The 55470-nt window shown below is 62.0% G+C and carries 59 protein-coding genes (2 of these 59 running past the window's edge); 18 read left to right on the plus strand and 41 right to left on the minus strand.

Annotated features, from left to right (window positions below; all coding sequences use genetic code 11):
• From Q1B16_RS05035 to Q1B16_RS05065, 7 genes are all read left to right on the plus strand, one after another.
• On the plus strand, positions 1-209 hold the end of the coding sequence (locus Q1B16_RS05035; RefSeq protein ID WP_299785123.1) for a glycosyltransferase family 2 protein. It extends 760 nt beyond the left edge of the window; the window shows 209 of its 969 coding nt (coding positions 761-969); its start codon lies beyond the left edge, outside the window; it ends in the stop codon at positions 207-209.
• An 80-nt stretch (positions 210-289) separates the two neighbouring features.
• A complete protein-coding gene (locus tag Q1B16_RS05040; RefSeq protein WP_299785124.1) occupies positions 290-1252 on the plus strand; it encodes a glycosyltransferase in 963 nt (320 codons plus the stop codon).
• Positions 1253-1255: 3 nt separating this feature from the next.
• A complete protein-coding gene (locus Q1B16_RS05045; RefSeq protein ID WP_299785125.1) occupies positions 1256-2353 on the plus strand; it encodes an acyl-CoA dehydrogenase in 1098 nt (365 codons plus the stop codon).
• Positions 2350-3054, plus strand: a complete 705-nt coding sequence (locus tag Q1B16_RS05050) for a PIG-L deacetylase family protein (protein WP_299785126.1) — start codon at positions 2350-2352, stop codon at positions 3052-3054. The genes Q1B16_RS05045 and Q1B16_RS05050 overlap by 4 nt, the downstream gene beginning before the upstream one ends.
• Positions 3054-3617 carry an SAM-dependent methyltransferase gene (locus tag Q1B16_RS05055; protein ID WP_299785128.1) on the plus strand — a complete coding sequence of 188 codons (564 nt, stop codon included), beginning with the start codon at positions 3054-3056 and terminating at the stop codon, positions 3615-3617. Before Q1B16_RS05050 ends, Q1B16_RS05055 begins: the two co-directional genes overlap by 1 nt.
• Positions 3614-4726, plus strand: a complete 1113-nt coding sequence (locus tag Q1B16_RS05060) for a glycosyltransferase family A protein (protein ID WP_299785130.1) — start codon at positions 3614-3616, stop codon at positions 4724-4726. The genes Q1B16_RS05055 and Q1B16_RS05060 overlap by 4 nt, the downstream gene beginning before the upstream one ends.
• A gap of 1 nt (position 4727) precedes the next feature.
• A complete protein-coding gene (locus Q1B16_RS05065) occupies positions 4728-5216 on the plus strand; it encodes a DUF892 family protein (RefSeq protein ID WP_299785132.1) in 489 nt (162 codons plus the stop codon).
• A gap of 103 nt (positions 5217-5319) precedes the next feature.
• Here the strand turns inward: Q1B16_RS05065 and Q1B16_RS05070 are convergent, their stop codons facing one another.
• Both Q1B16_RS05070 and Q1B16_RS05075 read right to left on the minus strand, forming a co-directional pair.
• On the minus strand, positions 5320-5724 hold the full coding sequence (locus tag Q1B16_RS05070) for a response regulator (RefSeq protein ID WP_299785134.1): 405 nt from the start codon (positions 5722-5724) through the stop codon (positions 5320-5322).
• A 4-nt stretch (positions 5725-5728) separates the two neighbouring features.
• Positions 5729-6850, minus strand: a complete 1122-nt coding sequence (locus tag Q1B16_RS05075) for a PAS domain-containing sensor histidine kinase (protein ID WP_299785136.1) — start codon at positions 6848-6850, stop codon at positions 5729-5731.
• 423 nt (positions 6851-7273) lie between these two features.
• Between Q1B16_RS05075 and Q1B16_RS05080 the strand changes: the two genes are divergently transcribed.
• The 4 genes from Q1B16_RS05080 (at position 7274) to Q1B16_RS05095 (ending at position 9840) form a co-directional block, all read left to right on the plus strand.
• Positions 7274-7852 carry a PAS domain-containing protein gene (locus tag Q1B16_RS05080; RefSeq protein ID WP_299785138.1) on the plus strand — a complete coding sequence of 193 codons (579 nt, stop codon included), beginning with the start codon at positions 7274-7276 and terminating at the stop codon, positions 7850-7852.
• Positions 7852-8679 (plus strand): HWE histidine kinase domain-containing protein, encoded by an 828-nt coding sequence (locus Q1B16_RS05085; RefSeq protein ID WP_299786003.1) that lies wholly within the window; start codon positions 7852-7854, stop codon positions 8677-8679. Before Q1B16_RS05080 ends, Q1B16_RS05085 begins: the two co-directional genes overlap by 1 nt.
• Before the next feature lie 8 nt (positions 8680-8687).
• Entirely contained in the window at positions 8688-9059 is a 372-nt protein-coding gene (locus tag Q1B16_RS05090) for a response regulator (protein ID WP_299785140.1), read from the plus strand.
• Positions 9032-9840, plus strand: a protein-coding gene (locus tag Q1B16_RS05095) for an IS5 family transposase (RefSeq protein WP_299785142.1) whose coding sequence is annotated in 2 segments (ribosomal slippage) — positions 9032-9371 and positions 9371-9840 — 810 coding nt in all. Because the reading frame shifts where the segments join, the coding sequence is not laid out codon by codon here. Before Q1B16_RS05090 ends, Q1B16_RS05095 begins: the two co-directional genes overlap by 28 nt.
• A 163-nt stretch (positions 9841-10003) precedes the next feature.
• Here the strand turns inward: Q1B16_RS05095 and Q1B16_RS05100 are convergent.
• The 24 genes from Q1B16_RS05100 to Q1B16_RS05215 all read right to left on the minus strand — a co-directional run bounded on the left by Q1B16_RS05100 (position 10004) and on the right by Q1B16_RS05215 (position 33658).
• Positions 10004-10276, minus strand: coding sequence for a DUF2274 domain-containing protein (locus Q1B16_RS05100; protein WP_299785144.1), 273 nt, complete (start codon positions 10274-10276; stop codon positions 10004-10006).
• Positions 10273-11472: a TrbI/VirB10 family protein gene (locus Q1B16_RS05105; protein ID WP_299785146.1), complete on the minus strand. Its 1200-nt coding sequence runs from the start codon at positions 11470-11472 to the stop codon at positions 10273-10275. The genes Q1B16_RS05100 and Q1B16_RS05105 overlap by 4 nt, the downstream gene beginning before the upstream one ends.
• Positions 11469-12449 (minus strand): P-type conjugative transfer protein TrbG, encoded by a 981-nt coding sequence (trbG, locus tag Q1B16_RS05110; protein ID WP_299785148.1) that lies wholly within the window; start codon positions 12447-12449, stop codon positions 11469-11471. The genes Q1B16_RS05105 and trbG overlap by 4 nt, the downstream gene beginning before the upstream one ends.
• Positions 12446-13129 (minus strand): conjugal transfer protein TrbF, encoded by a 684-nt coding sequence (trbF, locus tag Q1B16_RS05115; RefSeq protein ID WP_299785150.1) that lies wholly within the window; start codon positions 13127-13129, stop codon positions 12446-12448. Before trbF ends, trbG begins: the two co-directional genes overlap by 4 nt.
• Positions 13129-14415: a P-type conjugative transfer protein TrbL gene (gene trbL, locus Q1B16_RS05120; protein WP_299785152.1), complete on the minus strand. Its 1287-nt coding sequence runs from the start codon at positions 14413-14415 to the stop codon at positions 13129-13131. The genes trbF and trbL overlap by 1 nt, the downstream gene beginning before the upstream one ends.
• A gap of 4 nt (positions 14416-14419) precedes the next feature.
• Entirely contained in the window at positions 14420-14689 is a 270-nt protein-coding gene (gene trbK-alt / locus Q1B16_RS05125; RefSeq protein WP_076980876.1) for a putative entry exclusion protein TrbK-alt, read from the minus strand.
• Positions 14690-14693: 4 nt separating this feature from the next.
• Positions 14694-15476, minus strand: coding sequence for a P-type conjugative transfer protein TrbJ (trbJ, locus tag Q1B16_RS05130; protein WP_299785158.1), 783 nt, complete (start codon positions 15474-15476; stop codon positions 14694-14696).
• Complete coding sequence (gene trbE, locus Q1B16_RS05135; protein WP_299785160.1) at positions 15460-17940, minus strand: conjugal transfer protein TrbE; 2481 nt, start codon at positions 17938-17940, stop codon at positions 15460-15462. Before trbE ends, trbJ begins: the two co-directional genes overlap by 17 nt.
• Before the next feature lie 4 nt (positions 17941-17944).
• Positions 17945-18214, minus strand: coding sequence for a VirB3 family type IV secretion system protein (locus tag Q1B16_RS05140; protein ID WP_299785162.1), 270 nt, complete (start codon positions 18212-18214; stop codon positions 17945-17947).
• On the minus strand, positions 18214-18540 hold the full coding sequence (locus Q1B16_RS05145) for a TrbC/VirB2 family protein (RefSeq protein WP_299785164.1): 327 nt from the start codon (positions 18538-18540) through the stop codon (positions 18214-18216). Before Q1B16_RS05145 ends, Q1B16_RS05140 begins: the two co-directional genes overlap by 1 nt.
• Complete coding sequence (trbB, locus tag Q1B16_RS05150) at positions 18537-19520, minus strand: P-type conjugative transfer ATPase TrbB (protein WP_299785166.1); 984 nt, start codon at positions 19518-19520, stop codon at positions 18537-18539. The genes Q1B16_RS05145 and trbB overlap by 4 nt, the downstream gene beginning before the upstream one ends.
• Positions 19521-19739: 219 nt before the next feature.
• On the minus strand, positions 19740-20999 hold the full coding sequence (locus tag Q1B16_RS05155) for a GIY-YIG nuclease family protein (protein ID WP_299785168.1): 1260 nt from the start codon (positions 20997-20999) through the stop codon (positions 19740-19742).
• A gap of 5 nt (positions 21000-21004) precedes the next feature.
• Entirely contained in the window at positions 21005-23065 is a 2061-nt protein-coding gene (locus Q1B16_RS05160) for a DEAD/DEAH box helicase (protein ID WP_299785170.1), read from the minus strand.
• Positions 23066-25753, minus strand: coding sequence for a DNA methyltransferase (locus Q1B16_RS05165; protein WP_299785172.1), 2688 nt, complete (start codon positions 25751-25753; stop codon positions 23066-23068).
• A gap of 171 nt (positions 25754-25924) precedes the next feature.
• A complete protein-coding gene (locus Q1B16_RS05170) occupies positions 25925-26347 on the minus strand; it encodes a ribbon-helix-helix protein, CopG family (RefSeq protein WP_299785174.1) in 423 nt (140 codons plus the stop codon).
• 9 nt (positions 26348-26356) lie between these two features.
• A complete protein-coding gene (locus tag Q1B16_RS05175; RefSeq protein ID WP_299785176.1) occupies positions 26357-28351 on the minus strand; it encodes a conjugal transfer protein TraG in 1995 nt (664 codons plus the stop codon).
• A gap of 17 nt (positions 28352-28368) precedes the next feature.
• Positions 28369-30126 carry a DUF3363 domain-containing protein gene (locus Q1B16_RS05180; protein ID WP_299785178.1) on the minus strand — a complete coding sequence of 586 codons (1758 nt, stop codon included), beginning with the start codon at positions 30124-30126 and terminating at the stop codon, positions 28369-28371.
• Between the two features lie 247 nt (positions 30127-30373).
• Complete coding sequence (locus Q1B16_RS05185; protein WP_299785180.1) at positions 30374-31078, minus strand: lytic transglycosylase domain-containing protein; 705 nt, start codon at positions 31076-31078, stop codon at positions 30374-30376.
• On the minus strand, positions 31071-31592 hold the full coding sequence (locus Q1B16_RS05190; protein ID WP_299785182.1) for a S26 family signal peptidase: 522 nt from the start codon (positions 31590-31592) through the stop codon (positions 31071-31073). The genes Q1B16_RS05185 and Q1B16_RS05190 overlap by 8 nt, the downstream gene beginning before the upstream one ends.
• Entirely contained in the window at positions 31589-32047 is a 459-nt protein-coding gene (locus Q1B16_RS05195; protein ID WP_299785184.1) for a DUF2840 domain-containing protein, read from the minus strand. Before Q1B16_RS05195 ends, Q1B16_RS05190 begins: the two co-directional genes overlap by 4 nt.
• A 4-nt stretch (positions 32048-32051) precedes the next feature.
• A complete protein-coding gene (locus tag Q1B16_RS05200) occupies positions 32052-32333 on the minus strand; it encodes a helix-turn-helix domain-containing protein (protein WP_021100692.1) in 282 nt (93 codons plus the stop codon).
• A 176-nt stretch (positions 32334-32509) separates the two neighbouring features.
• On the minus strand, positions 32510-33010 hold the full coding sequence (locus Q1B16_RS05205; RefSeq protein ID WP_299785187.1) for a DUF2285 domain-containing protein: 501 nt from the start codon (positions 33008-33010) through the stop codon (positions 32510-32512).
• A gap of 73 nt (positions 33011-33083) precedes the next feature.
• Positions 33084-33254 (minus strand): DUF6499 domain-containing protein, encoded by a 171-nt coding sequence (locus Q1B16_RS05210; RefSeq protein ID WP_299785189.1) that lies wholly within the window; start codon positions 33252-33254, stop codon positions 33084-33086.
• A gap of 131 nt (positions 33255-33385) precedes the next feature.
• The gene (locus Q1B16_RS05215) at positions 33386-33658 is read right to left on the minus strand and encodes a DUF2285 domain-containing protein (protein WP_299785191.1); all 273 of its coding nucleotides are present in this window, start codon (positions 33656-33658) and stop codon (positions 33386-33388) included.
• 140 nt (positions 33659-33798) lie between these two features.
• Here Q1B16_RS05215 and Q1B16_RS05220 point away from each other — a divergent pair, with 140 nt between their 5' ends.
• A complete protein-coding gene (locus Q1B16_RS05220; protein WP_299785193.1) occupies positions 33799-34020 on the plus strand; it encodes a helix-turn-helix transcriptional regulator in 222 nt (73 codons plus the stop codon).
• 152 nt (positions 34021-34172) lie between these two features.
• On the opposite strand, the gene Q1B16_RS05225 is transcribed toward Q1B16_RS05220, so the two are convergent.
• The 11 genes from Q1B16_RS05225 to Q1B16_RS05275 form a co-directional block, all read right to left on the minus strand.
• Positions 34173-34439, minus strand: a complete 267-nt coding sequence (locus Q1B16_RS05225; protein WP_299785195.1) for a type II toxin-antitoxin system RelE/ParE family toxin — start codon at positions 34437-34439, stop codon at positions 34173-34175.
• Positions 34436-34705 (minus strand): hypothetical protein, encoded by a 270-nt coding sequence (locus Q1B16_RS05230; RefSeq protein WP_299785197.1) that lies wholly within the window; start codon positions 34703-34705, stop codon positions 34436-34438. The genes Q1B16_RS05225 and Q1B16_RS05230 overlap by 4 nt, the downstream gene beginning before the upstream one ends.
• 179 nt (positions 34706-34884) lie before the next feature.
• The gene (locus Q1B16_RS05235; protein ID WP_299785199.1) at positions 34885-38385 is read right to left on the minus strand and encodes a DEAD/DEAH box helicase; all 3501 of its coding nucleotides are present in this window, start codon (positions 38383-38385) and stop codon (positions 34885-34887) included.
• Positions 38372-39154 carry a DUF1837 domain-containing protein gene (locus Q1B16_RS05240; RefSeq protein ID WP_299785201.1) on the minus strand — a complete coding sequence of 261 codons (783 nt, stop codon included), beginning with the start codon at positions 39152-39154 and terminating at the stop codon, positions 38372-38374. Before Q1B16_RS05240 ends, Q1B16_RS05235 begins: the two co-directional genes overlap by 14 nt.
• Before the next feature lie 224 nt (positions 39155-39378).
• The gene (locus Q1B16_RS05245; RefSeq protein ID WP_299785203.1) at positions 39379-40629 is read right to left on the minus strand and encodes a three-Cys-motif partner protein TcmP; all 1251 of its coding nucleotides are present in this window, start codon (positions 40627-40629) and stop codon (positions 39379-39381) included.
• Between the two features lie 7 nt (positions 40630-40636).
• Entirely contained in the window at positions 40637-41395 is a 759-nt protein-coding gene (locus Q1B16_RS05250) for a phage Gp37/Gp68 family protein (RefSeq protein ID WP_299785205.1), read from the minus strand.
• A 343-nt stretch (positions 41396-41738) separates the two neighbouring features.
• Positions 41739-42077, minus strand: coding sequence for a DUF736 domain-containing protein (locus Q1B16_RS05255; RefSeq protein WP_021100681.1), 339 nt, complete (start codon positions 42075-42077; stop codon positions 41739-41741).
• A gap of 657 nt (positions 42078-42734) precedes the next feature.
• Complete coding sequence (locus Q1B16_RS05260) at positions 42735-43187, minus strand: hypothetical protein (protein ID WP_299785207.1); 453 nt, start codon at positions 43185-43187, stop codon at positions 42735-42737.
• 118 nt (positions 43188-43305) lie between these two features.
• Positions 43306-44232, minus strand: coding sequence for a DUF2493 domain-containing protein (locus tag Q1B16_RS05265; RefSeq protein WP_299785209.1), 927 nt, complete (start codon positions 44230-44232; stop codon positions 43306-43308).
• Positions 44233-44458: 226 nt separating this feature from the next.
• Positions 44459-45502: a toprim domain-containing protein gene (locus Q1B16_RS05270; RefSeq protein ID WP_299785211.1), complete on the minus strand. Its 1044-nt coding sequence runs from the start codon at positions 45500-45502 to the stop codon at positions 44459-44461.
• Positions 45503-45602: 100 nt separating this feature from the next.
• A complete protein-coding gene (locus tag Q1B16_RS05275; protein WP_299785213.1) occupies positions 45603-47732 on the minus strand; it encodes a ParB N-terminal domain-containing protein in 2130 nt (709 codons plus the stop codon).
• 170 nt (positions 47733-47902) lie between these two features.
• Here Q1B16_RS05275 and Q1B16_RS05280 point away from each other — a divergent pair, with 170 nt between their 5' ends.
• Both Q1B16_RS05280 and Q1B16_RS05285 read left to right on the plus strand, forming a co-directional pair.
• Entirely contained in the window at positions 47903-48292 is a 390-nt protein-coding gene (locus tag Q1B16_RS05280; protein WP_299785215.1) for an antitoxin Xre-like helix-turn-helix domain-containing protein, read from the plus strand.
• Positions 48289-48978, plus strand: coding sequence for an RES family NAD+ phosphorylase (locus tag Q1B16_RS05285; RefSeq protein ID WP_299785217.1), 690 nt, complete (start codon positions 48289-48291; stop codon positions 48976-48978). Before Q1B16_RS05280 ends, Q1B16_RS05285 begins: the two co-directional genes overlap by 4 nt.
• 74 nt (positions 48979-49052) lie before the next feature.
• Here the strand turns inward: Q1B16_RS05285 and Q1B16_RS05290 are convergent, their stop codons facing one another.
• Entirely contained in the window at positions 49053-50243 is a 1191-nt protein-coding gene (locus Q1B16_RS05290; protein ID WP_299785219.1) for a DUF932 domain-containing protein, read from the minus strand.
• 89 nt (positions 50244-50332) lie between these two features.
• Positions 50333-51421, minus strand: a complete 1089-nt coding sequence (locus Q1B16_RS05295) for a site-specific integrase (RefSeq protein WP_299785222.1) — start codon at positions 51419-51421, stop codon at positions 50333-50335.
• 113 nt (positions 51422-51534) lie between these two features.
• Between Q1B16_RS05295 and dusA the strand changes: the two genes are divergently transcribed.
• The 4 genes from dusA to Q1B16_RS05315 all read left to right on the plus strand — a co-directional run bounded on the left by dusA (position 51535) and on the right by Q1B16_RS05315 (position 55125).
• A complete protein-coding gene (dusA, locus tag Q1B16_RS05300) occupies positions 51535-52533 on the plus strand; it encodes a tRNA dihydrouridine(20/20a) synthase DusA (RefSeq protein ID WP_299785224.1) in 999 nt (332 codons plus the stop codon).
• A 7-nt stretch (positions 52534-52540) separates the two neighbouring features.
• Positions 52541-53314, plus strand: a complete 774-nt coding sequence (locus tag Q1B16_RS05305) for a hypothetical protein (RefSeq protein ID WP_299785226.1) — start codon at positions 52541-52543, stop codon at positions 53312-53314.
• A gap of 164 nt (positions 53315-53478) precedes the next feature.
• Complete coding sequence (locus tag Q1B16_RS05310) at positions 53479-54573, plus strand: calcium-binding protein (protein ID WP_299785228.1); 1095 nt, start codon at positions 53479-53481, stop codon at positions 54571-54573.
• 102 nt (positions 54574-54675) lie between these two features.
• On the plus strand, positions 54676-55125 hold the full coding sequence (locus Q1B16_RS05315; protein ID WP_299785230.1) for a hypothetical protein: 450 nt from the start codon (positions 54676-54678) through the stop codon (positions 55123-55125).
• Between the two features lie 63 nt (positions 55126-55188).
• Here the strand turns inward: Q1B16_RS05315 and Q1B16_RS05320 are convergent, their stop codons facing one another.
• Complete coding sequence (locus Q1B16_RS05320) at positions 55189-55419, minus strand: DUF1289 domain-containing protein (RefSeq protein WP_299785232.1); 231 nt, start codon at positions 55417-55419, stop codon at positions 55189-55191.
• A gap of 14 nt (positions 55420-55433) precedes the next feature.
• Positions 55434-55470 carry the 3' portion of a Holliday junction resolvase RuvX gene (gene ruvX, locus Q1B16_RS05325; RefSeq protein ID WP_299785234.1) on the minus strand. The gene runs 440 nt beyond the window's last position, so only the last 37 of its 477 coding nucleotides appear in the window; the start codon falls outside the window, past its right edge; it ends in the stop codon at positions 55434-55436.

The following is a 55470-nucleotide window of genomic DNA, read 5'->3' on the forward strand; positions in this document are numbered from 1 at the left end:
ATCGGCAACTGGTCTGGGAAAAGGTCGAGGCGTGGCGCCGATCCGGCACTGTGACCCCGGTGCCCGCAGATATTCCCGACTTTGATGTGAGCTTCGTGGCGCGTCCCGATCTGCTGAGCCGACGCGACATGCCGGCGACGTCCGACACGTCGGCACTGGTCGGCAAGATCCTGTCCGCTGGGTCGGTCGCGGAGATGGCGGCACAATGAAAGCGCTGCGGCACGAGAACGGGCGGGCCTCCGTAGTGATCGTCGATCCGTGCAGCGCGGCGGGCTATGATCTGCATGACATGGAAACCGGCGGGCTTGGGGGCACCGAAGCGACGGTGCTTCGCGTTGCTGGCGCACTCACACCCCTATTCGACATTACCCATTATCAGAAGGGACGTACTCACTCGCACGTATCCCATGCCGGAGAGTTGCGGCCCTTTCAGGATCTGAGCAATGCAAAACGTCCGGCTGCGCTGATTGTTACCAACCGCTGGAAAGTCGCGATCAAACTTCGCAAGCAATGCCCGGACACGCCGATCTTTCTTTGGCTGCACGTCTTTCCTGGTCGGCACAACCGCAAGATGGGCGCGGCTTTGAAGGCCGCAGAAATCACTGTGATCTGCGTGTCCCACACGCACGCGCGAGAACTAGAGGCCTTTCTCGGGGCAGAGAATGCGCCCGATATCCGCGTCGTTTACAACCCGCTCGATGATAGCCTGCGACCCGACGGGACGCCTCGAAATCCTGACCGCCTGCTTTTTGCCAGCTCCCCGCATAAGGGATTGGCCGAGGTGTTTCGCCAATTCGCAGCCCTTCGCCGGGATCTACCAGATCTGACCCTTGCTGTAGCCGATCCCGGCTATCTGCGATGGGATACCGGGGCAGTGCCCGAAGGTGTTGTCTTTCTCGGCTCGCTTTCTCACAGCGCGTTGATCCGACAGATGCGGCGCTCGCTTTGTCTGTTTTATCCGCAAACCTCTTTCGCGGAGACATTTGGGCTGGTTCTTGCCGAGGCGAATGCTGTTGGCACGCCTGCCTTGGTGCACGCGGGATTAGGAGCCTCCGCAGAAATTCTCGGGGATCCGGATCAACAGGTTGACGGGCACGACCCCGCACAGACTCTCGCGCGGATCCGCGCCTGGCGCCGTACGCCGCCTCAAGTCAGTGGCAATCCTGCCTTCCGGCTGGGCTGCGTCGCGCAGAACTGGGCGGAGCTTCTTAAACGCGCCACCGCGAAGTGCCCTCAGATGAGCGTCAGATAGGATATGACAGCTTCCAGCCCCCATATCGCGTCGCTACCGACAAAGAGCGATCAGCCTGTGCCCGCCGACATAGTTGACGCCTTGCGGGCCGCCGCCGTGGACGAGGAACGCGGCAACCGCGCCATTGGTCGCTCCATCGATCTTTTGAGGCAAGCGGACCTTTTAGCGGATGACGGCACGAGTGATCCCGCCCGAACTGCCCGCGCACTGATGCAGGTCGGTGCTGCAAATCTCAGCGTTGGGCGTCTCTGGGAGGGGCATGTCAACGCTCTGCGGTTGCTCCGTCTCTATGGCAGCACTGGGGTGACATCCTCCCTCACCCGATTGATTGCCGATGGCGCGCTGTTCGGCGTCTGGGGTGCCGACGGCGCGGTGCCGGTTACGCTGGAGGCTTCAGGCAAGCGTTTGACCGGGAGCAAGAACTTTGCCTCGGGCCTGGGCACGGTCACCCATGCGCTGGTTACTGTCAATTCTGGACCCGAAGTGCGGCTGGCCTTGATCGAAGTCACGGATACCGCCCGTGCGGATCCCTTGACGTGGGACATGCAAGGAATGCGGGCCACGGTTTCTGGCGCATACAACTTCGCAGACTTGCAAGTCGACAAGATTGAGTGGATCGGCGGGCCCGGTGATTATTTGAAGGAGCCACATTTCGTCGGAGGTGTTTGGCGGATCGCGGCCCTGCAAGCCGGTGCCGCCCTGGGCTTGCTGGACATGGCAGCAGCGCAGCTTCGTGCCGCGGGACGAATGGGCGCGGAAGCCCAAAGTGCCCGTTTGATGGACGTGTTGATGCAGTCATGGGCCGGTATGGCATTGACGGAACGGGCAGCCGATGCCGCCGTTGATCGGCTCAGCACGCCGGATGACATCGTTGCCACGGCAATTTCAGCCCGCCTTTTTACTGAAATAGTGGGACTGAAGGCCATCCGGGCGGTCGAGCAGAGCATTGGTCTACGGCATTTCGAGGTCGGTTCCGAAACCGGACGTATGGCCCGCGATCTCGCCGTCTATCTTCGGCAAGCCGCGCGGGATGCATTGCTGCAACGCGCAGCGCAAGCGGCGCTCGGACATGAGGGTCACGTGTGGGGGGTATTCGGGTGAACGTCGCGTCCAACCCGCTGCTACCAGAGGTGTTCGAGGGCCTCGAAAGGCTCGTTGTGCTGGCACCGCATCCAGATGACGAATCTCTCGGCTGTGGCGTGCTTTTGGCCAAGGCCTTCGCGGGAGCGGGCGCACATGTGATCTGTCTGACGGACGGCAGCGCAAGCCATCCGGGGTCGACCCGGTGGACACCCGGGCGGCTGGCGGCACAGCGACGCGCGGAGATGGTGGAGGCGCTCAAGTGTCTGGGCGGTTCCGCCCGTGACTTGACCTGGTTAGGCCTTCCCGATAGCCGCCTTTTTCAGGCTGATCAAACAACTGTCGCTGCCACGATTGAACAAATCATCGAGTGCCAAAGTGCGTACCATGTCTTCGTTCCCGCCGCCGAGGACCATCATGAGGACCATCAGGCGACCGCTCGTATCGCGAGCGTGTTGCGCCGCCGACGGCCGGACTGGCTGTTCTACAGCTATCCTGTCTGGTCTCGATGGGACGATCCCGAATTCGAGCGAAACGCGGATCGTTATTCCCCGGTGTTATTGGCGCCGGGCCGTTTGCTTGACCAGAAGCGCAAGGCGATCCTGGCGCATCGAAGCCAGAGAGGACTGGTTGTTACCGACGATCCAGCGGGTTTTACCCTGCCGCCGGGCTTCATCGAGAAATTTGCGGCCGAAGAAGAAATTTTCTGGAGGATGCCGTGATGGGTGTTAGCCGTGATCATCTGCATGCGCTCTACGCCGAAACCTCGGATCCCTGGAACTTCGAGAACAGCGAATATGAGCAGGCCAAGTTCGCCGCGACCTTGGCGGCCCTGTCGAAACCGCATTACATCTCAGCCTTTGAGCTGGGCTGCGGCAATGGGCAGCTTGCCCGCCATCTTGTGAGAGTATGCGACACCTATACCGGCATGGACGCTGTGGCCATCGCGGTTGAGGCAGCACGCCGGGCGGTGCCAGATGCCTGCTTCATTCACGGATTTTACCCTTGTTCGCTGCCCGAGGAATGTTTCGATCTGCTGATCCTGTCCGAGATACTCTACTTCCTGGGACCCGATAGCCTGCGGAAACTGTCCTCCGAGATCGCTATCGCTTGGCCGCACGCCGAGGTGCTGTGCGTGACCTGGCTTGGCGAGACTGGCCACGCGCTACAAGGTCGAGAAGCACTGGCGATCTTCACGACCGAACTGACGAGCCACGTATTCGACCGTATGGCTCAGACCGACGACTATCGCATAGATCGCGGTTTGCCGAGGGCGTGGTCATGAGCCCCCCCGTTGCCAAAGACACCGCCATTGTCATTCCGGCGCGCAATGAGGAGGCCCGCATCGGGGCATGCCTGTCTGCTTTGTCCGCACAAGCCTCTGCCCGCGTATCGGTGATTCTGGTGGTCAATAATACGACCGACCGCACAATCGACATCGCACGGGCGGTCGCGATCCGGTCGGGTCTGGATATGACGGTAGTTGACCTCAAGCTTTCGCCGTCAGAGGGCGTCGGAACGGCCCGGAAGTTCGGTTGTGATCATGCCCTCAGGACTATGCCCGACCTCCGGTACCTCCTGACGACGGATGCGGATTGTATCACCGCGCCGAATTGGGTCGCACGCAATCTCGCTCATCTTCAAATCGTAGATGTGGTCTGCGGCAAGGTCGATCTGATCGCGGATGAAGCCGAGATTCTGGACGGCATGAACAGGAAATTGGCTGAACGGGAAAGTGTCTACAGAGGTTTGGTCCAGGATATCTACGCAACCTACTCGACGTCGTCCACAGATATCAGCGGAACCCACGGCGAGGCAGCAGGGGCAAGCCTCTCGTTTGGAAAGCCTGCCTATTTGGCTGTGGGCGGCTTCGCCCCCATCGTCTGCGGTGAAGATCGCAGGATCGTCCGATCGTTTCGCAGAGCGGGCTATGAGGTGCGTCATGCCTCCGATGTGACGGTGCGAGCCTCATGTCGCCTGTCCGGTCGCGCGACGGGCGGGATGTCGGATGCGCTTCGGGCGCGGTTCAACGGCACGGACTACCTGATCGATGACTGCCTGCCTCCTGCGGATTGGCTGGTCCGGCAGGCGGTCCGCAAGGCGCTTGGTCCCTGGCCACCTTATGTGCCTGCACATTTGCGCCTCAACGTGCAGGACCTGCCGCGGCACATAAAGCTGCTCAGAAACTTCAACAATTCTGAGCGGTTGATATCCGCCTCAAATGCTCTGGCTGCGGCGCTACCGTCTTTTGAATTCGGTATGCCGACGCCGGACAAGCGATCGGCGATTATCCCCAATGATCCCGATTTACGGGCACGCACCGCCACAGATCAGTGCATGCCCATCACCACTGAAACCAACGGGTCGGGGAAGCCGACCTCGAAAGGAGCCTAACATGACCACGTTGAAAGACCTTTACACCGAAGAACTCCAGGACCTTTGGTCCGCGAATGACCAGATGTCGGATGTGGTGTCGGCCATGGCCGACAAAGCGTCCGACAGCAAACTGGCCGACCGGCTGAGTTCGGCCAAGGACGGGATCGATCAGCATACCCGGCTGCTGAAATCCCTTCTTAATGACACCGATGCCGAAATGAAGAAGGAACACTGCAAAGGCATGGAGGGCCTTGTGAAAGAGGCCAGGAAACACGCCCTCGACAGTGATATGTCCGGCGCCGCGCTGGATGTTGCAATCATCGCGCAGTATCAGCGTCTGTGCCACTACGGTATTGCCGGGTTCGGAACGGCGAAGGCATTCGCCGAAGCGCTCGGTCAGGACGACGCTGCTCAAAAATTGGATCAGGCTTTGGACAAGATCTATGGTTCAGACGACTTCATGACGGAATTGGCAGAGCGCTCTCGCAATCTCGACGCGATGGTTTGATCGGTGTACCTGCGCAGCGGATGCGGAATGTCGCGTCCGCTGCATCTCACAATGCGCGTCTCACACCAAAGTCTTGAAAGCTAGTCACACTTTCAGCAGCGCGTTATTGCTCCGTTCGCTTTTGCTTCGAACGATGTTCTGTCAAAGAACGGTCAGCTAGATCCAGCGCCTGATGCAGCAGATGCGGCGCGATTGGCTTTCCAACAAACGCGATTGGATCCAGTTCGACTAACCTGGGCCGCATATTCGCATCGAGGTTTCCGCTCACGAATATGGAATGCAATCCGAATTGCTGTAACATTTCCTGGGCAACCGCTACGCCACTTTGGCCGCCCCTCAAGCGCAAATCCATCGTGCATATATCGGGCTTGCTCTGACCCACAAATCTGACCGCAGACTCAAGTGTATCGGCAGGACCGACCGGGATATGGCCGAATTCCTCAATCAGATCCATGAGGTCTGTTGCAATTAGAAACTCGTCCTCAACGACGAGGACACGCAAGGTCACCGCTCTATCCTTTTAATGGTATTCTCAGATGAACGCGGTGACCCTCCCCCTCGTTCCCTTCGGATATTGTCGCAGAGACCTGACCTACGAGCCCGTCAATGATCCGTGAACCAAGATTGCCCGATGCTTCCGCCGATTTTCCCACGCCGTTATCTGCCACGCATACAGTCAGATGATCGTTCTCAGCCGAAACCTTGACCTCAATCACGCCCATCCGTCCGTTGGGGAAAGCATGCTTGAACGCGTTGGTCACCAACTCATTGATGAGCAGTGCCATAGATATCGCCAAATCTGTCGAGACTTCCATCTCAACCGATTCGTAGGTGAGCGTGACACCCGATTGACCTGCGAGACTGTCGCTGATGGCCTCGCACAGCTCGCCCACGTAATCCTTTATCCGGATCGTCGCAAAACCGCCGGTACGATAGATCAATTCATGCACAGAGCTGATGGCATTGACGCGTGCTGATGCACGGCTGAGGCTGCTCCGCGTCTCATCCGTCTGTGCCGCCCTTCCCTCTAAGCGCAGAAGGGTCGATACCAACTGCAGACTGTTCTTGATACGATGATTGACCTCCTGCAGCAGAACTTCTCTGGCCTCCAGCTCCTGCTGCAGTTCGCGCGCGGTCAGAACTTTCTCCGTCGTCTCGCTGCAAATGACGAGCACACCGCCAACTCCGCTGGCGGATGACGGATCGTCAATCGGACTGTAGCTGTAGGTCCAGAACACCTCATCGCGTGCACCCTTGCGGGTGATGGGAACGAGGTGATCTTTATGCCAGGTAGCGCCCTTGCCACTCATCACGATCTTGATCTGGGGGCCAATGATATCCCAAATCTCGTCCCAGACCTCGCGCGCTGGTTTCCCAAGCGCGCCGGGATGCAATTCAGGGCCCAGCGACTGGGAGTAAGCATCGTTGTATAAGCATGTAAGCTCCGGTCCCCAGAACACAAAGATGGGGTGGTTTGTCGTCAACATCAACCGAACAACGATCCGAAGCTCTGTCGGCCAGGTATCCGGCGGTCCGAGCGAGGTTTTGGCCCAGTCCTTTGACCGGATGGCTGCACCCATCTCACCGCCGCCTGTCAAAAACGCAGTAGCCTTTGACGTCTTTATATCCTGCATACTGAGGCACCTATCGCGCAGCTGAGCACCACCGACCGGTTCGCGCTTGATAAAATGAACTATAAAGTGTTTCGCGGGTTCTGTCGAACACCCAATCAGCGAGTTCTGAGCCTGCGTTGAGCGAACGAAGTTAATCTGACGCAGATGCAGTTTGCCAAATACACCCCCGATGCGCTGCTTGGCTCTTTGTCCTGTGGGTCTCGCGCGACATCCCTCTGGGCTGAGACGTGTCGAGATCGCTACGGGTATAAGCTTTTGCCCCAACGGACATCGGTATCAAAACGCGCGCAATAGCTGCATAGCTGAATTGTCAAACGACAAAGATGATCGGTATTCGATAGCTCGCAGACACAGTCAAAGTTTTCGCGGTGTGTTGAGGCATTGATAGCTTTGACTTGAAGCATATCATATTGCACAAATTCAATGCAGGTTGTGGCAGCGTTTTGGAAGGCCAAAGAGGAGCGAATGTCTGAGCTCACACAAAAAGAGGTGAGGCCCGGTCGCGGCACATCGGCGGAATGCGCATTCCTGGCATTTCACGATATGACCCCTGATGGATTCATGATGTTCCGCCCGGTCCGCGAAGCTGGCAAAATCGTCGACCTCGAATGGACGTTCGTGAACAAGGCAGCCGGAAACATCATCGGACGCGAACCGGCAGAACTGATCGGAAAACACCTGTTGGTCGAGATGCCCGGGAACAAGGATGAAGGTCTGTTCGATGCCTACACAAGGGTCATCGAAACCGGTCAGACCTGGCAGAATGAATTTCACTACGATCATGGCGATATCACTGCTTGGTTCCGAACCACTGCGACCAAGTCCGGCGATGGGCTGGCGTTGTCTTTTGCGGACATCTCGGAATCCCGGGCCGGCGAAGAACGACTCAAAAGCTTGATCGACGGCGTGCTCGCCTTTGTCGGCGTTCTTTCTTTGGATGGCATCTTGCTGGAAGCAAATGAGCCAGCCATCGCCGCGGCGGGGGAGGTCGCGATCAATTAATCGGGCGTCCGTTCTGGGACTGCTATTGGTGGGACGTCGATCAGGCCACGAAGGACCGGCTGAAACACGCGGTTGCCACAGCCGCCAACGGCGAACGGGTGCGTTATGATGCCGAAATCCGAGTCGTCGGTAACCAGCGGCTCTGGATCGATTTTCAAATCGCCCCGGTGTTCAACGCTGCTGGAGAGGTAACCGAGCTCATCCCATCCGGTGTGGACATTAGCGAACGCAAGCTTGCGGAAGAGCACCGCGAGCTTCTGATACGGGAGCTCAGCCACCGGGTCAAAAATACGCTGGCGACGATCCAATCCATCGCGGGGCAGTCCGCCCGGGCCGCTGACACAATGGATGATTTCCGCGCGTCGTTCAGTGCGCGTCTGCGCGCCATTGCAGCCTCCCATGACTTGCTGGTTGAGTTTGATCATGACGTCGTGCCGGTGGAAGCCCTCGTGCGGGGTCAGGTTCTGCAATATGCGGCGTCAGAAGAACAACTTTCTGTTGAAGGCAAGCAGATTGATCTACCTGGTGATGTCGCTCACGCGCTTGGTTTGGTCTTGCATGAACTGGCGACAAATGCTGCCAAATATGGCGCATTATCATCGGAGTCCGGAATCGTACGAGTGTCTTGGACTGTCGAAGTGGATCGTGCGACGCCGAGACTTTTTCTGGAATGGCGAGAACGTGGCGGACCCAAAGTCGAACCACCAACCCGCCGAGGCTTTGGAAGTCGCTTGATTGAACGAAGCCTTGCAACCAGCGGCGACAACGCCGTGATGCAGTATGACCCTCAGGGTCTATCATGCGATATAGTTATGGACCTCGAATGAAGGCACCTATGGAAATTCTGATCGTAGAAGACGACCCGCTTATCGCGATGGACATGGAAGATGAGCTTTCTGATCGGGGCTATGCAGCCGTCTGTGCGAGAACGGTTTCGGACGCACGTGAACTGCTGAAACGACGGACGCTGTCGTTCGCATTCCTCGATATGCACTTGCGAACTGATACGAGTTTCGATCTGGCAAGAGAGCTACGCTCCCGCGGTACTCCGTTTGCTTTCGTCTCCGGCAATGATTCCACGTCGCTTCCCGAAGACCTCCGTTCCAGCAACATCTTAGGCCGTGTTGACAAAAGGGGATTCACAGTCACTGCTGGGCGTGATTCAAGCTGGTATCTGCGATGGAGACCAGCATGGCACGAGACTTGATGACGGACGAGGAATGGGCGTTCTTTGAACGGTTTATCCTGTCAGTCCGAGCCCCGAACGGACGCAAACCTACCAACCACCGCCTTGTTCTGGATGGGATTTTCTGGATCGCTCGCACGGGCGCGCCGTGGCGCGACCTGCCTGAGGATTTCGGGAAGTGGTCCAGCGTTTATCGGCAGTTCCGGCGTTGGACACTCGCGGGGCTCTGGGAGCAGATCATGGACGTCTTGAACGAAAGCGGGGCAGTGCCACACGCCCTGCAAATGATCGACAGCACAGTGGTCCGCGCCCATCATCAGGCAGCTGGCGCTAAAGGGGGACTCCGCGACAGGGTTTTGGGCGTTCGCGGGGTGGTTTCACGACCAAGATCCATCTCCTCGTCAATGCTGCAGGGCTGCCCATGAGGTCAGAGATCACCGCAGGTCAGACGTCGGACTACCTCGGCTTCGATTTGGTGATGGCCGACAACCTGCCTACCCCAAGCGTCCTGCTGGCCGACCGTGGCTATGACGCTGACAAAATTCGAGAATCTATGGACAGACGAGGTGTCTTGCCCGTCATCCCAATGCGCAAGTCACGAAAGAAGCGCGTCGGCGTCGACCGGACCCTGTATCATCTACGCAACCTCGTCGAACGGTGCTTCAACAAGTTGAAGAATGCCCGTCGTGTCGCCACCCGCTACGACAAGACTGCGGAGAGCTTCCTGGGCTTCATCGACATCACGTCGATCCGCCTCTGGCTCCGCCATTTGTCAACACGGCCTAGCTATCCATCAAATTAGCTCTAAGCCAGCAATGTTCGCAAAAATGCATTGGAAGCCTCCAACCTTGTCATAGCGATGGAGGATCGGACCGACTCCCTAGTAACCTGAGGCAGGTAGGGCGGACCGATGTGCGATCCGTGTGCAATCCGATTCGCAAAGAGACTTACGATTTCACAGATACTTAGCCCTGATCGGTATCCAGTGGCTTCGACGGGTCTGGTTTCTTGCGGTTCGCCCTCGATCCCGTTTTGCGCGCTGCGGCGAACCCGCGGTCCGTGGACATGAAACGGTCCAGCATGGGTGCGACGAGGCGGGCAGGCTCAAGGTCCTGGCCGGTCTGTTGGCCGAGGACAGCCGCGTAGTCGCAAAGGTCGCGGTGCACATCGGCGGGAAGTTCCACGGCCAGCTTGACCGGCTTGTCGTCATGGATCGGACCAAGCTTCAGCTTCGTCATCGGACTTCTCCCAAGGGCTCGAGGATCAGATCGCGGGTGACCATGACGCGGACGGGGAAGCCCGGGCGTATGGTCAGTGTCGGCGGGACGGCGAGCTGCTGCCGGACGATCTCGTCTCCGGTCCGTCCGATCGTGTCCTGTGCGGCCTCGCGGATGGCGCGGGCGACGTCATCCTCGCTGTCGGCCCCGCTTTCCAGGCCGAGGTTTAGGATCGTGGCGAGGCCTGCGGCGAGAAAGACGCGACCCCAATGATAGTTGACCCGGTCCTGCAGACCGGACGCGCCTGTTCCGTCAGTGCCGGGCGCGCGTTCCAGCACAATGGAGCGACCATCCGGAAGGATGAGCCGGGTCCAGACGAGGAGCAGGCGGCTTTGCCCGGCCGCGACACGGCTGTCGTATTCTCCCAGCAGGCGCGCGCCTTGCGGGATCAGCAGGTATCGCCCGGACGGGCTGTCGTAGACGTTCGATGTCACCTGGGCCGAGATCTGGCCGGGAAGGTCGGAGCGCAGGCCGGTGATCAGGGCGGCCGGGATCACCGTGCCGGCCTGCAGGATGTAGGGGCTGGGCGGCGGCACCATGCGCTGCGTACTAACGGTGTCCGTGTCTCCGGGACGGGTAAGGAACGCCTCCCGGTTTGAGACCGGATCGCTTGCCGTCGGGCTGCCCAAAGTGGAGGGAAAGAGCGCGCCGGTCGCGGGGGGCGTAGATGTGGGCTGTGCTCCGCCGCGTTGCATGGTTTGCGCCTCGGCGAAAAGGGCGCTCAGGCGGGCGGCGTCGAGTTCCTGAAGGCGGCGTTGTTCCTCCGGATCGACTGTGGGGGCCAATGGACCGGAAAGGGGCGGTGCCGGGACCGGCTGTCCGCGATCTTGCGCCCCAAGGATGGCGCGGCCCAGCTCACCGGGCAGTGGCGGGCCGAGACGCGGGACATCGGCGTAATCCCGAGGCAATGTGGACAGCCCTTCGGCTGCCTGAATGCGTTCGGTGGAAAAGAGCTCGGTCTGGGTGCCCTCCTGCCGGTTGTTCTGCAGGGCCACGATCAGGATCGCGCCAAGGCCAAGGCCGCCGATTGCGGTGGTAAGGGCAATGGCCCGGCGGGACAGGCGCATGACACGGGGCGGATCGGGCCTGAGGCGAAGCTCCTGGGCGATCTCTTCCTCGGTCCGTGTCGGCGGTTGCATATCAGGGGCTTGTGTCATCGCTCCGCCTCCGGCTGGGGCGCGCGCGGCGGGCGCTGATCGCCATCTGTCCGCAGGATCCGCACGACCTGCTGTCGTCTTTCGCCGAGACGCAGTTCTGCGGCCCCGAAGAGCCTGTCCACGATCAGCACATTGCCGAGCACGCGGGTGTTGACGATCTGGCCGCGCCCATCCGCGCCGATCACGAAGAGCGGGGGCATTTCGCCCTGGGCGATGCCGGGCGGGAAAACGACATAGACGCGCCGTCCATCGTCGAAGACCGAGACCGGCCGCCAGGGTGGGGCATCGCCCTGCAGGCCATAGCGATAGTGCCGGTCGGCCTCGTGCGGGATCGCGGGACGGCGGATGGTCGGGGCGCGGGTCGTGGATCGCACCTCTGGATAGGCCCATGCGACGCTGGGCATCCAGGTCTCCTCGTCTGCGTGCAACTCGATGTGGTAGCTGCGCCGGTCCGTGTTGACGACGAGATTGGTGGAGATGTCGGGGCGGGTGGGTTTCACGAGGATATGGACGCGCTCGCTGCGGCCTGCGCCGCTGGTGGTATCGCCAATGATCCAGCGCGCGGTGTCGCCCGCCGCGATCGGGCCGGGGCCGGTCAGACGTTCACCGGGTTCGAGCGCGATATTCGTGATCTGCCCGGGGGCGGCATAGATCTGGTAGAGCGCGCCTTCGCTCCACGGAAAAACCTGCATGGCGTTGTAATAGCCCTGCTGGCGAGGTTCGACCCGGGCGGCGGCATTGGCGGCGATGATGCGCGCCTCGGGCGTATCCGTTTCCGGATCGCCGCCGCGGGAGGGTGTCCAGGCGGGCGGCGTGTGAACCGGGCGGGGCGGCCCCTCGGCCGGGGGCGGTGCCGGCGGTGCGGCGAGGGTCGGGACTTGGTCGTCATAGGCGATTTCGGGCGGGCGTTGCGCCGTGCAGGCGGTCAGCGCGGTGGCCGCGAGAAGAAGAACGGGGATGGGGCGAAGTCGTCTCATTGGGCATTCTCCCTCGACCAGTTGATGGCATGGACATAGACGCCGAGCGGGTTGGCCCGCAGGCGCTCCGCATCGCGCGGGGGCTGGATCACGACGGTCAGGATGGCGGTCCAGCGTTCGGTTGTGGCGAGCTGACCGTTTTCGTAGCGCCGCTCGATCCAGGCGACGCGGAAGCTCGACTCTGATGCACGGATGACACTCGAGACCTCGACGGATACCTGTGTGTCACCAACGCTGGCGAAGGGATCGTTCAAACGGGCATGGTCATTCAGCGCGACGGCGCCGCGATCCGTGGCGAAGTCATAGGCGCGCAGCCAGTTCTGGCGGAGCACGATGGGATCGGCAGGGACCTGCCGGACATGCTCGACGAAGCGGGCGAGATGCCAGGCGATCTGCGGATCGGTCGGGCGATACTCGGCGAGCGCCGGGGCGACGGCCTGTGCCGCACCGAGATTGTCGACCTCGACCACGTAGGGGACGACGCTGCAGCGCGTCGATTGCCATGCGAGCGCCGCGCTGAGCCCGGCGGACAGGGCAAGGCAGCCCATCGCCATGAGGCGCCAGTTGCGGGCCTGAACGCGGGCCGAGCCGATGCGCTCGTCCCAGACCTGGGCGGCCTTCTGGTAGGGGGTGACAGGCTCGGGCGTGGTGCCATAGCGAACACTGGGGCGTCGGAACATCAGGAGGACCTTTCGGAGAGGCTGACGACCGTGCCGCCGCCGCCATGGTCTCCGGAGCGGATGACATGGGCGGCGGTGGAAAGGCCGTGTTGAAGGGATTGCTGGCGCTTCATCCGGCGCGCCCAGTCGGGCGGACCGTCATTGGCCGGGGCGGGCAGGGCGCCACCCGCCATCCGTCCCCCGGTTGCGGCATAGGCTGCGCGGGCGCCGGACTGCGCACCGTCGGAGATCGCGCGCCGAAGCGGACTGAATGCCGCGACAGCACCGGTCTTGCCGACAGCGGCCACGCCACCGACGGACTTGCCCAATGCCGTGCTGCGCGATGCTGCGCCAAGCTGGTAGGCAGTGGCGGTTCCGCTGCCAACCGCACTGGCACCGCGCAGGGCCGCGCCACCGGTGCCAAGGGCCATCCGAGTTCCGGCGACACCGGCGACCGCAGCCCCGCCGACGGCGATACCGGTGCCGACCGCGGCCCCTGCGCCAAGTTGCGGCCCACCCGAGACAATGCCATTGGCGATGCCGGGACCGAAGATGCCGAGGGCGAGGAGCGCCAGCGCGCCAAGGACCACGGACATCGCGTCGTTGATTGTAGGTTCACCCGCAAACCCGGCGGTGAACTCGCTGAAGATGGTGGAGCCGATACCGACGATGACGGCCAGCACCAATACCTTGACGCCTGAAGAAATGACGAGGCCCAGCAAGCGTTCGGCCATGAAGGCGGTCTTGTTGAACAGGCCGAAGGGCACGAGGATGAAGCCTGCCAGCGTGGCCAGCTTGAATTCGATCAGGGTGACAAAAAGCTGGATCGCGAGGATGAAGAACGACAGCAGAACCACAAGCCACGCAAAGAACAGGATCCCGATCTGGATGAAGTTCTCGAAGACGGCGACGAACCCGGAGAGGTCGGCGATGGAGGCGAGGATCGGCTGCCCGGCCTCAAGTCCGACCTGCGCGATGCGCCCGGGCTGCAGCAGCTCGCTGGCGGAGATCGTGCCACCCGTGGCGACCAGCCCAAGGCCCGCGAAACTGTCGAACACAATCCGGGCCAGGGTGTTCCAGTTGCCGATGATGTAGGCGAAGACCCCCACAAAGAGGGTCTTTTTCACCAGCCGGGCAATGATGTCGTCATCCGTACCCCAGGCCCAGAACAGCGCGGCCAGCGTGATGTCGATGACGATCAGCGTTGTGGCGAGGAAGGCGACGTCGCCACCCAGAAGGCCGAAGCCGGAATCGATATAGGAGGCGAAGACCTCGAGAAACCGGTCGATGACACTGACGCCGCCCATTGCCTTACTCCGTACCGGCCGGCTCTGGAGCCAGATCGAAGAAGCGCTGCCGGGCCGCCTCCCAGGCGGCGCGGCACTCGGTGTCGGTGGCGTAGTCTTCGGGCGTCAGGTCACGGCAACGCGCGAGGGTGCCGCGCAAGGCGTCATCCCTGACCACATGCCCGGTGTCGGTGGGCAGGACCGTGCGTGTCAGTTCGACCACGGCGGCGATGGCGGCAAGGCCGCCGATACCGAAGGCGACAAGGCGCAGAGTTCGCGGGGTATCGAGTGCCATACGCTCAATCCCCGAAGAAGCGCACGGTGCCGGGCGTGTAGCCGCCGCCGTAATCGAGGAACCGCGCGAGGTTCTCGCGGCCCTGCGCCTCGGCCGAAGCGATGCGGGCGGCTTCCAGCGCTTCGGCGCGGTTCTGCGCCGCAATGGCTGCCGTCAGATCGGCGATCTGTGTCGATTGCAATGCGAGCAGTTGGTTGCCAGCCTGCGCGACCTGCAGGGCCCCAACGGCTCCTTGGCTTTCGCGGATGAGCGCGTCCATCTGAGTTCGCGCGCCGTCGATATTGCCCACGACCCCGGCCTGCACGCGCAACGCGTCCTCGAAGCCCGCGACGGAGGTCTCCCACCGCTCGCGCGCACCGGCGATCATCGCATCGAAATCGCCCTGCGCTGCGGCAGCGCCGTAGTCCTGCGCGAAGGCCTGTTCGATAGTGGCGACGTCGAAGGCGAGGCTCTGGGCATCGGCCAGGAGTCGCTGGGTTTCGCCGATGGCGTTTTGCAGTTGCGCCAGTGAGGAATGCGGCAGGTTCGCGAGGTTCAGTGCGTCGTTCATCAGCATCTGCGCCTGGTTCTGGATCTGCGCGATCTGGTTGTTGATCTGCTCAAGCGCACGGGCGGCCGAGAGGATGTTTTCGGCATGGTTGCGCGGGTCGTAAACGATCCGCCCACCACCGCCGAAGAAGAAGGCATGAGCCGGTGTCGTCAGGACCGGCGTCAGGAGGAGGGCGGTGGCCATCAATGCGGCGGCGAGTTTGCGGGGCCGGGCAGGGCGCTCAGGATCGCGGGTCATGTTCTGTCTCCTTCTGGTCAGGGTGAGGGGGTGTCGGATCGGCTGGTGCGATGTCGGGCCCGAGCAGGTCGATGGCCCAATCAAGACCGCGATGGCGTAGCCAGGCGGCGGCGAAGCCGTCCCGGCGATGGTTGGCGAGCAATTCAGTGATGGCGGTCTGGTCGGCCTTGGAGGAGGCTGCAGTGAAGGCCAGCGCCACCTCGCCGAGACCGAGCGAGAAGAGCCGGTTGCCGCGGCGCGACTGGCAGTAGTAGTCCTGCTTCGGCGTCGCGCGGGCGACGATGTCGATCTGGCGGTCGTTCAGCCCGAAGTTCCGGTAGATCCGTGCGATCTGCGGCTCGAAGGCGCGCTCGTTGGGCAGGAAGATCCGCGTGGGGCAGCTCTCGACGATGGCGGGCGCGATGAGGGACCCGTCGATATCGGCCAGCGATTGGGTGGCGAAGATCACCGAAGCGTTCTTCTTTCTCAGCGTCTTCAGCCATTCGCGGAGCTGCCCGCCGAAGTTGGCGTCATCGAGGGCGAGCCAGCCCTCGTCGATCAGGATCATCGTGGGCCGCCCGTCGAGCCGGGCCTCGATCCGGTGGAAGAGATAGGCGAGCACGGCGGGGGCGGCCGCTGATCCGATCAATCCTTCGGTCTCAAACGCCAGCACCTCGGCGCTGCCCAGGTTCTCGGCCTCGGCATCCAGAAGCCGACCGAAAGGCCCGCCGAGGCAGAAGGGCTTCAGCGCGCGCTTCAACTCGGTCGATTGGAGCAGGACCGAGAGGCCGGTCAGCGTGCGTTCCTCGCGCGGGGCCGAGGCCAGAGAAGTCAGCGCCGACCAGAGATGGTCCCGCGCAGCAGGGTCGATCGTCGCGCCTTCCCGTCCAAGGATTCCCGCGAGCCAGTCCTGCGCCCAGGCGCGTTCCGACGTCTCATCTACGCGCGCGAGCGGCTGCAGCTGCACCGCTGGTGCCTCGTCGGCCAGTGCATCGCCGATGTTCTCCCAATCGCCATCCATGGCGAGTGTGGCACAACGGATCGATCCGCCGAAATCGAAGGCGAAGACCTGCGCACTGGCATAGCGCCGGAACTGCAGCGCCATGAGGGCCAGCAGGACCGATTTGCCCGCCCCAGTCGGGCCGACGATCAAGGTATGGCCGACGTCGCCCACATGTGTGGAGAAGCGAAACGGGGTCGTACCGTCGGTTTCGGCGTGAAACAGCGGCGGGCCGTCCAGATGGTCGTTCCGGTCCGGCCCCGCCCAGACCGCCGAGATCGGGATCGTATGGGCCAGGTTCAGCGTCGAGATGGGTGGCTGACGGACATTAGCGTAGAGATGGCCGGGCAGGGAGCCGAGCCAGGCCTCGAGCGCGTTCAATGTTTCCGGGATGCAGATGAAATCCCGCCCCTGCACAATTTTCTCAATGGCCTTGAGCTTGGCTTCGGCCGCGCGGACATCCTCGTCCCAGACGGTGATCGTGGCGGTGACGTAAGCCGCGCCCGCCACGTCCGCGCCGAGTTCCTGCAGCGCCTCGTCGGCATCCGACGCCTTGTTGGCCGCGTCGCTGTCGAGCAAAGTCGAGGCTTCGTTGGTCATCACCTCTTTCAGGATCGCGGCCACGGACTTGCGCTTGGCGAACCATTGCCGGCGAATGCGGGTGAACACCCGGGCGGCATCCGTCTTGTCGAGGCAGATCGCGCGGGTACACCAGCGATACTCGAAACCTTGCCCGTTCAACTCGTCGAGCAGTCCGGGCCAGGTGGCGCTTGGTAGCCCGACGATGGTCAGGGTCTTGAGATGAGCGGCTCCGAGCCGGGGTGTCAGTCCACCCACCAACGGTTCATCGGCCAGCACCGCGTCGAGATGCATCGGTACCTCGGGCACGCGGACGTGCTGGCGCCGGGTCGAAACGGTTGAATGCAGGTAGGTCAGGGTCTCGGCATCGGAGAGCCAGGCGATTTCCGGCATGAACCCGTCGAGCAGATCGATCAGCCGGTCGGCGCGGCCGACAAAAGCGGAAACCAGGTCCTGAGGCTTGGTGCTGCGATCCGGGGCGTTTTCGAGCAGCCAGCCTTCGGCGCGGCTCGCGTCGTCAGCGGGCGGCATCCAGACCAGCGTCAGGAAATACGCGCTCTCGAAATGCGCGCCCGCTTCTTCGAATTGCGCGCGCCGCTCGGCATCGACAAGGGCCGAGACCGGATCGGGAAAATCGGAGGTCGGGTAGTCCAGTGCCGGGATCCGCTGCGCCTCGATGAAGACGGCCCAGCCGGAGCCAAGCCGTCGCAGCGCGCTGTTGAGCCGGGCTGATGTGGCGACCAGTTCGGCGGGTGTGGCGGAATCCAGGTCCGGCCCTCGAAACCGCGCCGTACGCTGCAGGCTGCCGTCCTTGTTCAGGATAACGCCGGGTGCGACCAATGCAACCCAGGGCAGAAAATCGGCCAGTAGGGCGGATTTGGAGCGGTATTCGGCCAAACGCATCATCGGCTCAGACCCCGAACCAGGACGGGTAACGGAGATGCCGCCGTGCCACCTCGGCGATCTGTGCGTCCCGCTTCGCGGCCCAGACAGCGAGGAGGTGGCCAACCAGCCAGAATGTGAGGCCTACGAGCCAGAGCCGCAGGCCAAGCCCGATGGCCGCGGCCAGAGTGCCATTGGCAATGGCGATGGTGCGGGGGGCACCGGCCAGCAGGATCGGATCGATCAGGGCGCGGTGCACCGGCGCGAAATAGCCGGGAATGTCGGTGGGGTTCTCCATCAGATCAGCGCCCCGCCGCCGAAGGAGAAGAAGGAGAGAAAGAAGCTTGAGGCCGCGAAGGCGATGGACAGCCCGAAGACGATCTGCACCAGCCGCCGGAAACCGCCCGAACTGTCGCCAAAGGCCAGTGTCAGGCCGGTCACGATGATGATGATCACTGCGACGATCTTGGCGACCGGGCCTTCGATCGACTCGAGGACAGATTGCAGCGGGGCCTCCCACGGCATGCCGGACCCGGCGGCGAGCGCCGGTTCGGGCAGGGCAAAGACGACGAGGCCGAGCGCGGTTGCGCCAAGGGCTGTGCGAAATGATGGCAGAAGGGTCATGGATGGCTTCCTTGTGTCGGTGGGAAAAGGGGGGTGAGGGCGTAATCGCCCGAGGCGGTCAGGCCGGTGACACGCGTCAACTCGGAGAGGCGACGCTCGGCGCCCCGTCCAGACAGAACGGCGATCAGGTCGATGGTTTCTGCGATCAGCGCGCGCGGAACTGTCACCACCGCCTCTTGGATCAGCTGTTCGAGCCGCCGCAACGCGCCGATGGCGGACCCGGCGTGGATCGTGCCGATCCCGCCCGGATGGCCGGTGCCCCAGGCCTTGAGCAGGTCGAGCGCTTCGGGGCCGCGCACCTCGCCGATGGGGATGCGATCAGGGCGCAGGCGGAGCGACGCGCGCACGAGATCGGACAAGGTCGCGACCCCGTCCTTGGTGCGGAGAGCCACGAGGTTGGGGGTCAGGCATTGCAGCTCGCGCGTGTCCTCGATCAGCACCACGCGGTCCGAGGTCTTGGCGATCTCCGCCAACAGCGCATTGGTGAGGGTCGTCTTGCCGGTTGAGGTCCCACCCGCGACAAGAATATTGGCCCGGCCGATGATCCCCTCGCGCAGGTGACCTGCGGCGTCAGCCGAGAGAATTCTGCCGGAAACGTAGTCGTCGAGGGTGAACACCGCGACGGCGGGCTTGCGAATGGCAAATGTGGGTGCAGAAACAACTGGTGGCAGCACACCCTCGAAGCGCTCGCCCGTGTCTGGCAATTCAGCCGAAACCCGCGGGGCCGCGGGATGGACTTCCGCGCCGACATGATGCGCGACAAGACGAATGATGCGTTCGCCATCGGCGGGAGACAGCACCGCGCCTGTGTCGTTCAGACCATCAGACAGCCGGTCAACCCAGAGCCGCCCGTCAGGGTTCAGCATCACCTCGACGACGCCCGCATCTTCGAGCCAGGCGGCGATGCCCGGCCCAAGTGCCGTGCGCAACATGCGTGCGCTGCGGGAAGACGTCTCGGTTTTGAAGGGTGTAACGGTCATGATTGGCCTCGCGATGGATCACGAGACCGATCAAGAAGACCGCTATTGGCCTAGGGGCAACAGCTGTGAAGGCGTAGTAGGGAAGTGGCGCACAAAGGCAGGGTGTCTACGGTGCTGGCTTCTTCATGCTTGGATAGCCGGAGCCAAGCCTGGGTAATCCGCACTGATTATCATGCAAATGTAGTAAACCAGAAAAAGATTCGGCGACTCACTCTACGGTTATGCCCGAATCTGGACAATGGATTGGGATTGAGGGTCGAACCGAAACTCGTGCAGGCGACGTTCACGAATTAACTGAACGGCTTGGCTGACATGCTCGGGAAGCACGTAGAACCATTCTCGAGGATGGACCGCCTTGCCAAACCGGTCGGTGATCACAAGACCCTGCGGCCGTGCCGCATCAAAAAAGCGATGCAAAAGGTCTTCGACCTTCATACGCTCCAGATTGTGCAGCTCGTAGGTGGCGACAATCTCTACAGGCGCGAGCAGGAATGTTGGGTCGTTCTTCGCATCAGCGATGCGCCTCCGGACATCCTGACTGGTCACACCGACCTTGTGCAGAATCCTTGATACTTCTGCGATTTCCGGGGCCGTCGACAGGCTTCGCGCCACATACACTGTGCCGGTGACCGCCATGCCATCCTGATCCCATTCCGGATCGAGCCGCCCAAACCCGGCCCTTTCGACGATCCGTGCGGTCTTATCTGCTGCGAGCGCTTTGCGAAATGACGACGACAGAGGATCGTTCTCCATTCCATTGGAGAATATGATCCTCAAACGGTGATCAGGCTTGCCGCTTCTTCGCGACAGTTCTGTTTTTTCGGCGACATAGACAAGGAGGCCGCGATGAATGAAGAAATCGCCTTCGTAGACTGTGATCTCTACATTGTCCTGAACCGGGAGAACCTTTCGATCTCCGGACTCGAGCTTCGACTGCATCTCGGCAAAGCCGCCTTCGAAGTGTTCGAAATCCGGGCACGGGAACATATCAGCCCGGTGGTCAGGCAATTGACGCTCTGAGGCTGGCGTCACGTTTCGGATGTTGAGAACTGCATCGTGCACGTCCAAGTCATCATCGCCGAAGATGTCGTCAAGGCTTGCCGGAACTTCCTCGTCGGCAACGTCTTCGCGCCAATCGGGCTCAGGCACACCCGGATACTCCGTTTCGGCAATGGTTGCGGTCGGTGCCACTGGATGGCCATGCCCAAGCAGCCGATTCCGGTCTGCCTCCATCATCGCAGCCGATGGACTGGTCCGAATTGAACGCCAGATCGTCCCGAGTTTCATCTCCTCAAGGTCCAGGCTGTTGTCGTCCGGAATCCGGCCGTTCGACTCGTAGAAAGCATTCACCTGCGAGACGATCTCGGCGTTTCGAGCATCCGGCGTTGCCGCCTCGCCGCGGTTCCGCTCTTTGATCTCGAGCAGCCCGAATTCATCCGGCTCGTCAAAGATTTCATCGAGAGATCGGTAGCGCGGCATACGTATCAGGCTCCCGACTGAGCAGCCCGCTGGCGTTTGGCTTTTTTCGTCTTGATGTATGCGTGAGCCTCCGCAAGGCGCTTCTCCAATGGATCCGCCGAATGCGGATTGGGTTCGCGGCCCTCCTGCGCCCGAAACCGTTTGATGCGCGGCCACAGTGTCAGCGCTTCTTTTTCAGTCATCTGGATGCGCTGAGAAATCATCGCGTCCTGGATCGTCTTCAAGAGTGGAGTGTCGAAGGCGCGCGACGCGACGTCGAAGCCTTCCTTGAACGGGTTCACGCTGTCGATCAGGTCGATATCCAGTTCACGGACATTCACGAATCGCTTCACCATGTTCATCAGGGACAGGTTCTCCGACGGCTCAGCGTCGTACTCCTCGCCCTCTTCAGCAAATCCGCCCTCTTGCGAGGCGCGTTTCGCCATGCCGATCAGGTTCATCCGCGCGGCAAGGTCCTGGCGCACGGATTCCGTTTCGTCATCCGACAGGTTCTCATAGGTCGTCTCGATGATATCCGTCAGCACCATCTGTGTGGCCACCTCGGGTGCCACGTCATCCGCAACAACGCGCCGGTCCATGGCTTGACAAGCCTTGGCGACGAGCTCGTTCATATCGTTCTCAACGATAGCACGGGCGCGAAGCGTCGGCGGTTCCATCAAGCCCCTTATACCGATATGCACCGTGCCGTCTTTCGTCGTCTCCACAGGCGCGCGGATATCGCCGTCTTCACGTCGATAGAACTTGAAGTTGGGCGCGAGCACCTGCTCCATCAGCATCGCACCCGAAATCGCCTTGAGCATGTCGTTGACCGCGTCCGCCACGACCGTGGTTTCCACGCCAGGTTCAGCGACCAGGTTGGTGAACTGGGCGTGGGGCTTGCCAGGTGCATCGCGGGTGGCGCGACCAATGATCTGGACAATCTCCGTCAGCGAATTCCGATAGCCGATGGTCAGCGCATGCTCGCACCATGGCCAGTCAAACCCCTCCTTGGCCATGCCGAGGGCAATGATGATGTCCACTTTGGCCCGATCCGCTTCGTCGTCTCGCTTGCCATCCGAGCCCTTTGCCTCCGCCTGCAACGCGGCCTTGACGCGCGAGCGCCCGTCGCCGTCATCCACGAGGTCAGCGATCTTCAGAACCTTGCCGTCCGAGGCGCGTTTCACCAAATCGAACCCGGTGTCCGGATCACGGCCCACATGCTCGCCAATCGCGCCCATGATCAAACCGACCTCGTCATGCTTCTCGCCAAAGGCTTCCGCCGATCCACGGTGCGGGATATGGATGATCGTCTTGCGGTCGGTGTCGAGCACATCGGGGATCGCCGAGATATACCGCCCCCGATAGAACGAGTAGGAAATCCCCAGCGACTTCAGGTGCTCATACCCTTCAAGCTGCTCATAGTAGCTGTAGGTAATGGACTTGAACCGCGCCTCATCCTCGGGGCGCAGAACCGGTACGCTGTCGCCCCGAAAATAGGAGCCGGTCATCGCCATCACGTGGGCCTTCTCGCGGGTCAGCAGCTTGCGCAGGATCTCCCCAAGGCGGTTGTCATCGGCTGCCGCAACGTGGTGGAACTCGTCGATAGCGATCATGCAATCGTCAAAGGCCTCTACGCCGCGCGCTTTTTCGATGGCGTCGAAGGCAAACCGGAATGTGGCATGGGTGCATACGATGACGCTGGCGTCGCTGTCTATGAAGGCCTCAAACGCCTTCACTTTTTGCGATTTCGCCATGCCGTCCTCGCCCGACAGGCAGAGGTTCCATTGCGGCTTCACTTCCCAATCGGCCCAGAACCCGTAGGAGGTCAGGTCGGTTGAGCGGAATGAACTGCCGATGGAGGTTTCGGGCACCGCGACGATCACCTTTTTCACGCCCTGGTTTTCCAGCTTGTCGAGCGCGAGGAACATCAAGGCACGGGACTTGCCCGCCGCCGGGGGCGCCTTCAACAGCAGGAACTGTGCGGCGCGTGCCTCGTAAACGCGGGCCTGCATCGGGCGCTGGCCGAGGCTGTTCGTCTTGGAGTCCGCCCCGGAATGGCCATAGGTCATACGCACAAGATCAACCATTTACGCGGCCTCTTCCTTTTTCAGCTTCTCGATCCGCGCGGCATAGAGCTTGAACAGCCGCTCCAGCCGTTCGGTATCGTTGCGGAACGGACGCCCGATGTACATCGTTTCCAGCAATTCGTCATTCTGGCGGTGCACCTCGCGCAGGTCGTCCGGCATGTCGTCGGGGTCGTACAGCTGCGCGATGGTCTTGGGGTGGTGCATGTAGCGTGTCTTGAGGATCGCGCGTGCGGACGCGTTCAGAGCCTCCAGTTGATCCTCGGTGAAGCGAGGTACAGGAAAGGTGTTCCAGCCAAGCGTGTTGGAATACCGGAAGTCCGATTTCAGTTTGCCGCAGACCGTTCCGATCCAGACCAAATGAAGGCGCGAGGCGATCAGTGCGAGGCACCATTCAGGTGCGTCGGAGATGACGTTGTTGAGGTCTGACGAAATCGTATCCGGACCAACCCTGTCTACAGGTAGATAAGGCCTGCGCTCAGACGTTACTCTCGGCACAAACAATGACGGACGACCCGGCTGAACTCGAATTTGATCGAATTCAAACGGTCGCTCGGCCATCTTCTGAGTTGGAATCTTTGAACTTGCCAGTCTGAACTGTCGTACGCTTTCAATGCGATCTCGAATTGGCGGGATCTCATTGGCGCGGGGATAGTCGGTTTCTGAAATCCACAGACAGTACCTTGTCTCGCCCCTGACGATTTCCTGAGAACCCATGTACCTGAAAATAAAGCGTTCGGCCTCTGGGTGTTCTCCCAGAATCTTTTCGCGATCTTCTATCGAGAGTATTAGACCACCGCCGTCAGCAGGCTTGTTGCCATAGTCCATGAAAGGCAGATCGAACAGGCTTCGACTTGCGGTACCGACAAAAACCTCCGGCGCGGCAACAAGATATGAATTGATGTTAGTGACTTCTGCCCCCAACCCGTCCACAAACAAGCGCTTAATAGCGTTTGATCTACGCTGAATGCCAACAACTGAACAAATCACAGCCGCGTTCGCGGCCGCGTTGTTGCGCCATTTGAAGTCCTTATGTGCGAAAAAAATCTCGAGCTGATCTTTCAAGACATGCGGCCATAGCGCAGCAACCGAGTATCCTTGGCAAATTGAGTTGGTCGCCACGAAAGCGGCCCGCGCGTCCTTGTTTTCGAGGTAGCGGGATGCTTTGAAAAACCATGCCGCAACGAAATCAAAGGCAGCATAATTCTGGACATGGTCTGCGAAGACATAAGCCAGATCAGCCTTCTGTTCCTTTGTCTGGTATGTCGACCCAAGGAAAGGCGGATTGCCTGCTATGAAGACCTCTCCTTCATCCCTCGGTGGCGGACACACCGCTCCCCAATCAAGCCGCAACGCATTGTCGCAAACGATGTTCCCGCCATCTCGCAGGGGTAGAGCTGGTGCGGTGTTTCCGAATATCTCGCCGAAGCGAGCATTGGCCTGATACTCCGCGATGAAGAGCGCCAGCTTGGCCGTCTCCGCAGCGAAATCCGTGATCTCGATCCCGTAGAAATTCGCCAGCCGCACGCCAGAGAACATCTGCGCCGATGCCCCGCCATCCAGCTGTGCCAGACGCTCCAGAACGCGCATTTCCCGGGCACGAAGCTCGCGATAGGCGACGACAAGGAAGTTTCCCGATCCGCAGGCCGGGTCGAACACCCGGATCCCCTCGATCCGTTTGAGCACGCGCGCCAGCCCCTTTCGGCTATCGGCGGCCTTCTCGATCTGCTCATCGAGATCGTCGAGGAATAGCGGCCCTAGCACCTTCAGGATGTTCGGCACCGAGGTGTAATGCATCCCAAGTTCGGACCGTTTGTCCGGATCGGCGACCGACTGGATCATGGACCCGAAAATGTCCGGGTTGATTTCTTGCCAATCGAGCTGGCAGGCGTCCTGAAGGTAGCGATAGGCCCCGCGGTCGAATTTCGGCACATCCAGTGTATCGGCGAAAAGTCCGCCGTTCACGTAGGGAAAGGCGTCAGCCCAAGCCGGCAGGTCCTGACGCTGGCCGTCGGGGAGATTCATCGCGGCGAAGGCCGACGCGATGCAGGACTGCGCTTCTTCCCCCTTATCGCCCGCATGGGTGAAGATGAGACGTGAAAACAGGTTGTCTTCGAAGATCCCCACGTCTTCTGCGAACATGCAGAAGATCAGCCGAGTCATCAGCTGGTTCAGATCATGCCGCCGTTCGGGTGTCTTCCAGTCCGGGTTCTTCTTGAGAAGCGCATCATAGAGCTTGGCCAGTCGTCCGGCCGCCTTGACGTCGACCTCGTTCTCCTCCGCCGCCTTGTAGCGCGACATGCCAGCCGCTGGCAGGAAGAACCCGAAGTGATGATGCAGGTCGGCGAACTTGATGTGCAAACTGTCGCCCGAAGCGACATGTTCGGCGGACAGGTCAACGCCGTCGGTCGCCAGAAGGATCGCCGGTTTGTGGGTGGTGGTCTTCTTGTCCGACCGGATCATTGACAGGCCCTGGTCCACCGCGCCCGGGTCGGTCACCATGGCGTAGAACTTGCGGTTCATAAGGACCGCGCCGGGCACCTTCGATTTGTTGATCGTCCCACTGCGTAGCTTTGAAACCGTGGCTTGCGGACTTCCCATGGCGGCGGCGAACGCAAACGGGAACTCGCCGCCGTCGAACGGGCGGCTTGCGATTTCTTCCAGGGCGTCTGCGATTTCTGTCGGGTTCATGTAAGGTCCGCGGATAAACTCATGCGAATCTTACATAAAACCAAGGCGAATGGCGACACGACTTTGTCCGAGTTCGCATAGGTTCTCACTCGTAGTTCGTATCAGCAGCTCTGTGAGATGTTCGTTCACTGCAGAAGCAACTCGCGTCAATGCCCGAAACCGGCAGCGCATTCACTCTGAGTGCTGAGCGCTATGGGTGTCGCGGGACAGCTCCTTGGTCAGGGTTGATCCCTTCGCCAACCGCCGCGCCAGCGTCCCAACGAACCCGCCGTACCGCTCCTTCCCCTTCGCCTTAGCCGCTGCGTAGGTGTCATCGGGCAGCGGCGGCGTTGTCGTCAGCCAGAAGCGGACGAACAGCGCCAGCGCCTCCGTCGTGATCTCCTGATCGCGTTCCAGCCGCTCGAGCGATCGGGTCAGGCGGTCCAGCCTACGGACGATCGCGGCCTCGCTCTGTTCGGCGCTGTCTGGGGAGAGGAAGGACGCCAGCGCCGCCTCGATGACTTGGGTTTTGGGGACGCGCCGCCGCGCGGCCAGTGCGTCGATTTGATCGAAGAGGGCTGCGTCGACATAGGCGGTGATCTTGGCTTTCTTCATGTCGTCACCTCACAGTTCGATGCCGTCGTCCGGATCGAGGGCCGCTTGACGCGCGACGGTGCGGAAGCGGGTCTGCATGGCACGGGCGCGTTGGGCCTCGTCGTCGGGTTCGTCTTCGAGGGCGGCGAATTCCTCTCGCGGGAACGGCAACTCAGGCGCCACATCCTCATGTTCTGGGATTTCAGGCTCTCGTCGGATGCCACCATCCCCGTCGTCAGCGGGCTTTTTCGTGGCAGCTTCTTGGGGCGGTGCGACTGGCTGAAGACTGCTCCAATCGTCTGATCCCGCAGGGCTGACGGGTGCAGATCCTCCGACGATAGGCGGCTTTTGGATTCTCGCCGTCAGTTGCGCATCGCGGAAGTACCGCACTTTTTGTGCCCGGATCGGGGCCGCACCCGACACGAGGATGATTTCGTCATCGGGCGGCAACTGCATGATCTCACCGGGCGTGAGCAAGGCGCGGGCGGTTTCCTGGCGCGAGACCATCAGATGCCCGAGCCAAGGTGACAGGCGGTGCCCTGCATAGTTCTTCATCGCGCGCAGTTCGGTCGTGGTGCCGAGGGCGTCGGATAGGCGCTTCGCCGTGCGCTCGTCATTGGTCGCGAAAGCCACGCGGACATGGCAGTTGTCCAGGATGGCGTTGTTCTGGCCATAGGCCTTTTCGATCTGGTTCAGCGATTGGGCGATCAGGAAGGCCTTGAGGCCGTAGCCTGCCATGAAGGCGAGCTGGGACTCAAAGAAGTCCAGACGTCCGAGGGCGGGGAATTCGTCGAGCATGAACAGAAGCCGGTGCTTGCGGTTGGTGTTGTGCAGGTCTTCGGTCAGACGGCGGCCTATCTGGTTCAGGATCAGCCGGACCAGCGGTTTCGTGCGGGAGATGTCCGAGGGCGGAACCACGAGGTAGAGGGTGAGCGGCCGCGCATCCGAGACCAGATCATCGATCCGCCAGTCGCAGCGCCGGGTCACGGCCGCGATCACGGGGTCGCGGTAGAGGCTGAGGAAGGACATGGCCGTGGACAGGACGCCGGAGCGTTCGTTCTCAGATTTGTTGAGCAGCTCGCGGGCGGCCTGAGCGACAACAGGATGGGGGCGATCTCCGAGATGGGCAGTCCGCATCATTGCAGTCAGAGTGGCGGCGATGGGACGCCGCGGATCGGACAGGAAGGCGGCGACGCCTGCCAGTGTCTTGTCCTTCTCGGCATAGAGAACATGCAGGATCGCGCCGACCAGAAGGGAGTGGCTGGTCTTCTCCCAATGATTGCGCCGCTCGAGCTGGCCTTCGGGATCGACGAGGATATCCGCGATGTTTTGCACGTCCCGCACCTCGCGCTCGCCGCGGCGGACCTCGAGTAGCGGATTGTAGGCGGCGCTGGCCGCATTGGTCGGATCGAAAAGCAGGACACGCCCGAACCGCGCCCGCCATCCAGACGTCAGTTGCCAGTTCTCGCCCTTGATGTCGTGGACAATCGCGGAGCCGGGCCAGGTCAGCAGGCTCGGGATCACCAGGCCGACGCCCTTACCGGAGCGGGTGGGCGCGAAGCATAGCACGTGTTCCGGACCATCATGCCGGAGGTAGCGCTTGTCGAGACGGCCCAGTACGACCCCGTCTTCCGCGAACAGCCCAGCGTCGGTGATATCCTTGGGGCTTGCCCATCTGGCCGAGCCATAGGTTGTCACATCGCTTGCCTCACGCGCCCGCAGGACGGACAGCAAGATCGCGACGGCAATGGCGGCGATCCCGCCTGCGCCTGCGATCGCGGCTCCTTCCATGAAGACGCGGGGCGCGTAGGCGTCGTACCAGTACCACCAGGTGAAGACCTGCCACGGGCGATAGATCGGCAGGCCGAAGAGGGCGGTGAGAGGCGCGCCAAGCTGGGGTTGGAACCCCAGACGAAACGCGACCCACTGCGTCGCTGCCCAGACGAAGAGCAGCGCCACGATGCTGACGATGAGGATCTGGCCCCAGAGGATCTTGGTGGCCGATGACGTGTCCTGACGGCTCATGGTGATGTCCTTTCTGTTCAGAGGCTCAGCCCGCGCCTGCGCCCGAGGCTCCAATCGATCCCGCCGCCGGGCTTCATCGTGCCTGTGACGGTCTGGCCGAGATGGCGTTCGAGTTGCGGGGTCCAGGGGACGAGCGAGAATCCGAGGCCATCGTCGATCATGGCGAAGCGACCCGAGGCGAGATCGAGGCGTTGACGATACGTCCCTGCGACGGGTTCGCCCTCGGTTGGTTTGTGGTGGGGAAGCCCGGTTTGTGTGCTGAGGTCTTGAGCGATGGTGTCCAGTTCGCGGTTGCGCAGGGTGGCCAGCAGATCGCGGGTAAAGGTGACCCGCTGACCTTGCCGTCGGGCGAGGCCTTCGGCGACAAGGCGATCCGAGCGGCGTTCCAATGCCTGGCGAACCTCTGCGCCAAATCCAGCACCGCTCAACGGTGCGCGATCCCGGGCGAGTTGCAGGCGGTCGAGCCAGGTCGCGCCATTCGCCTCGATCTGGGCGGCCAGCGACAGATCGGATCGACCGACAAGCGACAGTTGCGGTGTCCCGTCCGTCTTCCCTGTCCAAAGCCGGGTTTCGACGATGCCACCTTGCGGCGTGTCGCCGGTCGCATCGAGATTCCGGAAGCGCAGGTGATGTACGCGACCGTCAACACCGTCGATGATCGCGTAGCCGGTCCCGGCGTGGTCATCATGAAAGCCGCGTTCCACGAGCCGCCCGAGGATCGGGGCGGTGGGCGTGCCTTCGATGGCGAAATCACCCGCTGCGCGCTCCCGGTCGGCGCCCATGGCTCGGTGCATCCGTTTGATGATGTCGCCGCGCATCCCGAGCTCGCGCAGAGTGTCTTCGGCAGTCGGTTTCAACTCCCAGACGGCAGGGGCGATTTGTTCGGCCAGCCCGAGCCTCACCAGTGTCTGGGCACGCCCGATCATCAAGCGGCGCAGCTCCGGATTGCGGGGCTCCGGCGTGCCGCGCCGCAGGTCGGCGATGCCGGCATGATCATCCGCCAGGGATCGCAGGCCGCGGTCGAGATCGGTCCAGCGTTCCGCCGTGACCTGTGTTTCCAGGGCTTGGGAAATCTCCCGCTCGCTGCGGGGTCCCAGTTCCAGTTGTACGAGGTCTTCCGCGCGCGCCCGAAACCCCCGGCTGATGTAGTCGCGCGAGATCACCAGGTCGCGGCCATCATCGGCTTTGCCCCGCACGAGGATGTGCACATGCGGATTGTCTGTGTTCCAATGATCGACGGCGACCCAGTCCAATCTCGTGCCGAGATCCCGTTCGGCTCGGGCCATCAGATCCCGGGTGAAGGCGCGCAGATCTTCGAGATCGCCCGCGTCTTCCGGCGAGATGATGAACCGGAAATGATGCCGGTCGTCTTCGCAGCGCGCCGCAAAGTCATCCCGGTCGAGATCACCACGTTCAGCCCCGAACAGATCGGCATCACGACCGTCCTGGCCGACGCCGTCGCGTTGCAGGTAGCCGAGGTGCTTGGCCATGGGCGCGGAGCGAAAGCGCTTGCCCTGGTGGCGCACGACGCGGGCCTTCACGACAACGCGCCGGGAGGTGCGGGTCAGGCCCTTGGCGGTTCGGGCAAATCGTCCGCGCCCGAAAGACGTGTTGCCGGAACGCCTGCTGCCCCCGCCGATACGATAGCCGGTATGTCCGGATTTCCGCGCGGCACGCATCACCTCGTTGATGAAGCGTGTCGGTTGCTTCGAGGTTCTGCCGCCGTCGCGGATACGTCCGGAGCGGATGCGCAGGTCATTGTCGCGCCGGGTCATGGCCGCACTCGCTCGCAGAACATGCTGCCGCAAAAAATATAACTCAAAATCAGCACTTTAACTGAAGTCTTGCGGCATGCAGATTGGATGTGCCGCGCAAATCCTCGCAGAGAAACAACAGCTTGAGGTCCGCTTGCGGCACCTCTTTTATCTCGCGCTCTTTCTGTTGAGACCCTGCGCGTCGACCTTCTCCGGCACATTTCTGCGCCCGGGCATTCCAGACCTCGCCATGGTGCGATTCCGCGGATCATGGCGTTCGCCCCCGGCTGAGAGGCACGAAGATGCCATATTGAGACGCGTCTGACGTAATGCGTTGGGTGTCATCACCCGGGGTTTGACCCGCCTCAGCCGTTGCCGCGAACAGCGGGGCGTCGCGCCAGTCCTGTGTCCTTTGCGGGCGGCTGACTGCCTGCGCGACGTCGGTTCCATCGGCGATGAGGGGCGCGAGGATGGCGACGTAATTGCGGGTTTCATGCGGCAGGGCGCGCCCGGTATCAAGGTAGTTCTGGTACCGTGCAGGCCCGGCATTGTAGGCCGCAAGAAAACCGGGCGACCCGAACCGGTCGTACATCTGTCGCAGATAAGCGGTACCGGCCAGGATGTTGTCGCGTCGATCGAAGGGATCATCGCCAAACCCATAAGCTGCGCGCAACTCGGCCCAGGTGCCGGGCATGATCTGCATGAGCCCCATGGCGCCTGCGGTGCTGACCGCGCGTGGATTGCCCGCACTCTCGACCTCCATGACGGCACGAATCCACGGCTGTGGGATGCCGAACCTGCGCGAGGCTTCTGCGATATGGATGTCGATGGATTGCTGCTTAGGTGCAGGAACAGTGCGGTCTTGAGCGATCACGGCGGTCGGTGCCACGGTGATCGGCATGCAGAGGATCAGTACAAGCGCGGTCGTGACGCCCGCGTGCTGACGGCAGTGACCGCGTTCAAGACTACGCATCTGCCGCCCCTCCAAATGTCCAAAGAGGGATGGCACGTCCGAGGATCGTGTCCGCTGACAAGGGCCCGAAATAGCGTCCATCGAGGCTGTCGGCGACACCAGCAAGGAGCAGGAAAACCTCGTCCGAGCCGAGTGTGACACATCCCGTCCAACGGGGAAGCGGGCGGCCCTGTTGGTCAGCCAATGCCGCCTGGGCAACAACGGTGCCACCGATGGCGATATCGAGACCATCGCGACAGACGGTCATGCCGGAAACGGCCGCGATGCGTTTCAACAGCAAGGTATCCGCACCGACATAGCCGCGCTCAACTACCCAGGATGACAGGTCTTCCGGCAGGCGCACGGCAACGAGATCGCCCAGCGATGGCGGGTTTGACGCTCGAACGACGTAGAGGCCGATCGGCACGCTTGCTGAGGCATTCCAAATCAGACGCGGTGCGCGGTCAATCTGTGCAACTGCGAGCAGACTAAGGGACAAACCGGCCGCGAGGAGGGGAGAGACCGCCGCGCTCATGTCGTCACCATGCGGCGCTTGAGCCAGGCCGCATGCCGGGCAGGGGTGTAAGGCCGGGGTTCCAATGCCGCGGCCAGGCGGTTGTGGACGTGCCGCCAATGATCGGGACAGACATCTTCCGGTGCGATGCCATAGCTTTCCACGATGTCGACGGACCGCAGCGCGGCCTCGACCTTGGGCCAGCTGGAGAGGCGCAGCAAAAGCTCTCCGCCTGGCGTGACACAGGGCACCGTGGAGCAGGGCTCGCCAGCGCCGACGGCGCGCAGAATGTCGATCCGGCTTTCAACGGTGCCGTGGTCGTTCGACGACCAGCGGATGAGCGCGAAGATCGCGCCGGGAGCGAAGGCCACGCGCTTTTCCGTGCGCGTCAGGATGGTTTCCCCGGCCATCTGACCGAAACGGATCCAGCGCTCGATACGCCCTTCGATCCAGGTGAGGTGGACAAGTGTCTGCATCGGCTCAGCGCCCACGCCGCAGATAGGCCGGCGAAACGGCGGCATGGCGTTTGGCGGGTAGAACGCGGTCTTCGGTCTCGTCCGAGGTCGAGGTCTTCTCGCCCCTCGTGACCCAGGCCTGCAGATCGTCGACCGCATAGACGACACGCCCGCCGATTTTTGAGTACCGCGGGCCGGTCCCGTAGGTCCTGTGTTTTTCCAGCGTACGACCGGACAGGCCGAGAAAGCGGGCGGCTTCCGGGGTTCTGAGGTAGCGGGGCGGCAGTCCTTCGTTGGGGTCGGGCATTTGAGCATCTCCGGTGGTTAGGCCTCGCGACGGCGCGTCGCGGGCTGTCGGAGGTCATCAAAACGGAGAAGGGTGCCTGGGAGGGATGACGAAGATCGCGGCGCGAAAACGTCACCCCCATAGTCCAACAGGAGCGGGGCCTGATGAGGGTTCGAACTTCGGGGATTACGCGGCGATCACTTGCGCGGCTTGGAGCGCCCCGTTGGACCGCGACCGAGAAGGAGAAAGCGATAGCCTTTGGTGGTCAGATGCGTGCCATGGGCCGACAGTCGGGTGATCTGGGCCTTGAGAGAGCTGGTCTTCCAATGCTCGCGCGACACAGCCTCCGCGCCGAACAAATGCCGTGCGATCGTCTGGTAGCTCGCGCTGTGTCGGCGCGCATCGAGCGTGCGCAGTGCAAGCTGGATGCGCCGCCGCTGCTGCGCCGTCAGGGGCGGAGGGGATCGTTTGTGATGCAGCAGTTGCGCGCGGAGCGCCTCGAGCGAATTGATCCGCGCTGTCCAATGCTCGTCCAGCGGTACCAGGATGCCGAGGGGCCGATGCAGGTTCTTGGCATCCAGCACGAGCAACGCGCCCGTTTTGAGGCGCACATACATCAAGCCGTCCTGCGTTCCGATGACGGTCAGATCATCTGTATCGATACGTGTCGCCGTGGTGTCGCCGCCAGGGACCGGCACAGCATACCCGACCGCTGCCGGAGCGATTGATGGCTTCCAGAAAACGGGTGCTTTGGGTGCGTTGATGTCCGGATCAACCGGGAAATCGTAACCCCCATGCAGCCGGTGATTTCAATCCATCCCGCATTCGCGGGTAATCGGCGCGATAGTCGGAATTGCGGCGCAAGCATTCCCAGGCCAGCCCGGACAGGTCGAGACTGTCGAAATGCTTGTAAGCCGCTTCGTCTTGCCAATTTTTGGTCATGGCGAAGCTCCGCGTCAGCTGTTTCGATGGACAATGAGTATAGCTTGGTGACGCGTCAAAACGACGGCAGGACCGATTGCCCTGCGCAACCTGCGCGGGTGTTCGCCGATGTCTTACGGATAAGGCGAAGTTCAGCCAGCACCGCCCTCAAGCAGCTTGCGATAGCCGTGCTCCGTCATCCAACGAGCGCGGGCGAGGTGGCTGTCGTACATCTTTTTGGCACGCTCCGGTTCTTTGGCGGCATCGATCCCGAACAGAATCTCACTGACTTCCTGCAGGCTGGCACCGCTTTCAGCGGCATCAAACAGGCGCAAGTACAGCGTCATATGCGCGTGGTCGTAATCGGTCAGCTCATCGCTTTGTGGTGCGAGATCAGCGATCGGCGTGGTGCCGGTGGCAGACATGATTCCCCCTCGCCGTTGGGCGTTAAGGCTCATAACAGCACATCAGATTGCATGTGCAAGGTCGGATTGCGGTCAGTCAAACTGTAGATGAGTATTATAATACGTCGCACCAAAATACGCGATAGGTTCTTTACTCGCGGATGGACATCCGCGTTGTTTTTGCAAGGAATCTCAAGCACTACCGCCAACGGCGCGGGCTGACACAGGCCGCATTGGCGGCGGCGATGGATGTCGACCGCGCCCATGTCAGCGCGATGGAGCGCGGCCAACAGAACGTCACCCTGCAAACCCTGCAGCGGGTCGCAGCGCATCTGGACGTGACGCCCGCCAAGCTGATCGAAGAACACTCGGAACTCGACTAGGGTATCAGGATCACGAAATCTCTATCTGGTTTCGCAGGCCGGAATGGATAGAGGCACTGGATTGCTTGGACGGGTGAGTTTGGTTGACTGCCCGAGTTCTGTTTATCGGCCGCGCGCTTTTCTGCGCGTGATCCAGTCGGCCCCGGCATAGGTCACGGCGTGGACATGCATCTCACGGGCTTCACCGTCGACGGTAAAGCGACCACGGCCTTGCGACCTGCAGGAACTGCGCGCAGTTCGGGTGCGCTCTCGTCCCGGCAGTTGCCCTTTTGCGGCAGGTCGGTAAGGCTGGCAATAGTAGCCTCGATTTCGTCCAGTCTGCGCGCGGCGGATTGCGGGCCGGCATAGTCGATAAGCCAGCATGTGATGGCGTTGAGATCATCCGTGACCGCAGGATGGAACCGGATGCGATAGCTCACGCCTCGCGCGCTGTCTGAAGGCCGGCCCGGGCGGCGGCAAAGGCTTTCTCCGCCGAGACATAGTCGGCGCGCGGCCTGTCGAGCCGCGCCCGAATTTTTTCGGCCATCGCGCCAAGGGCCAACTCGCGTTCCTCTTCATCGCGCATCATCTGCTCCAGAGCCGCTGCCACAGCCGCGCTTTGCGAGGCGAAGACGCCTTGGCCCACCTTGTCGGTCAGGAACCGATGGTGGCGGTCGGTGAAGCTGATGGTTGTCTTGACGGTCATGCTGGGCTCCGAGTTATGACTTAGCCATATAGGCGAAGGCTTGAAGACCAACAGATTCTTCGAGGAGGACGGGTAGCGGACCTTCGCCGCTAAAGCGAACTATCCTGCAATCGAGCGAGAAGCGGACCTTCGTTTTGCAAGTTTCTGGTACCACAATGAAGTTTTTTGGCTCTAGTCCCTTATGGTTCTGATCTCGGCCAGCGTAGCTTGCCGCGGCCAACGCGCGATGCTTGTACCAGCCTAGTTTTTCCCGGCGAATGCCCAAAGAACAGGCTTGGATTGGGATCTACCGCCGACTTCCTGAATGCAGCTACCAGCTGGTAGTCTGGGGTGGCTAGCCAAGTTCGACCTTCACCTTCGTCGGTGACAATCCGATAAAGGCCGGCGGGTGGACTAGACGCGGTATCGAGCAGACGTTTGTAGTGTTCGACCGACCATTTCTGAATGCCGCCACTCAGGGCCTCCGTTCGGAACCGCGCCCACAGCGCCGCTGTGTCGGGCGTCGGCCAATCACCAGCATCGGTGTAGGTCGTGATCTTGTCAGATTCGAGCCAGGTCCGCATTTCGGCGGGTGTAACGAAGACCGGATTGGTATCTTCGATCGCGGCTATCGCGGCGCGTCTTGATGGAAGACCGGCACGGATCAACATCGCTGCCATAAACTGTGGCACGCCAGTTTCGATCGTTGCCGCGGCACCGCCCGCCACTGTCTCCGGCGACCAGCCAAGCGAAATGCGGCGGGTACGGACTGCTTCCAACGCCCAGACCAAACGATAGGTGAAGGCTTCCTCGACTGCCCGCATATTCTGCGGTCCGATCTTGGCAACATCCTCGCCGGAAACCCAGCTGCGCAGGATTTCCTTCCAATTCGCCGGCAGCGCGTTCGTCTTGTCGGGGATGAAAGGCCGCATAAACAACAGACGTTCCCCGAGACCGCAGAGGGCGTCGACAAGCTCTTCGACATCGCCACTTAGCGCAGCAACGTCGGCTCGATCTAGGAGTTCGGCTAATTCGTCCGCCATGGCATCAATGGCGAGGCCAGCCTCGAGCCCAACACCCATCGCGAAGTGTCCACGCCGCGCCTGCGTTGTAGTGGTCTTCCATATGAGATCGGCGCGCACCTCGAACACCTTCTTGTGCAATGGCGCGATGTCCTCGTCTTCTCGGGCTATCTGGCGCGCCCAAAGTGACCCTTTAAGCGCCTCGTCTAAGAGCTTCGGCAGATCGGTCCGGTCGGAATCCAGTGCTTCGATCAGCCCAAATACAGTCGCATCGAGGCGTTCGACGATTTGCGAAAGCGGTTCCTCTTCAATAGTCTCTTCTTCGCCATCGCCGTCTTCATCATTATCGTTATCAGCCTCGTACTCCGCACCAGCTGCCAAGCGCTCGGTGACTGCGGCTTCCTCCGCAGGAGATCTCCATGCTTCGCGAGCATTGGCAAGATACTCCCAAGCATCATCGCGCTCCAGAACACCCTCACGGGACAGGCGTTCAAGGATCTCCGCGACGATTTGGATAAGGCCGCTCTTCAGCGTACGGGCTTTGGCGGAAGCAACCAGCTTACGCCACTCTCTTCTCCGCCACCTGATCTTGTCGAACATCACGTGGAGGATAAGACCTTCGACATCCACGAAAGCGCGCCCCGCACGCCCGGCGACATTCGCGAACTCCTCGCCTTTAATTTTCTCGGATGCTCGATACAGCGCAGGCACCAGTAGGACGGCGGCGTTGAGGTTAAGACCCTGTGACAGCGTCGGCGATGCTACAATGACCTTCAGGACTCCCTCGGATAGCAGGGTTTCCAACTCGCGGAGAAACGGGGCCGGAAGCCGACCGTGGTGGATGGCGACGCCTGCTTTCAGGCAGGCGACAGCAGGGTGCTCTTCTCCAAGCCACTCCTTGCCGACTTCCAGGGCGCGGGCAATCGACGCCTCATCCTCCAACAACGGGTCCAGATAGCCACGCTTGCAGAGGTCCACGACCTGCTTGCCGTAGCTTTCAACCCAATTCGCCTGGGTGGAGAAGATCAGAGTCCTTTTGCCCTGGCCAGCGAACTCCCATGCAGCGAACAAGGTGAGATGCGAGTTCTTGCGCGGATAGGGCTTCTTCTCCTTTCCTCGCGCCGGCTTTTCCACGACGAACTTGTCAAGGAACGGACCGTTGTCGTCGAGGTCGAGACGGAGGAGTGCGTCCCTACCTCGCCACGTGAGCGCACCAAACCGTTGTCGGGTTGGTCGCCAGTTTGAGAGCACCGGATCGCCGGGCTCGTCGGAACGTATCCACGCAGTGAGATCGTCGAGTTCATCGCCGCTGGGAAGGATTGCTGACAGACAGACAATTCGGCGGTTCGCAGCGTCTGCGCGCCGAAGCAGGCGCTGCACCAGCGTCTCATATCGGATCTCACGTTCGCTCGGGCCGATCATGTGGCCTTCGTCGAGGACGATCAGGCCGACATCGTCGATCAGCGATGGGTCGCTTCGCAGCGCGAAATCGAGCTTCTCAGGCGTAGCTATGATGATTTCGCGGCTGCGCAATGCGTCTTCATCACCAGCCGAAAGACCGCTCGCGCCATAAAGAGAGGAGACGCTGAAGCCGAGGGGCGCGAAAGTCTTTTTGAAGGATCGCTCAGTTTGTGCCGACAGCGCGCGCAGCGGTGTGACAATCAGCACCCGGCGCGCTGATGACAGGGTCATCAATGCGGCGATTTCGGCCACCCGTGTCTTGCCCGCACTGGTCGGCAATGCGACAACCAGATCATCCGTGACGTCGGTGGAGCGCCGGGCTGCTTCGCGCTGCGATGGCCATAACTCCACCTCAGCAGTCTTCCGAGCATAGAGCGAAGAGATGAATAGCCTGCGCAGGTCCGGGTATCGTTCCTCCGTTCCTTCCGGTGGCTCGGTCGGCAAGTTTTTGTGCAGAGAATGCTGCCACAGATCATCGATAAGGTGCCGACAAAGGTTCGACATCCACCACAGGGGTACATTCTCCGCATTGTCTGCAAGACTGACTGCGGCGTCGAGCAACACCCTTGCTGTCTCGATCGGCTCGGTGTCGCCCGTCTCAAGTGCGAAATCAAAATACGCCAGCGCCCGGCAGATCGTCGTGTTGAGGATGGTCGACAGTACCTCATCGACATCGGGCTCGTCACCCCGTAGCGCCTCGGCGATCTGCTCATCCTTGTGAGCGTCGTCGTCCAGCCACTCACGAACGAAGCCACGCAATTGGCTGAGATCGCGCAGGATCAGATGTCGGATCGCTGTTTCGCCGGGTGAGGTGTTGAGATCGCCAGCGGTCTCATTGAAGAGCGAATAGGCAACGGCTGAAAATCCGGCGAGATGATATGCTGCGGCGGCGATGGTGCGGCGGAAGCCCCGGTCTGGCGACTCAGGATCACCATTGCGAACAAGGGCTTCGAAGGCGTTCGCAGCGCGCTCGAACGCCTTGCTGGTCAATTCCGAGGTGCCGGCCAAAGCACGCAAGGCCATAGCGCCACGAAGCAGGGCGAAGCCGTGTTCAGCGAGATCGGTTTCGATCGTGGTGCCGAGCTGCGGCGCATTCGGCGGCAGCACACCGTTTTCGCGCATCAGTGACCAGGCTGTGCCGCGATACAGGAGGCGTCCGAGTATACCATCGGCGGTCGCGGTCGTCAGGAAGGTGGTCAGTTCATCAACCGACTCCACGGTCTTCCGCCTCCTGGTAAATGGCTGCGATGAAGTCTTGGTGGTCTTCGATGTGAATATTCACGACATATTGGTCGCGATTGGTGCCCGCCGCCTCGAGGTCCTTTTTCAACGAACCGTGCGGACCGTTGCCCGACACGGTGAAAAGCATGTGATCGATGCGATCCGCGCGGAGAGATTTAATGCCTACTTCATCGCGAAGGCTGCGGCCCAGTGTATTGTCGTCCGCATCGTCGCTCTCCAGCAAGCGGTTGGCAACGAACAGCAATGAGTCGGGTGTGCAGCGACCGCTATCGCGGTTGAGCACCTTGCGAGCGCTCTTAACTGTAGACTTGCCGAGCACCTTGTTACTCTTGGCTTCGCCTTTCAGGAGCCAGAGCTTCTCGCCTTCGCCGTCATACCCGGCGCCGATGAAGTCGTCGCCACGCATGGCCATATTGCGGCCGTCCTTATAACGGAGACGACGCACCGGAACACGGAGACCAATCTCCTCTTCAACTAGCTCGGTCGCCAGAATTTCGCCAAGATCGCCTGATCGGCCCCTAGAAGTCTGCGGCATCGCCTCGCTAAGTATCTCTGCGGCAACCTTGTATCCGAGGCGATCCACGTCCTCGGCAATGCGCTCCAAGCGATCGTAATGCGACCGGATCGTTTCTGCCAAGTCATCGTGGATCTCGTCGCGTCCACCGTCCTTCTCGACATAGGTCCAGAAATACTTGCGGTTATCTTGCTGCTTGGTTGGCACACACCATCTTTTGTAAAGCTTCAAATAGATTCCTCGCTCGATCTATCGTCACCCCTAGTCCGACCGAGCCAAATACACTGGGCTGAGGTCGTTTAGTTCCGCGCATGTCGGCCTATATCTGCCAAGAGGCAACAATCCATCTGATTCTGAAAGAGTTGTGCTCGGGGCCCTACAATGGTCACCTCCGATACGTCGCCTAAAAAATTGGCTTGAGGCCTGCGGCACCTTGGACCGGACTAAGGTTGAAGCTACCATTTTGCAGGAAAGAACAGGGTCGGCTGATTTGGCAATATCAACCGATCCTTGACCGATATCTGCGTGCCAGCCCGCTTTGGTTTACCCTTCGAAGACAACACCTCCAATTCACGTGCATGCGCTAATTCCGACAGGACTTGAAAAATATCCTCATTGGTCCCTGCCGTGCGGTTCCCAATCTCGGACAACAGACGTGATACCTCTAATTCCCCGCCGTTCATTATTCGGTGGACTTCCGAAGGCAGCGCGTTGACCAACTCTTTGTTAAGAGTGGTTCTGTCCATATCGGAGAAGTTGAACAGCGAGTCGCAACTTTCCTTCAGTCGAGTGTCGTATCCGAGGTTAAACAACCCGCCAGAACCGACATGGGTGAAGCTGTTCTGCTCCTGCCAGTGAACGCCGAGCATCTTATCGCGCGCCGCTTGATGCTGCGACAGGTGGGCGAGCATCATCCAGCGGTTATCCGTTCGGGACCACAACATGAACGGCGTGAAGAACTTGGCTCCGCTGTTTTTGTGAATGTGCGCCATCAACGCGCGCTGCGTGATCGCGCGGCCCATACTTTCATCTTTGCGCTGCTGCCAATCAGCAATGAACCGGGCATCAATACCAAATTGCCGGTACAGCAAGAGGTCCGCTGATGTGTCTTGCAAATAGTTCAGCAGGCTATCAATCGCGAAGTTGAGCACGACCTCCGCGCGGTCCAGCGACCTAAAAATGGTCTGGATCGCCGACATCGGCACGTCGGAATATCCGAACTGATCCAAGAAGAAGATCGAACGCCCTTTGCGCTGCGTTGCCGTGATTTGCTGCATGATGGTTGGCAGGTGATCTACAAAGGTTCCTTCGAAGATTGTAATGCGCGGATCGTCGGCGGCGTATCCTCGGCCCAGCATTTCCCGACGCAGCGCTGCCACATGTTCCGGTTCATCATCGACAAAGATGAACCGGGCGTTGATCTCTAAAGGCTTCTCTCGCCCTTCGTTCAGTCTAACCGCTGCGTCCTCGACAGCGTTGAGCAGTACCAGCGGACTGCCTGCCCGTGTTTCTGCTCCATCCGAGTAGGCGCCGCCGCCGCTGAAGCCATCAACCAGTGTGATGTTGAGACGGTCCTGCGCCGGGTTGCGGACGACCGTATCAAAGTAGACGTCTAGGTAATTCTTGAGGACGTTGAGTTTGCGCTTTGTATGTTCTTCGATATGCGGCAGCACACCGTCTGGTCCCCAGATGAAGTTTTTCGCCATTCGCACCCTAACCCGTTAATTCTGCCATTATTGCCTCGGGCACGATCTGCCACGGGAACCCGTTCCATTCCTCGCCCTCAAGCAGTCGTCCACCTGCCTTCGGACGAGGCCCACCCCACTGCTTGAAGAAGAAAGCCACATCGTAACGCTCGCAGGCAATTCGCAGTTCGGTCGCCCATGCAGGCTCCATTGGTCTTGCTCTTGGACCACTTTCGCCGCCGACAATCGCCCATGCGATGCCTGCCAAATCAACTTCGCCAATTGGCCCGAGAAGTGGTTCAAAAGATATGAACCGCGCGTCCGAATTGATCTGGCGCAGGTGCTCGATGCGGCCTTTGTGCGCGCTATCTTCGACCGAGACACCGAGCCAGATATGCGATGGGACACGTCCGCCCTCATACCGTCGTTTGACGTAATTTCGCATCAGTGACGACCGCTTGGTCAGCACCTGATAGACGTGCCAGTTCGCGGCCTCCATCGCATCGAACACCGCATCAATGTGCGCCTTCGGAATGTCCTTGTGGAACAGGTCGCTCATCGAATTGACGAAGATCATCCGCGGCTTCTTCCAACGGGTGGGTTGTCCCAGCCTCGACGGCCAAAGGCGCAGGTCAAAGCCCTGTTCATACGGATGCCCTTCAATTCCGCGCCAGCGTTCCGCAAACCGCTCTGCATAGCAGTTGTCGCAGCCGGGTCCGATCTTCGTGCATCCCGTCACCGGGTTCCACGTCGCATCCGTCCATTCTATCTCAGATTTCTGTGCCATGCCTCGCATCCTGTTTTTGTGGATAACTCTACGCCAAGGTGCACAAAAAGGGAACATCCAAATCTGTTCGAGTCGGAGACAGTGCAATGCACGCGTGGTCGAGATGATTGATCGACAGATGCATGGCTTACTGTTCGGTACACGCTGCGGTCATCGAGGCCAGCATCTCGCGATAGCAGCGAATGTCTCCTTCAGCGAGCCGCAGGGCAGCATGCGATCTTCGAATCCAGGTCCGGTATAGGCCGGACCCGTTGCGGTCAAGTATAACCGCGAGTCGCTCGCGGTCAGCACAAGATGAGTAAAGGGCACCCCGCCCGGTGATCCCGGGCGGGGCGGTCTGCTGTCAGTCGCCGTTGCGGCGGGTGTTGGGGCGTGACCAGATGAGGCTGAAGGTCTCTTCGCCGCCTTCGATCACCGTGTCGTCGAAGAGGTTGGCGTAGATCGGCTGGGTGAAGCTCGGGTCGTCGAGCTTGAGGCTCAGGTAGTCGCGGCCCTCGGTCGAGCGCTTGGACCAGGCGGCGCCGATCTCGGCCCGGCCGACGAAGACGCGGTGCGAGGGGGCGTTGTCGTTCGGGGTGCTGTCCTCGGGGACGATGCGGACGGCTTTCGCCTGCACGCTCAGGGTGACGATTTCTCCGACGTATTCGCTGCCGGTCTTCTTGAAGGTTCCGATGGTGGCCATGTCATTTCTCCTTTTGGCTTGTCCGAGCCCGCGCCCTTCGCGGCCTCGATGGCGATCGTCAGGACCGGGGCGATCCGCCGACGCAGCCCCTGTGGCCCGCAACGCTAGCGGAGGACGGCAAGGCCGGTCTTTCTTGTCCCGCGAGGAATGGCGGACCCGATATTTTTCGGGGGCGCCAGGGGAAGAAAGTCCGGACCGGCCGTTGCGGCCTAGGCGGTCGAGGCGTCAGCCGATCCCGGTCAGATCAGCCGCTGAGAGGCCCGCAAGGGACGCGTGGCGTCATGCCATGGGAGAAGGGATGACTGGCTACCTTTGGACCGCGCAAGACCCGGGCAGTGGAGGTCGTGCAAAGACAGGTTTTAGCGTGCAGGCGGAAACAGTGCATGTCCCGGACGTGCCCCATGATTCCGCGAATACCCCTCGCACCGTGCGTGCGTTTGTCTGCCGTGATGTTCGGTCTGCCGGCGACCCAAGTGCATGCGCGACCGGGGTCATGCGCCATGACGTGGGTCTCAGTGATCTGGCTTTGCTCAGCCGGTCCTGCCGAGCCGCAACGCTGTGGTAAAGGCGAAGATCGAGACCTGTTGCCTCAATCGGTTGCGGTGCACGCTGACGATTTGGCCTACAGCGCGCAGCGGCGCAAGCTTCACAGGGCGTTCAGTGTTCGTCGAAAGACCTGTGTAGGTGCGGGTCGGACATGGCGTTGACCTCGGACCAGCCCGATACCCGCGCCCATGCGGTCCCACCCACGACCAGCGCCCCCAGCCAGGACAAGAAGGTGATGGTGACTGCGCCCGCGCTGCCGAATTCAGCAAGGCCTTTTGCGGCATGAAACCCGGCGATTCCGGCAGGGATCGCGTAGATCAGGCCGATGGCAAGTTTGATGGGGATGGAGCGGATGCGGTCGAAGGCGAATTCCCCCAGAGCGGCGACCAAGCCGCCTATAGAGAGGCCCGCAATGATCGACAGGAAGACGCCTTGGCCCGTTTTATAGAGATACATGCCGGACGTCAGGCCGATCGCGAAGGGCAGGGCGTAGACGGCCAGGTTGAACAGGATCCAGCAGAGGGCACCAAGGCCGAACAGCGCAAAGAGGGTGGAGACAAACATGAGGCACTCCCGTCGAGAACAAGGATCGCGCCGCCACCTCCTCCATTGGCACGGGCAGATCATAGCAGAAGACGGCCCACCCCGGGAGAGTCCAGGGCGGGCATCGGCGGAAATCCGGTCATGCCGATGGTGGGGCTTTCGGACGGAAATCGAAGAGCGGAATGCCCATCGTACGGGCTTTGTCGGCGAGGTTTTCGGTGATGCCGGAGCCCGGGAAGACGATGAGCCCGATGGGCATGGTGTCGAGCAACCGGTCGTTGCGCTTGAACGGGGCCGACTTGCCGTGCCGCGTCCAGTCGGGTTTGAAGACGATCTGCGTCACGCCGCGCTTGTTGGCCCAGGCGGCGGCGATGCGTTCGGCCCCGCGTGGCGCGCCGCCGTGCAACAGGACCATGTCGGCATGTTTCGCGTGGACGCGGTCGAGGGCCGCCCAGATGGCCGTGTGATCGCTGCAATCGAGCCCGCCGCTAAAGGCGATCTTCGTGCCTTGCGGCAGCAGCGGTTCCAGATCGGCGCGGCGTTTCGCAGCCAGGTGGTCCCGGCTGTCGATCAGCGAGGCGGTCATCGTGCGGCGGTTCACATGGCTGCCGGACCTTGGGTGCCAGGTCTGGCCGAGATGGGTCTCGAAGAGATCTGCCGCGAGATCGCGCATGGCCTCGTAGGCGTTGCGCCGTTCGAGCAACGTGATGCCCTCGGCGATTAAGGTCTCGAGCTCAACCGAGCGGACTTCGGATCCGTCCTGCTCGCGTTGCGACCGCTTCTGCGCCTGTTCGTTGGTGTCGAGGTCGCGGCCCGTGCGCTCGGTCGTGCGGTGGAAGAGGTTCGTCGTGGACCAGAGCAGGTCTTCGAGGTCGGGCTCCAGACGGGTATCGGAGAGAGTTGAGACGAGCGCGTCGAAGATGTCGGCGACGGCGGAACGAATGGCGTCGGGATCCGGCAGGGGACGGGGATCGGGCTCGTCGGTGAAGGGGCGCCAGCCGTAGAGCTGCAGTTCCTCGAGCACTACGGCCGTGGAGGATCGGGTTTGAACATGGGTCTCGGTCATGATGTCGTCTCCGCTTTTGAAGACCGCGCCTCTCGCGGCCTTCCCGGGAGACGGAAAAGCGGGGGCCGGGCGGGTCTGCACCGCCGCGCCTGCGGCGGCCGAAGCGAAGCGGAGGACGGCTTGCCGTTGCGGGACCGGCCGGGCTCTGCTCCGTCTCGACCGCTCTCGGAAGGCCGGAAGGCGTGGCTCTGATTTCGGAGGCACTGACCGGAGATATCGTGCCCGATCAGTCGAATGCGAGATCGAGGAGCACGGCAGCGTCCTCCGGCGCCAGTTGCGGACGCAGTTGCGCGCGCAGTTCGTCGAGGCCGGTGGCGCGCAGGTCGTCGTTGAAGTCGCCGAGACGCGGAGAGAGGCGGATAATGTCGATCTGGGAACAGCCGGCATGTCGTTCCATCTGCTCCGCAGCGGTCACGCCTGCCGGATCGGGATCGACGGCGATGTAGAGGCGATGCAGACCCATGGGCAGCTTGAGGGCGGCGAGGTGGTTGGCGGACAGAGCCGCGACGCATGCCATCCTTGGTAGCGCGAGGTGCAGGGAGATCATGGTCTCCAGGCCTTCGCCGACAAGCAGGACGCCGTTCGGTTCGCCAATGCGAAAACCGTGGCCGAGGAGATTGCCCATGGCCTTGCGCGGTGGACTGACAGGGGCCTTGTCCGCTGTGGCGGGGTCAAGCCAGGTGCGGTGCAGGCCGGTAAGCCGTCCGTCGAGGTCCGTCACCTTGGCGAGCAGGGCGGGCCAGGTCTCGGGTGGATTCCCAGACCGGTGTTCCTCGCGCCAATAGTAGCACCTCGGGTGAAATCGAAGACTGTCGAGATGCCCTAGTCCCGTGAGGCCGCGTTTTGCGAGATATCGTTCGGCCAGCGTGCCTGAAATCGGCTCGCCGATAGCCCAGAGCCGCCGCGCGGCCTCGGGTGAGCCGCGAGATGCTGGCAGATTGGCGGCGCGGTGCCTGTCCGTCTGCGGCAGGCTGAGAAACCGGCGCGCTTCGTCCAGCGTGTCCCTCAGCGTGGTGATCCCCTTGTTCAGGGCGATCAGGTCCAGAAGGTCCCCATGCTGCCCGGTTGCTGAATCGGTCCACTTGCCAGCTGCGCCGGGCCCGGAGGTCGGACCCGACAGCCGTACATAGAGGCTGCGACCGGGCGTATTCTGCACGTCACCGACGATCCAATACCGGCCCTGCTTGCGGCCGTTCGAGAGGTAGTGGCGGCAGACGGTCTCCGCCTCCTCGGCAAGGCGGCGGGCGATGTCTGCGGCGAGGCTGTGCATGCTCTGTGCCTCCTGTCGTGGATAGAAAAAGGGGCCCGCCATTTCTGGCGGACCCCGGCTGCCGGAACTCGGGGGGAAGGAGCTCCGACCTGCTCGAAGGTCACTCGGCGGCAGTTCGGGCGAAGGCGTCACCGGCGACGGGATCATCTTCCTCCATGGGGTCGGAATCTCCGATAGCCGGTTCGCCGCCGTCTTCCGCCGATTGCGCTTCGCCGCTGTCAGGATCGTCGTTCGAAGGCTCTTCATCCGCGGTGTCCGCATGGTCGACCAGTTCGATCTCCGGTGCGTCCTCTTCCGGCAGCGGCGGCGTGCGCAGCGGGTCCGGCAGCCAGCCGGTACCGACGAGCAGGTCCTCTGCGGCCATCACCATCTCGGCCTTCTTCAGCCCGGCGATCCTGTCAGCGGCGTCTTCGCCTTTCGCCTCGCGCACGGCCTTGAGGATGCGCGCCTTGGTCACGCGGCCGAGGTAGCTGTCGCCCGTCGCCGTCCAGCCCGCCTTTGCCATGTCGAGCCCGACGGTCCCGGCCAGCACATCCGCGTGCGCGATGGCCCGCGGTCGGCGCTGGTAGGGGTCGTGGACGGCGTTCACGCTCATCGCCACGCAATGGGCGAAAAGCGCCTCGCGGCTGCAGCTGTCGAACTCGGTCAGGGCCTCCCAGAGGTCCTCGGGTGCCTTCGGCAGGTTCCGTGCCCAGGTCTCGTGACACTGGTCGATGGCCTGCGCGTAGGCCGTGTCGCCGAGGCCCGGCACCTGCGATCCGAACCCCGCGTTGCGCGGTTCGATCTCGACGCAGCTGTCGACGGCGTAGCGATAGAAGAGCCGCAGGACCATCGCGTGCAGGGCCGCGAGGAAGGCGACCTGCGGGTCCTGGGCCAGGGCGTTGCGCAGCGCCAGGGTGCGATGGGCCGTCAGTTCCATCACGAGGCGGTCGGAAAGCGGTTTCAGGCCCTCGTCCTCTTCTTCGTCGTCCGCCGCGGATGTGACGGTGTCATCGGTGTCGGCGACCCGTGCCGCTTCCGGTACAACCTCGCCGGTGTCCTCCACCTCCTCGACAGGCTCATCCTCGGGCCGGACGTAGCCGCGCTCGACCCGCAGCCGCCCGGAACTGTCGATGCTGACGAAGGCTCCTGCCAGCGCGAGGTCGTCGGCCTCGTACCGGATCGGACGCGCCTCGAGGGCCTCCATCGCCTCCTCGATCTCGCCCAACCGGGCATCGACATCGTCAGGCAACTCGTCGGCCTCTGCATGTTCGGCCTCGAGCGCGTCGTATTCAGCCTTCAGCGCCTGGTAGCAGGCCTCCTCCTCGTCGCTCATCGGCACCGCCTCGCCATGGACCCGGCGCATCCCGAAGCTGTAGCCATAGGGGAACTCGGTGTCGACCTCGACCCATTTCCAGCCCTCGCTGCGCACCGTCTCAGCCTCCTCGGCGAGTTTCTCGCGCACCATGACGTCGAGCAGCGCGGCATCCTGCAGCCAGCCGCCGTCGTCCTGCTGGAACAGGTCGCGCAGGATTTCGCCCCCTGCCTCGACGTAGTCGTCGAGCCCGACGAATTGCGCCCGCTTATCCGACGCCCGCACCGCACCCTCGGTCAGCATGCGGCGGATCTCGTAGGGCTGCCGCGAATAGTGCCGCTGCAGCGCCTCCCAGACCTGCTCCTGCCACGCGTGATCGGGGTTGACCGTGAAAGCCATGAGCTGGTCGAGCGTCATCTCCTCCTCGGCATAGGAATCGAGCAGCGACGGCGCGACGGCGGCGAGCTTCAGCCGCTGCTTGACCACGCTGGCCGGGACGAAAAAGGCCGCGGCGATTTCCTCCTCGGTGCGGCCTTTCTCGCGCATCGCCTGGAAGGCGCGGAACTGGTCGAGCGGATGCAGCGGCGCGCGCTGGACGTTCTCGGCGAGGCTGTCTTCCTCGGCCAGCCCGTCCGTGCGGATGATGCAGGGCACCAGCGCGGTCTTGTTCATGCGCTTCTGCTTGACGAGCAGTTCCAGCGCCCGGAACCGCCGCCCACCCGCGGGGATCGTGTACATGCTGGTCTCGGCGCCGCTGTCGTCCAGCACGGGCCGCACGGTGATGGAGCTGAGCAGCGTCCGCCGCGCGATGTCTTCGGCCAGTTCTTCGATCGACACGCCCGCCTTGACGTGGCGCACGTTCGACTGGCTGAGCATCAGCTTGTTGAAGGGGATGTCGCGCGAGGCGCTCAGGGTGATCTTCTGCTGCTTGGTCATCGGGATATCTCCGCGACGGGCCAGCCGGGAGCCTCTCTCCCGACCTCCAAACCCGTCACGGAAAACCCGGCACCCCTCTTACTCTGGAGGCACCGCATAGGTCATATGAACTTGCAAATCAATCCATATGGCCCTATATCATCAGTCAAGCTAGGAAGGAGCGCCAACACATGGAAAACGTTGTTCTGGAACGTCCTGCGCCGGATCGGCAGGGGGTCGCGCTCAAGGCCTTCGCTCGGATCGCGGACGCCTGGTCGCTCACCCTGCGGGAGGCGGCGGCGCTGGCGGATATGTCGGACTCGACTTGGAAGCGGGCGAAGAAGCCCGATTTTGCGGGGGATTTGACGCGGGACCAGATGCTGCGATTGAGCGCGCTGATCGGCCTCTACAAGTCGCTCGAACTCTATTTCAACGAGCCGATCTCGCGGAACTGGGCGAAGCTGCCGAACCGGGGCCCCGAGTTCGACGGAGCGCGGCCCGTGGACGCGATGATCGAAGGGGGATTGCCCAAGATCCTGCGCGTGCGGGGCTATGTCGATGCGCTGCGGGGCGGGGTTTGAGGATCACGTCGGTCAATGACCGCGCCCTTGTTCGGCTGATTTCAGAGACCCATCATAAGCCCCCAGTGCTGCGGGGGCTGGTGGATAGCGACGCTGAGGCGGAGATCCTCGCCGAAATCGAAAGCGAGACCAGTGCCCGCCTGATCGCCGAAGCGCAGGGCAGTCCCGCGCTCGACCGCCGAGAATTGGCCTTCGCGCGGCGGTCCCATGACCTGACCCTCTACGGGCAGAGCCATATCAACGCGGCCTTCACCTACACGCGACCCTCGGGCAACCGGTTCAACACCGGCGAGCGCGGCGCGTGGTACTGCGCCTGGGACATGCTGACGAGCGCGCAGGAAGTTGGGTTTCACCGGACCCGTGAATTGGGCTTCATCGGCAGCTACGAGGACGAGGCACGCTACGTGGAACTGCTGGCGGATTTCATCGGGGATTTCCCGGATCTGCACGGGGAGGCGCATCCGGCGCTCGATCCGGTCCCCGAGCGGGGCTACCCGGCTGGGCAGCGCCTTGCCGCGGATCTGAGATCAGAAGGGTATCGTGGGCTGATCTATCCATCCGTGCGTCACCCGGGCGGACGCTGCTTCGTGGCCTTCGATCCCGGGATCATCCAGAATGTCCGCCCGGGCGCGAGTTGGAAGCTGGTCTGGCAAGGTGCACCCGAGTTCACGATCGAGGGGCTATAACGCCCCTCGAAACCATCATTCAGTACTTGAGATTATCCCGATAGGGCGTTGATGCTCATGTGTATTATATGCAATCAGGCTTTCTCCAACAACACCTTCGCCTTGCCCTCCATCACCAGCCGCGCATCCTGCTGCGGCTTCGACCGGGCCACCGCGGTGATCCCCTGCACGAAGTCGAAGACGCTCTCGGGCGGGCGGCCTTCCTCGGCCAGCACCGTCTCGACGATCCGCCCCGTCTCCGCCTTGGAGAACCCGCGCTTGCGCAGGAAGTCCTGACGGTCCTCGTCCGACCGCGCGACGATCTTCTCCCGCGCCGCGCGGATGCCGTCGATGAAGGGCGCGGGCGAGGACTCGGCGAAGCGGCTGAGCGCCGGGGCGGCCTCGTGGGCAAAGCGGGAGGCGGCGTATTTCGAATGCCGGATCGTGATCTCCTGGAAATCCTCGACGCCCCAGAGGTTGCGGTTCTGGCACACCGCGCGCAGGTAGAAGCTGGCGATGCCGAGCGTTTTGGCGCCCACCTCCGAATTCCAGCAGTAAAACCCCCGGAAATAGAGGTCGGGCGAGCCGTCGGGCAGCAGCCCCGCCTCGATCGGGTTGAGGTCGTCGACGAGGAACAGGAACACATCGCGATCCGAGGCATAAAGCGTCGTCGTCTCCTTCGTCACATCCACGCGCGGGTTGTAGATGCCGGTGGACCAGTCGAGCACGCCCGGCACCTTCCAGCGCGTGTCGCCGGCGCCGTTGCCCGCGATGCGCTGGACGGCGGAGACCAGTTCGTGGTCGTAGATGCGGCCATAGTCGGGGCCGGTCACTGCGCGCAGTTCCGTGCGGCCATTCGCGACCTCCATGGTCTTGATCTGCTCGGCGCGGTGGTTGGTCAGCCCGTATTGCAGGTTGATCCCCGCCAACGGCGCGGGCAGTTGGCGCAGATAGGCGGCGGGCGCACCGACGAGGCTCGAGAGCTGGCCAAAGGACCAATGCGTCGGCGCGATGGGTTCATCCGCACCGGGCAGGACCAGCCCCAGCTTTTCCGGGTTGTCCCGATGCGCCTCGACCCAAATCGCGGCGCTCTCGACCGTCTGCGTCCGGCTCCGCTCCGCCCGGCCCTTGACCGAGGCGAACAGATCGTCGAGTGACAGATATCGCTCGTCATCCGGTCGAGAGAACCACTCGGACGACACGCGATCCACGTTCGTGCCGCGCGACACATCCACCTTGTAGCCGCCGCTGATATCACGCCCGGCATCGATAATTTCGGTATTCATGGGTTTTCTCCCGCGACGGGCGGCCGAAAGCCTCTCTCTCGACCTCCAAACCCGTCACGGGCCGGGACGGTACCCCTCTGACTCTCAGATCATTCGGCCGCGAGGTTCCCGGACGGGAATGGCGCGCGCGAGGCGGCCAGCCGATGCAGGGCTTCGGGCCTGATATGTGTGTAGCGGCGCAGCATCTTCCAGTCTTTGTGACCGGTGACGAGGGCGACCTGTTCGATGGCGAAGCCTGCCTCGAAGAGCCGGCTTGTGCCTTCGTGGCGCAAATCATGGAAATGCAGGTCTTTGACACTGACCTCCACGCAGGCGCGCCGGAAGGCCGTCCCGACCGACTTGGAGTTGTAGGGAAAGATCCGCCCGTTGGTGTGACCCAGATGCCTGGCCTGTTCAGTGACCAGTGCCCAGGCATCGAACCCGGTGGCTGCGAAAAGGGGGATCCGCTGGTCGTTCCCGGTCTTGTTGCGCGGGTCCTTCCTGTCGCGGATCAGGAGCATCCGACGGTCGATGTCGAGATCGCTCCATTCGACCCGGCAGATCTCGTCCAGCCGCATGGCCGTGGCCACCGCGAACTTCACGATCCGCGTCATCGGTGTCGTCAGGCGTTCGTTGTCATCGAAGCAGCGGAATAGGCGGTTCAACTCGTCCGTACTAGGACGCCGATCCCTCTCCGTGCCCTTGCCGATCAGTCCCAGCCGCTTCAGCGCGACACGCGCCAGATCGACCGGCTCCGGGGAGATATCGAGGCCATGCACGGCCGCCGCATGGGTGACGATCATCTTGATCACGCCAATATCGATCCCGAGCGTCACCGGTCCCGCACCTTGCTCCGCGCGCATCTTGCCGTAGTCGATCAGCTTCTGCCGATCGAGGTGGCCGATCTTCTCCTTCCCGAGATCGCGCTTGAGCGTCGTGAGCGTGGCGGCCTTGCTGCGACGCGGCGGTTTCCCTACCTCGCACATATCGGCTATATGAAGGTCGATGAGGTCGCCAAAGGTCTGAAGGCGGGAGACGGACGACTTGTTCGGCGCCAACCCCTGATCCACCCGGGTCTCCGCTTGGCGGGCCCAGCGATGGGCGTCGTCGCGACGTAGAAACGTCTCGCTCGCGTAGCGGCCCTTTCGTCTGATCTGAACCCGGTAGGCACCGGAGGGGAGCTTGGTGATGGAGGCCATTTTCGTGTGCGCTGTGTGTGCAATGAGTCGTCGTAGAGGGGAAAATTCGGGGATATTGGGGCGTATTCCAGCGTAGCAGCATCCGCCGCCAACAAATTGAAGATACACAAAAAATGCAAGTAAATCAACACGCTAGATTATCCTGTGCCCCTATGATGGACTGGACCGACCGCCATTGTCGGTACTTTCACCGGCAGATCAGTCGGCATGCGCTGCTCTATACCGAGATGGTGACGGCGCCGGCGTTGGTGCGGGGTGGGGCGGTGCATTTGCTGGACTTCAGCCCGGAGGAGCATCCCGTTGCGTTGCAGTTGGGCGGGTCCGATCCACATGAGCTGGCGCAGGCGGCGCGGCTTGGGGCCGAGGCGGGGTATGACGAGATCAATCTCAACGTCGGCTGCCCGTCCGACCGGGTGCAGTCAGGCACGTTCGGTGCGGTGCTCATGCGGTCGCCCGCGTTGGTGGCCGAGTGCGTGTCTGCAATGAAGGCGGTTGTCGACGTGCCGGTGACGGTCAAGTGCCGGATCGGGGTGGACGATCAGGAACCGGAGGATGTCCTGCCGGATTTCATTGCGCAGGTGCGGGATGCGGGCTGCGATTACCTCATCGTTCACGCGCGCAAGGCGTGGCTGCAAGGTCTGTCACCAAAGGAGAACCGGGATATTCCGCCGCTGGATTACGATCTGGTGTTGCGTATGGCGGACCGGTTTTCCGACCTGCCGATGTCGATCAACGGTGGCCTCGACACCCTCGGCGCGGCAGAGGCGCTGATCGCGCGCGGCATGACCGGTGCGATGATCGGGCGCGCGGCCTATCACCGGCCGTGGGACATCTTGTCCGAAGTCGATGCGCGCATTTTCGGCGCCAAACCTGCGGTACGAAGCCGGGAAGAGGTGATTGACCGGATGCGCCCCTACATCGCCGCGCATCTCGAGAGGGGCGGCAAGCTGCATCAGATCACGCGGCACATGCTGGGCCTTTATGCGGGCCAACCGGGCGCGCGGACGTGGCGGCGGGTGCTGTCCGAGAAAGCCAACCGCCCGGATGCCGATGCGACTCTTCTCGATGAGGCGCTGGACCGGATGCAGCAGCCGGACACGCTGGCGGGCTGAGCCGGTGGTGACGGGCTGGCCAGAGGCGGGATATCTCCGGTTTGGCTGGAACGGCGAAACCTATCGCTGGTCGCAAGCCGCACGGCAGATCGCCCGCAAGGTCGCCGATGATGCGGCGATGCAAGCCAAGTGGTTGCAATGCGAGGGCACATGGTTCGTCGGCGTGGATGCCTTGCCCACCGCGGCGGACGGGTCGATTGGCGGCGTTTCCCTGCCGCGACCGGTGCGGGACCGGATCGGCCCGCGCACCGATCTGCATCCGGCCCAGCTTTCGATCACCTATCTCGGCTATCCGCGCCCGCGGGCCGGGGAAAGTGCTGCGGCGTTCCGCTACCGGCGCGACAGGGACGCGGCGCATATGGACGGGCTTCTGGCCGAGGGCACCCCGAAACGGCGCTTTATGCGCGAACGGCACGACTGGATCCTTGGCCTGCCGCTCACCGAAACATCGCAGGGGGCGAGCCCTCTGGTGATCTGGGAGGGCAGTCACCGGATCCTGCAAGACGCGATGATCTCGGCGCTGGGCGATTTCGACGAAGACCTCTGGGCCCGGACCGACGTCACCGAGATTTACCAGGACGCCCGGAGACGCGCGTTCGCTCAGTGCCGCAGACGACCGCTCTTTACACGGCCAGGCGAGGCGGTTTTACTCAATCCGTTCCTGTTGCACGGCGTCGCTCCCTGGCAAGCTGCGGCAACGGCCTCTGGGGATGGGCGTATGATCGCGTATTTCCGGCCGGAATCGCGTGAATCAGGGTCGGACTGGCTGCGGCAAAAATAAGGCAGCGCCACATTCCACCGACCGATCCCGAACAATGCGGGCGGATCGGGAAGCACTGTGGCACATTCCCGGACAATACCTTGAAAAAGATCGATTTCATTGGTGCTGCCCAAGGCGCCAGGCGTAAGTTTAGCGCCATTCGGTAATCTTGGGATTAACGTGCTATGGAAATTGCTGCGCTTTTGGCTCTCACGCTTCTGGGTATCACTGCTAGCGTGTTCGCCGACTCTGGTGATGATGACGACGACTCCGACACGGATATGGGCGGAGCCGGCGAAGGTGGAAATGGTGATGACGGCTCTGAGACAGGCGGCGGCACGGGGTCCGGTGGAGGTGAGGACGGAATCCTGACCTCCGAAGGTGTGACCTTCGGGTCCGACGGTGGCGATACGCTGACCGCGTCCGAGGCCGATACGGTCGTGGGTGCCGGCGGCGATGACCAGATCACCGGCAATGGCGGGGACAACATCCTCGACGGTCAGGACGGCAATGACTCCGTCTTCGGTGGCGACGGATCGGATCAGGTCTTCGGCAGCGAAGGCAATGACTCGCTCGACGGCAATTCCGGCGACGATCTTGTCGCGGGCGGAGAGGGCGATGACGAGCTTTTCGGTGGCCTTGGCGACGACACCCTGTTCGGTGATGCCGGCAATGACCTGATCGACGGTCAGGACGGCAACGACCAGGCGGTCGGCGGCGCAGGCGATGACACCATCTTCGGCGGCGCGGGCAATGACACGCTCTTCGGCAACGACGGCAATGACAGCCTCATGGACGGCGGCGGTGACGATTCCCTCGTTGGAGGGGCGGGTGCCGACACGCTCGATGGCGGTGACGGCGATGACCAGCTCTTCGGCATCTGGGATGGCAACACCGACAACGTGATCGCGGCGCGCGATCTTGACGATCCGGACGTGCTTCTGGGTGGCGACGGCAATGACGAGATCCAGATGGGCAGCGGCGACGAGGCCTTCGGGGAAGGCGGGAGCGATATCTTCTACACCGGCACCTGGGTCGATCCTGACAACGCGCCCGTGGTCTTCGACCTCGAAGAAGATGAAGTCGTGATCGTGTCGGTTCCCGTCGGGACCTCTGCCGACACGTCGATTTCGCTCGCAACCGATGAAGACAGCGGCGATACCTTGATACAGGCGAATGGCCAGACCGTTGCGGTCGTCGCAGCCGGTGCCGGACCGGTCTCGCTGGGTCAGGTGCTCATCGTCGAGAGTGTGAGCATCGCACCAGCCGCCGCAGCTTGACGCGGTTTAACGAGTTCGCCCGCGCCCGGAGACGTGATGTCTCTGCGGCGCGGGCCTATGCCAGAAAAGCCGCGCAATACGCGGCTCCAAGAGGGAAATGACATGAGACTTGCCCTGCTGATTTTCGCTCTGATCGCGGGCCCTGCGCTTGCGCGGGATCTTCCCCCGGAGCAGCCGACATACGAAAAGCCGAGCTTTGAGCGTCCGACGACGCCGGAACCGCCGACCATGACCAAAAACAACCGCGACGATGAGCGCGAGCCGCGTCCGGTCATCTCCAAGCCCAAACCGAAACCGGTGGTTTGCCCGAAGGTCAAATGCGTCACCGACGAAAACGGCCACCGCCGCGCCATGTTCACCGCGGACGTTCAGCCGGACATGTACTATCTCGGCCGCAATTTCTGCGCCAAGGCGCCCAAGGATGTCGAAGTGACAGCCTGTTGCCTCGCGAAAGAGGATCACACCTACCAAATCCTCTACAACGTCAAGGTGAGCAAGAAGGCGCACAAGAAGGCCAAGGAATTCTGCACCTGCGTGCTGGAACTCGACTGATCCAGAACACGGACGCCAAAATTTGAAAAGCCGGGGCAGCAGCCCCGGTTTTTTCGTTCGGGATCAGCGCAGAAGCCGCGCCGCCCGACCGCCGCGCCGCTTGGTCAATTGACCCGCACGCGACGGCAATTCCGCCATCACGGCGCGCCGCGCCTCCGGGGTCATCTTCGACCACGCGCCGATCTCGTCCATGGTGCGCAGGCAGCCGGTGCAGAGGCGGCTTTCGGGATGCACCACACAGATCTTCACGCAGGGGCTTTCGATCTCGTCGCGGGTCCAGATGTCGTCCTTCATCGGTGAGCGCTCCTTCATGCCCCGGCCTCGATATGGCGCAAACGGTCCAGC

Source organism: uncultured Marivita sp. (genome assembly GCF_947488135.1).
Classification (GTDB): Bacteria; Pseudomonadota; Alphaproteobacteria; order Rhodobacterales; family Rhodobacteraceae; genus Marivita.

Excerpts from the sequence above, each read along its gene's own strand:
- Q1B16_RS05255 (WP_021100681.1), bottom strand. The coding sequence starts at position 42,077 with ATGGCCACCATCGGAACCTTCAAGAAGACCGGCAGCGAATACGTCGGA.
- Q1B16_RS05185 (WP_299785180.1), bottom strand. The coding sequence starts at position 31,078 with ATGCGTAGTCTTGAACGCGGTCACTGCCGTCAGCACGCGGGCGTCACG.
- Q1B16_RS05315 (WP_299785230.1), top strand. The coding sequence starts at position 54,676 with ATGAGACTTGCCCTGCTGATTTTCGCTCTGATCGCGGGCCCTGCGCTT.
- Q1B16_RS05215 (WP_299785191.1), bottom strand. The coding sequence starts at position 33,658 with ATGTCTGCCACCGGCACCACGCCGATCGCTGATCTCGCACCACAAAGC.
- Q1B16_RS05220 (WP_299785193.1), top strand. The coding sequence starts at position 33,799 with ATGGACATCCGCGTTGTTTTTGCAAGGAATCTCAAGCACTACCGCCAA.
- Q1B16_RS05055 (WP_299785128.1), top strand. The coding sequence starts at position 3,054 with ATGGGTGTTAGCCGTGATCATCTGCATGCGCTCTACGCCGAAACCTCG.
- Q1B16_RS05295 (WP_299785222.1), bottom strand. The coding sequence starts at position 51,421 with ATGGCCTCCATCACCAAGCTCCCCTCCGGTGCCTACCGGGTTCAGATC.
- Q1B16_RS05065 (WP_299785132.1), top strand. The coding sequence starts at position 4,728 with ATGACCACGTTGAAAGACCTTTACACCGAAGAACTCCAGGACCTTTGG.
- Q1B16_RS05210 (WP_299785189.1), bottom strand. The coding sequence starts at position 33,254 with ATGACCAAAAATTGGCAAGACGAAGCGGCTTACAAGCATTTCGACAGT.
- Q1B16_RS05080 (WP_299785138.1), top strand. The coding sequence starts at position 7,274 with ATGCAGGTTGTGGCAGCGTTTTGGAAGGCCAAAGAGGAGCGAATGTCT.
- Q1B16_RS05245 (WP_299785203.1), bottom strand. The coding sequence starts at position 40,629 with ATGGCGAAAAACTTCATCTGGGGACCAGACGGTGTGCTGCCGCATATC.
- Q1B16_RS05165 (WP_299785172.1), bottom strand. The coding sequence starts at position 25,753 with ATGAACCCGACAGAAATCGCAGACGCCCTGGAAGAAATCGCAAGCCGC.
- trbL (WP_299785152.1), bottom strand. The coding sequence starts at position 14,415 with ATGGGCGGCGTCAGTGTCATCGACCGGTTTCTCGAGGTCTTCGCCTCC.
- Q1B16_RS05170 (WP_299785174.1), bottom strand. The coding sequence starts at position 26,347 with ATGAAGAAAGCCAAGATCACCGCCTATGTCGACGCAGCCCTCTTCGAT.
- Q1B16_RS05320 (WP_299785232.1), bottom strand. The coding sequence starts at position 55,419 with ATGAAGGACGACATCTGGACCCGCGACGAGATCGAAAGCCCCTGCGTG.
- Q1B16_RS05190 (WP_299785182.1), bottom strand. The coding sequence starts at position 31,592 with ATGAGCGCGGCGGTCTCTCCCCTCCTCGCGGCCGGTTTGTCCCTTAGT.
- trbE (WP_299785160.1), bottom strand. The coding sequence starts at position 17,940 with ATGATGCGTTTGGCCGAATACCGCTCCAAATCCGCCCTACTGGCCGAT.
- Q1B16_RS05230 (WP_299785197.1), bottom strand. The coding sequence starts at position 34,705 with ATGACCGTCAAGACAACCATCAGCTTCACCGACCGCCACCATCGGTTC.
- Q1B16_RS05155 (WP_299785168.1), bottom strand. The coding sequence starts at position 20,999 with ATGCCGCGCTACCGATCTCTCGATGAAATCTTTGACGAGCCGGATGAA.
- Q1B16_RS05060 (WP_299785130.1), top strand. The coding sequence starts at position 3,614 with ATGAGCCCCCCCGTTGCCAAAGACACCGCCATTGTCATTCCGGCGCGC.
- Q1B16_RS05045 (WP_299785125.1), top strand. The coding sequence starts at position 1,256 with ATGACAGCTTCCAGCCCCCATATCGCGTCGCTACCGACAAAGAGCGAT.
- Q1B16_RS05075 (WP_299785136.1), bottom strand. The coding sequence starts at position 6,850 with ATGCAGGATATAAAGACGTCAAAGGCTACTGCGTTTTTGACAGGCGGC.
- trbK-alt (WP_076980876.1), bottom strand. The coding sequence starts at position 14,689 with ATGGCACTCGATACCCCGCGAACTCTGCGCCTTGTCGCCTTCGGTATC.
- Q1B16_RS05100 (WP_299785144.1), bottom strand. The coding sequence starts at position 10,276 with ATGACGAAGCTGAAGCTTGGTCCGATCCATGACGACAAGCCGGTCAAG.
- Q1B16_RS05310 (WP_299785228.1), top strand. The coding sequence starts at position 53,479 with ATGGAAATTGCTGCGCTTTTGGCTCTCACGCTTCTGGGTATCACTGCT.
- Q1B16_RS05140 (WP_299785162.1), bottom strand. The coding sequence starts at position 18,214 with ATGGAGAACCCCACCGACATTCCCGGCTATTTCGCGCCGGTGCACCGC.
- Q1B16_RS05265 (WP_299785209.1), bottom strand. The coding sequence starts at position 44,232 with ATGACCGAGACCCATGTTCAAACCCGATCCTCCACGGCCGTAGTGCTC.
- trbF (WP_299785150.1), bottom strand. The coding sequence starts at position 13,129 with ATGTTCCGACGCCCCAGTGTTCGCTATGGCACCACGCCCGAGCCTGTC.
- Q1B16_RS05105 (WP_299785146.1), bottom strand. The coding sequence starts at position 11,472 with ATGACACAAGCCCCTGATATGCAACCGCCGACACGGACCGAGGAAGAG.
- Q1B16_RS05040 (WP_299785124.1), top strand. The coding sequence starts at position 290 with ATGGAAACCGGCGGGCTTGGGGGCACCGAAGCGACGGTGCTTCGCGTT.
- Q1B16_RS05270 (WP_299785211.1), bottom strand. The coding sequence starts at position 45,502 with ATGCACAGCCTCGCCGCAGACATCGCCCGCCGCCTTGCCGAGGAGGCG.
- Q1B16_RS05290 (WP_299785219.1), bottom strand. The coding sequence starts at position 50,243 with ATGAATACCGAAATTATCGATGCCGGGCGTGATATCAGCGGCGGCTAC.
- dusA (WP_299785224.1), top strand. The coding sequence starts at position 51,535 with ATGCAAGTAAATCAACACGCTAGATTATCCTGTGCCCCTATGATGGAC.
- trbG (WP_299785148.1), bottom strand. The coding sequence starts at position 12,449 with ATGAGACGACTTCGCCCCATCCCCGTTCTTCTTCTCGCGGCCACCGCG.
- Q1B16_RS05175 (WP_299785176.1), bottom strand. The coding sequence starts at position 28,351 with ATGAGCCGTCAGGACACGTCATCGGCCACCAAGATCCTCTGGGGCCAG.
- Q1B16_RS05280 (WP_299785215.1), top strand. The coding sequence starts at position 47,903 with ATGGAAAACGTTGTTCTGGAACGTCCTGCGCCGGATCGGCAGGGGGTC.
- Q1B16_RS05090 (WP_299785140.1), top strand. The coding sequence starts at position 8,688 with ATGGAAATTCTGATCGTAGAAGACGACCCGCTTATCGCGATGGACATG.
- trbB (WP_299785166.1), bottom strand. The coding sequence starts at position 19,520 with ATGACCGTTACACCCTTCAAAACCGAGACGTCTTCCCGCAGCGCACGC.
- trbJ (WP_299785158.1), bottom strand. The coding sequence starts at position 15,476 with ATGACCCGCGATCCTGAGCGCCCTGCCCGGCCCCGCAAACTCGCCGCC.
- Q1B16_RS05145 (WP_299785164.1), bottom strand. The coding sequence starts at position 18,540 with ATGACCCTTCTGCCATCATTTCGCACAGCCCTTGGCGCAACCGCGCTC.
- Q1B16_RS05180 (WP_299785178.1), bottom strand. The coding sequence starts at position 30,126 with ATGACCCGGCGCGACAATGACCTGCGCATCCGCTCCGGACGTATCCGC.
- Q1B16_RS05250 (WP_299785205.1), bottom strand. The coding sequence starts at position 41,395 with ATGGCACAGAAATCTGAGATAGAATGGACGGATGCGACGTGGAACCCG.
- Q1B16_RS05195 (WP_299785184.1), bottom strand. The coding sequence starts at position 32,047 with ATGCAGACACTTGTCCACCTCACCTGGATCGAAGGGCGTATCGAGCGC.
- Q1B16_RS05200 (WP_021100692.1), bottom strand. The coding sequence starts at position 32,333 with ATGCCCGACCCCAACGAAGGACTGCCGCCCCGCTACCTCAGAACCCCG.
- Q1B16_RS05160 (WP_299785170.1), bottom strand. The coding sequence starts at position 23,065 with ATGGTTGATCTTGTGCGTATGACCTATGGCCATTCCGGGGCGGACTCC.
- Q1B16_RS05275 (WP_299785213.1), bottom strand. The coding sequence starts at position 47,732 with ATGACCAAGCAGCAGAAGATCACCCTGAGCGCCTCGCGCGACATCCCC.
- Q1B16_RS05260 (WP_299785207.1), bottom strand. The coding sequence starts at position 43,187 with ATGTTTGTCTCCACCCTCTTTGCGCTGTTCGGCCTTGGTGCCCTCTGC.